Source organism: Acinetobacter sp. YH01003 (assembly GCF_013420525.1).
GTDB lineage: Bacteria > Pseudomonadota > Gammaproteobacteria > Pseudomonadales > Moraxellaceae > Acinetobacter > Acinetobacter towneri.
Map to the genome: position 1 here is coordinate 1 of NZ_VOXY01000004.1, position 57,671 is coordinate 57,671.

Sequence of the window (57,671 nt, forward strand, 5' to 3'; positions counted from 1 at the left end):
TGAAAGAAGGCGTTGAAATGGTAATGCCAGGTGACAACGTTGAAATGTCAGTAGAATTAATCCACCCAATCGCAATGGACCCAGGTCTACGTTTTGCGATCCGTGAAGGTGGTCGTACTGTAGGTGCTGGTGTTGTTGCTAAAGTAACAGCATAATCACTTTATAGTGTGAAAAAGCGCTCCATTTGGGGCGCTTTTTTTATGGCTGTATTTTGTGTGCTAGTTTCCAGGTGGATGAAAGCTTGTCCTACTGTATTGATGGATGAAATAGCTGTTCTTTAAACCTTGAATCAATCTAAAACCATTTTATGAACATTCTTTTGCTGCGGTTTAGTTGCCTTTTTTTCTCTTACATCATAAAAATAATTTTGCTGTCTAATTATTCTTGCTCTTACGTCATAAAAAATCATCGTCTATTTTTTTACTCTTGCGTCGTAAAAATAATTTCATTGTCTATTTTTTACTCTTGCGTCACAAAAAATAATTTCACTTATCATTATTTTTTATTCCTCATGTCCTGAACTGACAACTCACTGTCCTTAACTGCACTTAAATACCGCACAGAAAACCGTAATATGAACTCATACCGAAAAATAAAAAATATAGCGGGTTACAGGAAATGAATGACTTCATTGTTGTAACCTCAGGAGTGAGCAACATGAATGCTAAAGTGAGTATTAGTGAACGTGCAGGGGCGAGTTTTCCTGTCCGTCGAATGAATTTCAACTTTGATGCTGTACCTGAATATTGGATGAATGGTAATGCAGGTCTAACGCATTTTATGACTGCATTATCTGCGTTATTTCCCGCAGGTGAGAAGTTCTTTATAGACAGTGTGCGTGCTGTGCGTTATCACCCAATGCTGAAAGACAATGCAGATTTACAGAAAGAAATCAGTGCATTTATTGGACAAGAAGCCATGCACACGCATGAGCATGTCGGTTTTAATGCCTCTGCACAGAAATTTGGGCATGATGTTGATACTTTGGATTGTTATACAGATACTGTGATTCAAACTACACGCAAATTTATGGCAAAGTTGGCTAAACCGATTGGCATTACACAGAAAATGGTAGATTTAACTGCGACCACTGCGCTAGAACATTTCACAGCTACGATTGCCTCACAATTATTGACCAATTCACATATTCAAGAATTGATGACCGATGACACCATGAAAACTATGTGGTTGTGGCATGCGATTGAAGAAAACGAACATAAAGCTGTTGCGTATGATGTATTTGAAGGTGTGTTTGGCAAAGGTCTGAAAGCCTATGCACTACGTACAAGTTCTTTGGTTATTTCGATGCTGACTTTATTTTTTGTACAAAACTATTTTTTGTGGCGTTTACTAAAACAAGACAAGCAGTTGAATTTGGAAAATTTACGCATGATTTATCGTTATGCCTATAGTCCATCTAAAGGGATTATTACAGGCATGGGCAAAGAAATGTTGTTCTATTTCAAACCGAATTTTCATCCTAACGATTTTGATACCACAACATTATTAAATACTTGGAAAGCTAAATTAGGCTTTTAAACTTTTCCTTTTGGTCAGGCAACGTAAGTTGCCTTTTTTTTTGCTCGATTTTTTTGTCGTGAAATCTATAATGCCTACATCTTAGAACAGCACAAGATCATTTCTTATGATTCGTTTAATGCAAGCCCATGATGTCGCCGATGTGGTTGCGATTGAAAATTTGGTACAAAGTCATCCGTGGAGTGCCAAACAATTTGCCGAAGCGGTAGAGAGTTATCACAGTACCGTGATTGAACATGCAGGGAGAGTGGTGGGTTTTTGTATTTTGCAACCTGTGTTGGATGAAGCAAATTTGTTGTTGATGGCGGTGCATCCAAGTCAGCAAGGCAAAGGTTTAGGTTATCAACTGCTAGAACATTCTATTGCAGGTTTGAAAAACCAACCTGTGCAGATTTTTTTAGAAGTACGTGAAAGTAATTTAGCTGCGATAGCCCTGTATGAAAAGTCAGGTTTTCATCAAATTGATTTACGTAAAAATTATTATCCTAAAACGGATGGCACACGGGAGCATGCCATTATTATGGTGAAATCTTGTAGCGATGATTTTGCCAGTTTGTTTAAGTGAATCTGATCGATGCAAAAATCAGTATTGCATCATTACATTTTTATTTGATGATGGAGTTATTCCAGCCTAAGGGCAGCGTGGTCATTAAGGAGTTTCCCAATTGCTGCACCTCATCGGTATTTAGGCTGCGGTTAATGCGTCGCCATTGACCATCAAGCAGTAGCTCAAGGGGCACATATTGCGATTTATAGTTCATTTTATTGGAATGTGGTACCCAATAACCTAAGTAAACATATTGCAGTCCCAAATGCTGTGCCTGTTCAATTTGTTTTAATACCGCAAATGTTCCGAGTGAGCGACGACTTTCGTCTGGGTCAAAAAAGGTATAGACCGCAGAAATACCATCATCTAAATAATCACAGGTCGATACTGCAATTAAGCGATCATCTTGCCAAACCTCTAAAAAGAAGCTGCTGGTACAACTGTGGATTAGGAATTTTTCAAATTGGTCACGGCTGGCAGGGAACATATCGCCATCGGCATGTCGTTCATTGATATAGCGTTCATACAGCGCATAATGCAAATCACCTGCATCTTGTGGCTTGGTGATTTTGATCTGTAAATCGTGATTGCGTTTCCAAGCTTTCTTTTGCGTGCTGTTCATTTTAAATTCAGCGACAGGAATACGTGAAGAAAGGCATTGGCGGCACAAATGGCATTCAGGACGATAGACAAAATCGCCACTGCGACGAAAACCGACCCGAGAGAGTTCAGACAAAGTCAGCACATCAATTTTATGTGCAGGATCTAAAAAAACCATCCGCGCAGATTTTTCAGGTAAATAGCTGCAATCATGCGGCGGAGTAATGTAATACTGCAAATCATTTAGCAGGGATTTTGGGTGATATGAATTCATTGTCAAGATCCCTCTCTGTTATTGTCATTCAAGTAGGCGCGCATACTGCGCTATTGTTTTACTTGAAAATACACTGTCCTGATATTTTTTCCAATTGATTGCAGGTTGTTTTACAACATCTTGTAACGATTTAAGATAGTCTTGGCGAGAAAGTGTACATGCTCCGAGACTGATTAAATGGTCATTGACCAATTGGCAGTCAATCCAAGGCAATTGTTGTTCTTGTCCGAGCAGCATCAAACTATAAAATGCCATTTTGGAGACATCGGTACGATGGCTAAACATGGACTCGCCAAAACAGCCTTTGCCAATACTGACTCCATATAAACCACCGACCAAACTATCTTGCTCCCAAACTTCTAAACTATAGCCATAACCTGCTGCAAAAAGCTGACAATAACCTTGAATGATCTCTTCAGAAATCCAAGTATCATTGGCGTAGCTACGGGGCAAGGCACAATTGCGAATCACTTGTTCAAAGGCATGATTGATAGTAATGCGATAATCTATTTTTTTCATGTTGCGGATTAAAGACTTACTCGGCTGATAATGTTGCGGAATAATTACGCAACGTGGCTCAGGACTCCACCAACAAATAGGATCACCTTCTGAAAACCATGGAAATAAGCCATGTGTATAGGCTTCATATAAGGTTGAAGGGGAAAGGTCTGCACCTACACAAATCAAGCCTTCACCCTCAGGATCAACTTCAATGGGATCGGGGAAAATGAATTGTGAAGCCGGGAGCGTGTGCATATCAATTGCCGTATGAAGTTTTACGATGAACTTGATTTCATCATACCTAAAAATGCCGTGATAAAAAAACCGCTCAAGGAGAGCGGTCTTTAAACTTGGTCACTAAATTATTCACCAAGTGCATCTAAATATTTTTCTGCATCCAAAGCTGCCATACAACCTGAACCTGCAGAAGTAATCGCTTGGCGATAAATTGAATCGGCCACATCACCTGCAGCAAATACGCCAGCCACAGAAGTTTGAGTCGCATTGCCTGAAGTGCCGCTTTGTACTTGGATATAACCATCACGCAAGTTCAATTGACCTTCGAACATGCCTGTATTCGGTTTGTGACCAATCGCAATGAATAAGCCAGACACATCAACAATTTGAGTAGAGCCATCAGTGGTTGATTTTAAACGTACTGAAGTTACGCCTGTGTTGTCGCCCAAGACTTCATCAACTTGGTTATTCCAAAGAATACTGATTTTGCCTTCTTTTTCTTTGGCAAATAAATGATCTTGCAAGATTTTTTCAGAGCGAAGTGAATCACGACGATGCACCAATGTCACGTGTGATGCAATGTTAGACAGGTATAATGCTTCTTCAACAGCCGTGTTACCACCACCAACGACCATCACTTTTTGGTTTTTGTAGAAGAAACCATCACAGGTAGCACAAGCACTTACGCCTTGACCCATAAATGCTGCTTCAGATTCTAAACCTAAATATTGTGCAGTCGCACCTGTGCAAATGATTAAAGCATCACAGGTAAATTCTTCCATATCACCTTTCAGTACAAATGGGCGCACATTCAGGTTTACTTCATTGATATGGTCATACACGATTTCTGTGCCAAAGCGTTCCGCATGAGCTTGCATACGTTCCATTAACGCTGGGCCTGTTAAACCTTCAGGATCACCTGGCCAGTTATCAACTTCCGTAGTTGTGGTGAGTTGACCACCCAATTGTAAGCCTGCAATTAAAGTCGGTTTTAAGTTGGCACGTGCAGCATATACTGCAGCACTATAACCTGCAGGGCCTGAACCTAAAATAATTAAACGTGAGTGACGAGCGCTCATGCACAGCATCCTTTTTTTATTTAGAAATTTATGGAATTATACGTGAAACAGGATGAGTTTGCTGTGTGATTAAAGTTGATATTACTGATCATGTAAATCGATTTGAGCTATATAGAAAAAGTTAACAACACACTTCAATAATCTTGCATCTTTTTCTAGGCAACACATGCATAATAGAAGGTCTGTTATAATTTATAGCTTGCTGTGTGGTGAAGCTTGCATCGTGAAATGCAACTTAAATGACACAGCTAAATGAAATACAGACGCTCCGAATCAGGTGGCTTTTTAAGACCATCGAACAAACAAAAAACATTGATGAAGAATTGGCGACAGGACAATATATGACTGCGGTGTCGGGTGCTTATGCACATCGCTTAATAGCGACATTATTTTTGGTCTCTTTTGGAATATATCTGTTCCTTGCAACGGTGACCTATACTCCATTTGACCCAGGTTGGATGCACATTTCCAGTGACACCCAACAGGTTTCAAATGCGAGTGGAATCGCAGGTGCGTGGATTGCCGATTTACTGTTTGGCTTTTTAGGTTGGGCGAGTCTGCTTCTTCCTGCTTATTTTTTTATTGAAGCCTTACAAGTCTGGTGGCCACGTAGTTTTTTAAACCGACCATTTCGTTATGCTGCACAATTCTTCATTTTATTGGCAACAGCAAGTTTGCTGTATTTATTTTGGCAAGTACCTGCCGATACGTTAGACAATGCCTCAGGCGGCATCATTGGTTTTGAACTTGGGAAAAGTTTATCGCAAATTTTAACCATTTATGGAGCAACACTTTTTTTAGTCGTCTTTTGGATTTTCTTATTTACCCTCGCATTTGGGGTGAAGTGGAACAGAACGTGGGCAACTTTAAAAGCTACACCTGCTTATCTGCAAGATTTGTTCTATCGCAATGTACCTGAAGCAGAATCTGACTTTGACCGTTCTACACCACAGGTGAAAAAGACCGTTGTCGCTGCTGCACCTGTGGTTGCTGTTGAAGTGGCATCAACTGATTTAGAAGCAGCAAGTGAACCCGTGGTTGCACAGGCGAAAGAAGCTGAAACAACTGCGCCACATCCTGCGGCAGAGCGTATGTTTAATCACATGCAGCAACGTGAAGAAGAAGAGCAACAGGCGCAGCAACAGCTATTGGTGCAAGATGAAATTGATGATGTTGAGTTAGAAAAAACCATCGAAAAGGCGCATCGCTTAGAACAAGACAGCCAGCGTATTGTTGCGACAGGCGAAGTGTGGCGTGCTTTACAAGAAAATACCGACAGTCAGCATAACCAAGACATTCATGCTTTATTGCGTGCTTCAGAAGAACCAGAGCCACATCTACAATCGAATCCTTTTGATGAAGTGCGTCCTGCATCTACGGCATCTCAAGCCACTGCAAAATCTTCGTTAGATTGGGATGATGATCAAATTTTTGATGAATTGCTCGCAGCAGTTCCGCAAGGCAAAGCTGCAAGTGATTTACACAGCCCATTCCAAAACAGCGGGGCAATGGATACTTTAGATGAGTCTGTGACCCAGCAAGAAACAGTGCATCCGCACTCGAATCCTACGGCTCACAATTTTAACGATGATCTCAGCAGATTTGAGTCAGATTTTAACCCGCCATCGTCAAGTGCTTCGAATACGCAAAATCATGCTGTACGCCAAGAGCGCCATTTGCAGCATGATTTAGACAGTTTAGATGACTTGTTGGTGGATGATCTTTTGGGTGATGAGTTACAGCAAGATGCATTTCAAGATCAAGCGCCTGTAGCGCGTAGTACCAGTAGCTATGCACAAAGTTCTGCTTTTGTTCAGGCACCTATTCAGACGGCAGCCACTGCCGCAGTGATGGCAAACGCAGCGACTGCTACACAGGCTGAACAAGCAGAAAAAGTGGCGTTATCCAAAGAAGCATTTATCGAAGCTTGGCAGGAAACCGCAGGCAAACCACTAGACGAAGATGACTTTGATTTTGATGCGCCGCTGACCGATGCACATGGTCGTCCGATGTCACGCGCCATGCAGGTTGCAGAAAAACGTCGTGATTTATCGCCATTACCGGGTTTGGATTTGCTTGATAAAGTCGATCCAAACAAAAAAGTGAACTTCACCGCAGAACAATTATCGCGCTTGTCGGAATTGCTGGAAATTAAATTACAGGAATTTAATGTCAAAGCCAAAGTGGTTGAAGCACAGCCTGGTCCTGTCGTGACCCGTTTTGAGCTGGATTTGGCACCTGGGGTCAAAGCTTCAAAAGTAACCAATATTTCTCGTGACTTGGCGCGTTCAATGTCGATGGCATCGGTACGTGTGGTCGAAGTGATTCCGGGCAAACCGTATATTGGCATTGAAGTACCGAATAGTTCACGTGAAATGGTACGTTTGATTGAGTTATTACAAACGCCTGCTTTTGAAGATCCAAACGGCATTTTATCTATGGCGATGGGGAAAGACATTTCAGGCAATCCTGTGATTACTGAATTGGGCAAAGCACCACACATGCTCGTAGCAGGGACAACGGGTTCAGGTAAATCAGTGGCAGTGAACTCGATGATTTTGTCGATGTTGCTGAAATACAAGCCTGATCAATTACGCTTAATTTTGATTGACCCGAAACAATTGGAACTCGCCAACTATAACGATATTCCACACTTATTGACGCCTGTAGTGACTGATATGAAAGATGCCGTCAGCGCTTTAAATTGGTGTGTCAATGAAATGGAACGTCGTTATAAGCTAATGTCTTTCCTGAAAATTCGTAAATTAAGCGACTATAACCGTAAGGTTGAAGAATCTATTGCCAATGGTGAAGATTTAATTGATCCAACTTGGAAGCCGGGAGATTCAGCAACGCAAGAACGTGCACCGCGTTTAACACCATTGCCATCTATTGTGATTGTGGCAGATGAGTTTGCCGACATGATCATGCAAGTGGGCAAGAAAGCGGAAGAAATGATTACCCGTTTGGCACAAAAATCACGTGCAGCAGGGATTCACTTACTCTTAGCAACTCAGCGTCCATCGGTGGATGTGATCACAGGTCTAATTAAAGCCAACATTCCAACCCGTGTAGCTTTGCGTGTGAACTCGAAAATTGACTCACGTACTATCTTGGATGCGGGCGGTGCAGAAGACCTGCTTGGTCATGGTGATATGCTATTTTTAGGGCCGGGTAAAATTGAGCCAGAACGTGTGCATGGCGCATTTATTTCGGATGATGAAGTCAACCGTATTTGTGATGCGTGGCGTGAGCGTGGCGATCCTGACTATGTCGATGAAATCTTGACGCCATTTGATGAAGAACCATCTTCACGTGGTTTTGAAGATGGTGAAGGCAGTCCAGACCGTGATGTGTTGTATGATCAGTGTGTAGCATTTGTTTTGGAAACACGTAAAGTGTCGACCTCATCTTTACAGCGCAAATTTAGCTTGGGCTATAACCGTGCGGCACGTATTGTCGATCAGATGCAAGAGCAAGGCATTGTGAGCGAGCAAGGAGCAAATGGGAAACGTGAAATTTTAGTGTAAAGCTTTCACTTTCTGTTTGATTTTGAATCAAGTAGTGCTATAAAAAAATCCCGCAATTCAATTGCGGGATTTTTTCTTTTTACACTCAATCTTTTTGGCTGAATTTAGCCAGAGATTGTGTTTAAACAGTTTAAGCAAACTTGGCTAAAACTGCTAAAAAACCATCTTTTTGACGTGGAAATTCAGCAATCACATCGTGAATACGCTGACCTTCAGGATTAGTGGCATTGACATCGCGACCATCGGCAACAAATTGTGTCAATAGACGTTCATAGTCGCTTGGACGCATGTGTTTAAATGCGTGATAGAGTACGTGAAAATCTGCATTCACACCTGCAGGTGGAAGTTGATTCAAATAGGCAAATACACGTTCATCCGACCATGCTTCGTTAAAGGTCGCAGGTTGAGATAATGCCATGGCAATCTCCTTTATATTCTTTTGAAAAAAATAGGGCAAAATAACTAGTGTTATTTTGCCCTGATTCAATTTGCTTGACTAATCAGTATTCAGATTATCGCTCTTCAGGCAAATTGATATTCATTTCCAACATTTCAATATTGGCTTCTGAACGCACAGACATTTGAATATGTTGTTCATCGACACCACGCACGTAGCGATTTACCACTTGCATGATTTCTTTTTTCATCTGATCAATTTTGTCTTGGCTTAAGCGTTTACCTAGACCTTGTTCAGAAGCAACAATCACTTTTAAGCGATCTTTTGCTGTTTGTGCGCTAGATGGCTTGTCTTCACCGCTAAATAATTTGCTCCAAAATCCTGCCATGTCTACGCTCCAAATAATCGTGCTAACCAACCTTTCGGTTTTGTTTCAATATGACGAAACGGACGTTCTTCACCCAAGAAACGTGCAACTAAGTCATCATACGCCTGACCTGCAGCAGCATCGCTATACAGAATGACAGGTTTACCTTCGTTAGATGCTTGAAGTACGCTCTTACATTCAGGAATCACGCCTAAAGTTGGTACACGTAAAATATCTTTAGAAATGTCGTCAATGGTCAGCATTTCTTGTTTATCGGCACGTTCTGGGTTGTAACGTGTAATACACAAGTGCTTACGCACACGACCTTCATTTTGTTCTACTTTTTTGGTTTTGCTGTCAAGCATACCAATAATACGGTCAGAGTCACGTACTGAAGAAATTTCAGGGTTAGTCACAATAATCGCTTCATCGGCATGGTACATTGCAAGAATGGCACCGCGCTCAATCCCTGCAGGTGAGTCGCAAATAATGTAATCAAACTCTTGTGCCAACTCATCCATAATACGTGCCACACCTTCATCGGTGAGGGCATCTTTATCACGGGTTTGTGAAGCTGGAAGAATATAAAGGTTTTCGATATCTTTATCGCGAATTAATGCTTGTTGTAAACGCGCTTCATTATTTAATACATTCACAAAATCATAAACAACGCGACGTTCACAACCCATAATTAAGTCAAGGTTACGTAAACCCACGTCAAAATCGATAACAACAGTTTTGTGACCACGTAGGGCTAAACCTGTTGCAAAAGATGCACTTGTAGTGGTTTTACCTACGCCACCTTTGCCTGATGTTACGACAACAATTTTCGCCACCGAATCCACTCCTGTTATGGTTTAAATTCCCCTATATTTTTTCGGGGATTTTTGGTGATTATTTATACATTAAAATTGTAGAGCTTCAAATACAAGCTCTTGGTTATCATTTAAGTAAATATGCACAGGTTTTTTAGTCACATGCTGAGGAATATCGTCCGCCACGCAATACGTGCCTGCAATAGATACCAATTCTGCTTCTAGGGAATGACAGAAAATTCGTGCCGCAATATTCCCGCCCGCGCCGGCAATGACTCTACCACGTACACTACCATAAATATGTATATTTCCTGAAGCAATCACTTCAGAACCGCTGTTGATGCCTGCGGTTAAAATAATGTCGCCCTGATGTTGTACCAAGCATTGACCTGTACGCAAAATTTCATCGTGATAAGACGTAATATGCGCCACAGCAGGTGCAGTTTCAGCGACTTGATTTTCCGTCTGTTGCTGTTCTGCCGCAGGTTCAGGTTTTACTTCAACCACTTGTTCTTTGGTGGCTTTCACTTCCTGCAATGGACGGTCTTGCGGGATGACAGGGAACTGAATAGCACGTGCCTGATCTGCCATAATGCCTTCAGTCACAGCAATTGGCTGTGCTTCTAGGCTAATTAGCAATTGAATTAGCGCAATCAATTCTTGTTCGACTGAACTTTCAATGACCACCAAAACCCCTGGTGGAAATGATTTTTGCAACATTGGGCTTAGTTGCTGGCGGATCGCATCATGATCATTGGTGTCTAAGCTAATGCGAATCGCATTGACCAATCTGCCTTTTATCCGTATGTCAGCCATAATAATTCCTTAACACTTCTAACTTTGCTGGTTGTTGAAGTCATCTTATAAATAGAGCAAATCCTAGAACAAATTGGGTGAATTCTCTAGTTCAGTTACTAAAAATATTTCACATTGTTTTAGCTAAAATTATCGAAAGACCTTTATGAAATATCGTGTTGTTGTCCTTCATTTAAAATTTGTTGCCATTGTTTAACTTTTACTTGTTTGCGAATTGCTTCTAAACTTTCAAATATCGCTGATTCCACTAATTTATCAATATGCTGATTATGTTCAATCTCAATCTGACTAATTTTTTCAGCAATCATTTGATAAGTTGGATTTTGTACTTGTTGATGCTGCTGTGCAAAAGGTTCAATTAAACCTTGGGTGATATTTTCGCCCAATCGTTGTCCGATACTTTGAATTTGCTGTTCAATACGTCCACCGACCAATGGAATCAGGCGCAGCAATTGCGTCAGTTCAGGCGTATCTTCAATGGCTTGATTCACCACCAACCCGACATTTTTCGCAATCATGTGACGCTGCATTTGTAATTCTTTGCCTAAGGATTCCTGCAAAATATCGGCTAGGGCAATCGCGAGTAATTGACGATGATGCTCGACCAAATCATCAATAAATTGTTTGTGAGTGGTACTGGTGGTCAATTCACGTTGCACACCATTAAGTACCGTGAGCACCACACGGCTACTCAGTTCTTCCATTAGCAAGTTGTAGTAAAAGTTGCCGCGTTTATACCAACTGTCTGGAATGACTTTATAGCCATGGCTATGCAGGTTGTAACCAATCGCGATGGCACGTAATAAACGTAAAAAACGCAATTGCGGAATAATTGCAAGAATTTCATACCAGTGAATAAACGGGAAAAACCACCAACGCTGATGATGTTTGAAAATAATTGCAATACCCCAACGCACGCCCAACTCTACAATTAAAAACGTGGTAAACCAGCCTTCGGTAATCACCACCCAAGGGCGCAATTCTGTTCGATAAAACTGTAAAATTTCAGGTAGACGAATAAAATCGAACAACCATTCGCCAAAATCACTCATTAAAATGGCATTGGCACTTAAACAGAACAAGTTAAAGATGATTAAACCCATCAAAAACAAGTCATAAGCCAAGGCAATTTTCCATCCCCATGAATCTTTACGCAGGGGATGAAAAGAGGATTTGATGACAGGTTCTTCAGACTTTTTCATGGCGTACCTGAATGGTTATGCAGTCGGAGCTGCAAGTTTTTGTTGCATGCTTTCAATCAATTGATCTTTTTCCAGCCACAGTTCATGCACCCATTGCTGAAAACGCTCACGATATTCAGTATCATCTTCGTAATTGCCGCCCAACACCCAAGCTGGAATATTAATTTTGCGTAAATTCACCGCAATGCGCGGCACCTCACCTAACCAAAACTCGCTATAGCCCGGCACGCCATCTGGGTACACAATGGTCATATCTACCAAGGCATCAATTTGATCACCCAAAATATTCAATGCCAAAGCTAAACCACCAGCTTTTGGCTTTAATAAATGTTGATAAGGCGATTGTTGTTGATCATGTTTTTCTTGGGTAAAGCGTGTGCCTTCTAAATAATTCAGCAGGGTAAAGGGCTGACTTAATAACTGTTGGCAGGCTTTACGCGCTTCTTCCATATCGTGGTCTTTCAGCTCAGGTTTTTTGGCAATTTGTGCTTTGCTGTGACGCTTCATCATTGGGAAGCCTAAAATTTTAAAGGCTTGTCCTACAAAGGGAATAAAGATCAGTTCCCACTTGGTAAAAAAGCGGGTCAATGGCATACGGGTTAAGCCAAAATACTGATTTACTGTGGTATCGACCCAACTTTGATGGTTACAGGTCATGAGATAACGACCTTGCATGCTCAGTTGCAAATCTTCATCAATGCTGATATCCCATTGGGTATTGGGTAATACATGATCAATCAGCCAGTTGTTTACACTGAGCCAACTGTTGGTAATTTGAATATTGGTTTCATCGACCTTACGTGACTGCTTTAACAGTTTGGTTAAGCCCAAAGCCAACACAGGAGGGCCGTGAAAAAATGTACTGCCAGTGATGACTGTACCCACGGTGAGACCTTTTGTGATTTTTTTTAATAAAGGGTGTTTCTTTGCTTGCGATGACATATAAATCAATCCTGAAGATAAATCGTCCAATGCGTCACGTGTTTGTAGATGACTCCAATATAAATGTTGTTTTTAAAATAAAAAAGTGTTGAAGTGAAAGTGTGTAGAAATTGTGATGAAGTTATACCAAGATTTGTACATGATCATGTATATTTGTAAGTAAAAGTTTTTTTATTAACAAAAAATCAATGGTCTAAGTATATTTTTTCATTCAATATTCAGCATATACAACAAAACACAAGTAAGGAGGCATGCCATGCGTGCATTAGCAATTTCGGCAGCAGTCGTAGGGGCAATGGTTTTAACTGGTTGTCAAACGACTGGTAACAACCTTGGTGGTATGGAATATGACAAAACTGCGTTAGGCACAGTAATTGGTGCTGCTGCAGGTTATGGGGTCTCTAAAAGTAACGCAAATACAAGTGCACAAAACAACCGTGCTGCAGCAATTGGTGCTGTAGTGGGTGCTGCTGCGGGTGTTTATCTTGACAATAAAGAAAAACAACTTCGTCAACAAATGGCTGGTACAGGCGTAGAAGTAAACCGTAATGCCGATGGTTCTGTTGGCTTGATCATGCCGGGTAACATCACGTTTGATACGAACAAATCAAACATCAAACCAAACTTCTATTCTACCTTGGACAAAGTAGCGCAAACGCTAACCCAAGATAACAAGAGCGGTATTTTGGTAACAGGTTATACTGACAGCACTGGTAACGACGCAATCAACATTCCATTGTCACAAGCACGTGCACAATCGGTTGCAAACTACTTGGCTAGCCGTGGTGTATCAACTTCACGTATTAATGCACAAGGTCACGGTGCTGCAAACCCAATCGCATCGAATGCTACTGCAGAAGGTCGTGAGCAAAACCGTCGTGTAGAAATCAGCATTTATGCAATCCAATAATCTGGCATTGTATAGATTGTAAAGAACCGCCTTCGGGCGGTTTTTTTATGCAAGCAATTTCTAGGGTCTACTCAGTAAATAGACAATGACGTCTAAAGTAGCATTTTAGATTAGTCATCTTTGGCGGAGATGACTATAATCGAGCTCGAACCGAAATAGAGGAAATACTATGACACTGGCAAGTCAGTTAAACGACAAGCAACTTGAAGCGATGAAATACACTCAAGGACCCTTGTTAGTGCTTGCAGGTGCAGGTTCAGGCAAAACTTCGGTGATTACCCGAAAAATTGCCTATTTGGTTAAGCATTGCGGGATTCCTGCGCATCGTATTACAGCGATGACTTTTACCAACAAAGCAGCACGAGAAATGAAAGAGCGTGTGACCAAATTGTTGTCACGTGAAGAAGCTAAAGGATTATCGGTTTCGACTTTCCACACCTTTGGTCTGAATTTATTACGTCTTGAATTAAAACACACGCCGTTAAAAGCCAACTTCTCTATTTTAGATGCCGATGACTGCAAACGTATTCTGATGGATTTAATGCACCGCGATAATTTGTCGGGTGCAGAAAGCAAAGAATTGATTGCCAAAGCCATGAAGATGATTTCAGACTGGAAAAATGATCTGATTGCACCAGAGCAGGCGCATACCACCTGCGAAACGCCAGAAGACATCCAGTTTGCACATTTATATCAACTTTATGAACGTAATTTACGTGCCTATAACGCGGTAGATTTTGATGATTTAATTGTAATGCCGACACGACTTTTGCAAGAAAATGCCGAAGTGCGTGACAAGTGGCAAAACCGTGTTCGTTATTTATTGGTCGATGAGTATCAGGACACCAACACCGCACAATATATCTTGGTGAAATTACTTGTGGGCGTAATGGGGCAGTTCACTGCGGTAGGTGACGACGACCAATCGATTTACGCTTGGCGCGGTGCGAAGCCTGAAAATATGGCCTTGCTGAAAGATGATTTCCCGAATTTAAAAGTGATTAAACTTGAGCAAAACTATCGCTCGACCAGTCGCATTTTAAAAGCGGCCAACACCGTCATTGGCAATAATCCACATATTTTTGACAAAAAACTGTGGTCAGATAAAGGTCATGGTGAAGTGATTCGGGTAATTACATGCCGCAATGATGATGATGAATCAGAACGCGTGGTTAAAGACTTACTCACGCATAAACTGATGAATGGTAAAAGCTGGAAAGATTATGCAATTTTGTACCGAGGGAACTTTCAGGCACGTATTCTGGAAACCCAATTACGTCAAATGCAAATTCCTTACAAGCTTTCGGGGGGGCAGTCATTCTTCGCACGTGCTGAAATCAAAGACATCATGAGTTATTTGCGTCTGATTATTAACCCTGAAGATGACAGCGCATTCTTACGCATTATTAACACGCCTAAACGCGCGATTGGTCCTGTGACTTTGGAAAAACTAGGGCTGTTTGCACAGGAAAACCATTTGTCATTATTGGCTGCTGCAGGTGATCAGCGCCTAACCATGGCAATTCCGAAAAAAGCCACGACGCAGTTGGCAGAGTTTTCAGATTTTATTAGCAATTTTACGCGTAACTTATTGGAAGATGATGAACCTGTGCCAATCATCCGTCAAATGATGCTCGAAGCAGGTTATATCGACTACATTAAAGAGCAAGCAGCTACCCCTGCGCAGGAAAAAACCAAGCTAGATAATATCGAAGTTCTATATAGCAGCATCCAAAGTTTGATTAACCGTGCTGAAGATGTCGATGAAAAGAATATTGAAAGCGTGATTCGTAAAATGGTGCTGCTCGATATGCTCGAACAGCAACAGGAAGAAGAAGACACTGATAAAGTCAATTTACTCACCCTGCATGCGTCCAAAGGCTTGGAATTTCCGTACGTGTATTTGATTGGTTTGGAAGAAGAGCTTTTACCGCATAAAAACTCAATTGTGGCAGATACTGTCGAGGAAGAACGCCGTTTGATGTACGTGGGGATTACTCGTGCACGTCAGGGCTTAACCATTACTTTGGCAGAGCAGCGCAAAGCGGGCGGGCAAATGAAACAAATGACCCCAAGTCGTTTTTTGGATGAATTACCACAAGATGAATTGGAATGGCTCGGACGTAAGAAAAAGTTAGCCGGTGATGTCGATCCGAAATTACAGGCACAGCATTATTTGGAAAATTTACGTGCCTTAATCAAGCGCTAATTTTTTGAAAATACTTAGGGCATTGATGCAAGTACAGCATCAAATGGCACATCGAAAATCGAAAGAAAATTGAAAATTTAAAAACAGGATAAACTTCATGAAAGTTCAAGTTAAAGTCTTAGATTCACGTTTAGGCACAGAATGGCCAATGCCAACTTATGCAACCGCAGGTTCGGCAGGTTTGGACTTACGTGCTTGTGTAGACAGCAGCACCGTGATTGAGCCGGGTCAAACAGTCTTGGTCAAAACAGGTTTAGCGATTTATATTCAAGATACAGGTTTTGCAGGCATGATTTTGCCGCGTTCAGGCTTGGGTCACAAACATGGCATCGTGTTGGGGAACTTGGTGGGTTTGATTGATTCAGATTATCAGGGTGAATTGATGGTTTCGGTGTGGAACCGTAGCCAAACAGCATTTAGCTTAGAACCTGGTGAGCGTTTAGCGCAATACGTTTTGGTTCCTGTGGTACAGGCCAAGTTTGAACAAGTAGATGAATTTGTTGCCACCGAACGTGGTGCAGGTGGTTTTGGGCATACGGGCAAAAACTAAGTTACTTAGGTTTCAGCCTATATCGTTTGGTAAAGTTTTATCTGAAACTTTACCAACAATTCTTGAAAAGTAACGAAAGATGTACTAATAATGACAAGTAAATCACTAGCTCTGATGAGACCATTGCACATCTATTAAAAAATCTAATTAGAATTTTCAAAATATCTCGAGCCAAGATTTATTCACTTTATGTTGGCTCATCTTTGTAGTTGTAAGCCTATGAACAATCCACAAACACTTTTTCCTCAGCATATTTTTCGCGCTTACGACATTCGTGGCAAAGAAACTGTGCTGACCGCGAAATTGGTACACGCCATTGCACAAGGATTGGTGCAACAATATCAACAAGAAAAGCAAACTCAAATTAGTATTGGTTATGATGCGCGTTTAAATAGCCCCGCTTATGCTGAAATTATGCGCCAAGTCTTTCTTGCCCATCAATTTCAAGTGACGATGGTGGGTTGTTGTTCTAGCCCGATGTTGTATTTTATGGCACGACACACGGCAGGCAATGGCATTATGCTTACGGCCAGTCATAATCCAAAATCAGACAACGGCATTAAATGGATTGTGCAGGGCGAACCGCCAACCCCTGAAATGATTCAACACGTGGCACACGATGCAGCGCCATATTATTTAAATACCGATGCAGCACCATCCATCGCCTCACAACACGCCACCAATATTTCACATGAATTTATTGAAGATGCGTGTCAGCAATATCAGCAGGCAATGTTGAACGATATTCAACTGGCGGGCACTTTTAAAGTGGTTTTAGATGGGATGTATGGTTCGGCAGGTCATTGCGCTGCTTTGGTTTTGCAAAAAATGGGCTGTGAGGTGATTGCTTTACGCTGCGAAGCCAATGGTCATTTTCCAGAACATGCACCCGATCCATCACAAGAAAAACACTTACAACATTTAAAAGCTGCGGTGCGTGAACATCAGGCGGACATTGGCATTGCTTTAGATGGCGATGGTGATCGTGTCGTCCTCTTGGATGAACATGCCAATGTGCTTTCAGCAGATCGTTTGCTGTCTTTATTTGCAGAAATGTGTTTAAAAACTCATCCTCAGCATCAAGTGGTGTTTGATGTAAAATGCTCCACTATGGTGCGCAATACCGTGCGTGATTTGGGTGGCGAAGCGGTGATGATTCGCACGGGCAGTACCTTCTTGCGGCGTTATTTGGCGCAGTCGCAAGGCAAGGCTGTGTTCGGTGGCGAATACGCAGGACATTATGTATTCAATGATGGACGTGGTTTTGGCTATGACGATGGTATTTACGCAGCGCTGCGCGTGTTGGAATATTTAAGCCACAGTAATTACAGCAGCCTTTCGGCATTGATGCAGAAATACCCTGAGCGTTGCTGCACTGAAGACACGTATATCAGCACACGGAATATTGAACCGAGTGCGGTTTTAAATGATGTTGAAAGTTCTAGCCATCGCAGTGGTGCAGAATTAAGTAAAATAGATGGTGTAAGACTTGATTTTGAAGATGGATTTGGCATTATTCGAGCATCCAATACAGGCGAATATTTTACGGTGCGTTTTGATGCCGATAATCCATCACGACTGAATGATATTCGCGATACATTTGTTTCCATGTTAAGTGAGCGATACCCTGAAATCGCCCAAGACATTTTAGATGCTCAATAAGGAGAGGCGAATGCCACATCAACAGACTGGTATCGACAAAGCGCAAATTTTGACTGAAGCTTTGCCGTATATTCAACGTTTTGCGGGCAAGACCCTTGTTGTGAAATATGGCGGCAATGCCATGACCGATCCTGAGCTGGAAAGTTCTTTTGCTCGTGATATCGTGTTGTTAAAGACTGTAGGCTTAAACCCGATTGTGGTGCATGGCGGTGGCCCACAAGTGGATTCTATGCTCAAGCAATTGGGACGTGAGTCTGACCGTATTGATGGCATGCGTGTCACCGATCCTACGACTATGGAAGTCGTAGAAATGGTCTTGGGTGGTAGCGTCAACAAATCTATCGTCAATCTGATTAACCAACATGGCGGTCGTGCCATTGGTTTGACGGGTAAAGATGGTAACTTGATTCGCGCACAAAAATTATTGATGCAAAAAACTACTGAAACAGGCGAAGTACAACAAATTGACCTTGGTTTGGTGGGTGAAGTGGTGGGTGTCAAAACCGACGTGTTGGAAATGTTTACCAGCAGCGACTTTATTCCAGTGATTGCACCTTTAGGTGTCGATGATGCAGGCAATACCTATAACATTAATGCCGATTTAGTCGCAGGTAAAGTTGCCGAAGCATTGGGTGCGGAAAAGTTAATTTTGCTGACCAATATTACGGGTGTATTAGACGAAAATAAAAACCTGTTAACTGGTTTGACTACGCAGGAAGTAGATCGTTTAATTGATACAGGCGTGATTTACGGTGGCATGATTCCAAAAGTGGGTTGTGCATTGGATGCAGTTAAAGGCGGTGTAATCAGTGCACATATTGTAGATGGTCGTGTGCCACATGCTACTTTATTGGAAATCTTTACTGATCATGGTGTGGGAACATTAATTACCAACCGTGTCCAAACGCGTAAATAAAACTCTATAAGATGATCCCTAAAAGAGCTTCACAATTGAAGCTCTTTTTTATGTCAAATTTACGGCAAGAAACTGAAATTTTGTTGATTCAGCATCCTTGAAATTGCTTTGCACCTATCCTGCAATCTTAAAATTGTAGTCGCTAAAATCGCGGTCATCATAGTGTCATGCTGCTGTCCTAGTGTAGGAGAAAACATGAGGTATCTATGATGCTACAAAAATTAAATCAGTATCGTCAGCAGTTTAGCTTTCCTATGGTTAAAGTGAGTAAAGCACAGAAAAAAAACAGCAAAGCTACGCAATATGCGTTTGAATGGGTTGAAAATTTAAAGCAACTACAAGAAGTACAGCGCTTTCGTGCACAGCAATTTTCCAAGCAATTTGGCATTGAATTTGAATCGGGTTTAGATCAGGACTTGTACGATTTTGGATGTGAACACGCCGTACTCAGAGATAAATCTACGGGTGAAATTGTTGCTTATACTCGTTTAAAACTTTGGCAAGGGCATGAGCTAGCCAACAGTTATAGTGCGCACGAGTTTAAAATTATAGATGAGTTAGGGCATCTCTCGAATATTGTCGAAATGGGGCGTACTTGTGTACATCCACGTTATCGTTCAGGCAAAACACTCTCTATTTTATGGCTGAATTTAGTGCCTAAAGTGTTATGGGAAATGCGTGCCAAACACATGATTGGCTGTGTCAGTATTCGTTTGGAAGGTAATGAAGCACGCGCGTATCATACCCATCAAGCGATTCAACAATTGGCAGAAAATCAGCGCTGTGATATTCAGTCACAGCAGCCGTTTGAGCCAAGTTGTCCAAGTCATAGCTTTAGCCAAGATGAACGAATACCTAAACTGTTTGATGTTTATCTGAAAATGAATGCTAAGCTGTCTGAGCAAGCATTTTATGACCGTGAGTTTAACTGTCTAGATTATTTTGTTTTGTTAGATGTGAAACAAATGGCGAAACATTTTATTCGCCAAAAGAAAGTGAAAGCATCTTAACTAGAATAATTAAGCAGAGATTTCTACAGCACTGCATATCTATGAAGTGGTACTGTAGAAATCTATTTATATTTTTCAGATTTGAATTATCCACATGGCTGATGCACAATAATCAGATAATTTCATTATTTGTATAAAGATAAGGCCTTATGTGTCAGTTGCTTGGAATGAATTGTGCGACACCTACCGATATTACCTTTTCATTTCGGGGATTTTCGCAGCGCGCAGGAATCACCTCAGATCATTCTGATGGCTTTGGCATTGCTTTTTTTGAAGATAAAGCTTGCCGTTTATTTGTCGATAACCAGTCTGCAGTGGAGTCACCCATTGCAGAATTGATCCGTAACTATCCCATCAAATCGCGTAATGTGATTGCCCATATTCGTAAAGCGACACAAGGCAAAATTAATTTAGAAAATTCACATCCGTTTAGTCGTGAGTTGTGGGGACGCCAGTGGATTTTTGCCCATAATGGTGATTTACATGACTTTCATCCACGTTTATCAGGTCGTTTTACCCCTGTGGGCAATACCGACAGTGAACGTGCATTTTGTTATTTGTTAGATCAATTGGTAAATCATTTTGGTTATGATGAACCGAGCCTGACGCAAATTTTTGACTTGTTAGCCGAAATTTCTCCTAAAATTGCAGAACATGGCACTTTTAATTTTTGTTTGTCCAATGGTCAGGCATTATTTAGTTATGCGGTGACCAAATTACATTGGTTGGTGCGTGCTTATCCATTTCAGCCTGCACAATTAATTGATTTAGATGTTGAGGTTGATTTTAGCCAAGTCACCACAGCAGAGGATTGTGTGGCAGTGATTACCACTGAACCCTTGACTCAAAATGAAACATGGACAGCATTTCAGCCAGGTGAAATGATTTTATTTCAACATGGACGCCCAATTAAAACCCAAATGACACATATTGCGCGTTTGGAACGTGAGCGTTTAAATCCTGAATTAAGACGGATCACCAAAGCGGATCAATACTAATTTATACGGGTATGTGTGGTTGAAAAATATTCATTTTATTATTGTATAATTCAATTAAATCAAGAATGAAAATGTATAAATTGGTTAATTAATAATTGATTCTTTTAGTCGGGTATTTTTGTTAAAATTTATTTAAATCAATGTCTTGTGTTGTTTTTGTGCGATTTAAACCAATCCCTACCAATTCGCTTCATTTTTATTTATGGGAAATACGGCTACCATTCCGCAATGTGATTAATCATTTATTTCTGTAAGGTGGTCGTATGAAGATGAAATGGGTTCCAGAATACAATACTGGTATCGATGTGATTGACGATCAGCATAAACGTATCCTCGATTATATTAATGAAATTGTTGAAATTAGCGATGGTACAGATCGAGCACGTGTAAAGCAGATTTTAGATAATATTATTGATTACACCCAGTCGCATTTTACGTTTGAAGAATCATTACAAGAAGAAGCGGGTTATAAATACCGCGTACCACATAAACGTGTGCATGATTTATTCATTAAAAAAATTGAGTCTTATCGCGATCGTTATGAAATGGGACAATCCATTGAAGGCGAATTGCATGAAGTTTTATCAAAATGGTTAATTAATCATATTCAACACGATGACGCCGATTATGTCGGTGCAGTGAAAGAGAATATGATGGGTATTATTAAGGAAAATGAGAAGAAGAAAGGTAAAGGCTGGTTCGCTCGTTTCTTCTCATAAGTCTGAAGCCATAAAAATGAAAGAATAAAAATTATAAATTTGCGCAGCAAACTGTCTAACGATAGTTTGCTTTTTTCTTTTTTGAGGTTTTGCTTTTCCTTGATGACAAAGGCAAAATAGCCGTAGATTTTTATTAGGACAGCGTCATGCAGGACAATGCTATGTCACGATGGTTATCGCCGCTGATGGCATTTGGTTTATCATTCATTATTATTGCCACACTCGCACCAATGACAGGTATTCAGGTTGAGCGCCAGCTCGATTTTTGGTTACTTTGGTTGGGTACCATGGTGATTTTGGCATTACCGATCACCTATTTGGAAATTGCTTTAGCCAAGCGCTCTAAAAGTACCGCACTACAGGCATTGTCTGGTTTAACCCGTGATGCAGATGCTTCACCAAAATGGCGTATTGTGGGTTGGCTTGCGGTGGTATTTATTCCGTTTTTGGCAGGTGGCTTGTTGTCCAACGCTGCGAAAATTTTGAATCAATACGCCGTGGAAGGCTTGGCCGGTAACATTGTACTGGTTATTCTTGCGGTTGTGGCATTGGCACTGTCATTGCTTGCACGTCAAATTTTACTGTTGTGTACTGCTATAGCTGTCGTAGCTGCATTGATTTTAGCCAATGTATTTGGTACTCAATTGCCTGCATGGCAAGTCACACCTATTGAATTAGGCGAGTGGGGGAGTGCAACAGTATTGGCTTTGGTTGCCAGCGGTTTGGGCATGGGGTTGTACTGGCAAACCAGTTTGGCGCAGGCGCAACAGCAAAATGCGGCAACATCAACCGTTTTACCCATCTGGATTGCACAATTATTGGCAGTCGTTGCTTTTGCCTTCTTTGCAGTACAAGCACAAATTCCTGCACTGGCGTTAGTGGTTGCCGCAGTTGCAGCTGCTGCCGTGTTATTACAATTGGCACGTGAGCAATTGGCACAGCGTCAAATGGCCGTTGCGATTCAATGGATTGTCTTAATTGCAGCAACACTGGTGTGGGCAGTGCCAGCCATTACTTCAATATTTAATTTTGTGTTGTTGCTTTGGGGCTTGGTGATTTGCCTGATTTATGCCATTTTCGCAGGCTGGATTATGAAAATCAGCCATTTGCGTAAAGCCATGAACTTTAGCAGTGAAGCCTTTTATAACATTTGGCGTATTGCGGTACGTGTGGTGTTACCTGTATCTATCGTAGTGGCGATGGTGGCGTTAATTGGACAGTGGATCGCATGAGTCAAATGGCGCAGGTTTGGGTGGCGTATGCCACACCCGAACAACAATGGCATGTGGCTGTCGCATTTCAGCAGGGCATGACTGTACTGGATGCAATTCAGCAGAGTGGACTTGTGACAGCAACGACTTTACCTGAACCGTTGATGCTGGGTATTTTTGGTGTACGGGTTGAGCCGCAGCATGTATTACAAGCAGGTGATAGGGTTGAGATTTATCGTGCTTTGACCATTAACCCGAAAGATATTCGTCGTAAACGTGCCGCAAAGAACCCAGTAGGGCGTTATGCCAAAAGCAATCGCTTGAGACAATTGCAATGATTTAAAAAACCCCTCAGATGAATTTCAGTGAGGGGTTTCTTTTTATTCTAAAGCGGCTATAGTGGTGGCGCGTTGAGAATCGCTTCTTTCGATCCTGGTAGGCCTGGTTGAGATTCTGGAATCGTTTCCAATCCTTCAACTTTTTCTACAATACCATTTTGATTGAAAAAGATTTTCAAATGCTGACCATGCGCGGCAGGGATCTTGGCTTTTTTAGCATAAGTTCCTGGGATATAGTTGTAAATGTAGTCCCAACGTAATGGATTCATCGGGTCGGCGATGGTAGGACTGCCCAGCAAAAAGCGGACTTGTTGATGACTCATACCGACTTGGACTTTAGACGCTTGAGCTTGGGTTAAAGGTGTACCCTGTGGAATATCGACTTTATAAACGCCCAAGGTCGAACAGCCTGCGAGCAGTGAAGTGACCAATAACGTCAACATGATTTTTTGCATTTTGCTACACTATCCCAAATTAATTATGATGCATTTGATCTTGATCCAGTGTTAGATCATACTGCATCTTAACTTTGTTGCATATTCCAACTTTAATTTTGTTGAGAGACCTTTTTTCATGCCTATTTCAAATCAAGAATTACGCAAAGCTGGACTTAAAGTTACCCTTCCACGAATTAAAATCTTAGAATTATTAGAAAATTCAAAACAACATCATTTAAGTGCAGAAGATATCTACAAAACTTTACTCGATCAGGGTGAAGATGTGGGTTTAGCAACTGTGTATCGTGTGTTAACACAGTTTGAAGCTGCAGGCATTATTGAGCGTCATAATTTTGAGAACAATCATTCTGTGTTTGAAATTATGCAGGAAGATCACCACGACCACTTGGTTTGCTTGAACTGTAGCAAAGTGGTTGAATTTATTAACGATACCATTGAAAAAGAACAGCATGATGTAGCTGAAAAATTTGGTTTTGAGCTCACAGGGCACTCGCTGAATTTATATGGTTATTGTGATGCGCCAGAATGTCGTGAAGCCTTACGCAAGAAATAATTTGCTGTAAGCATAAAAAATAGGCTTCCGTATGGAAGCCTATTTTGTTTGTGTTTAAGCGTTGTTGTGATGTTATTGCCCATCGAAGGTAATATTCGAAGTTGCATGTAACAAGCGCTCGCCACCTTCTTCTGCAAGTTTGATTTGTAGACGCAAATCGTTTGGCGAGTCGGCGTGTTTAAGTGCATCTTTGTAGCTAATTTGTTTGGCTTTATAAAGATCGTATAACGCTTGGTCAAAGGTTTGCATACCCAACTCACGTGAACGCTTCATCAGGTCTTTAATTTCGTGCACATCACCTTTACGGATTAAATCTGCAATCAGTGGTGAGTTAATTAAAATTTCAATCGCAGCACGACGTGAGTTGCCATCAATGGTTGGAATTAACTGCTGTGCCACAATTGCTTTCAGGTTTAGCGACAAATCCATGAACAACTGGTTATGACGGTCTGCTTCAAAGAAGTGAATAATACGGTCAATTGCTTGGTTAGCGTTGTTGGCGTGTAGGGTGGCAAATACCAAGTGACCTGTTTCGGCAAAGGCAATTGCATAATCCATGGTTTCGCGGGAACGAATCTCACCAATCAGAATTACATCAGGCGCTTGACGCAAGGTATTTTTTAATGCGATTTCAAAGGAGTCGGTATCAATCCCGACTTCACGTTGGGTAATAATACAGCCCGCATGTTCATGCACAAATTCAATCGGGTCTTCAATGGTGATGATATGACCTTTGGAGTTTTGGTTGCGGTAACCAATAATAGACGCCAAAGAAGTCGATTTACCTGTACCAGTCGCACCTACAAAAATGATGATGCCACGTTTGGTCATCGCCAAATCTTTGAGAATAGGTGGCAGTTTCAAGTCATCCATGGTCGGGATTTTGGTTTCAATCCGACGGAGTACCATGCCCGGCTCATCACGTTGTTGGAATGCGCTGACACGGAAACGTGCTGTTTTTTCACGGTTGGTAATCGCAAAGTTACATTCACGGGTTTCGGCAAATTCCTTGCGCTGTTTTTCACTCATAATTGAGTTAAGCAGCTGACCGACAATTTCACCTGTAAGTTTACTTTTGGCTACAGGCACAATTTGTCCATGAATTTTCATGGAAGGTTCAACATCGGCTGTAATAAACAAGTCAGACGCTTTTTGCTGAATCATTAAATTCAGTAAATCATTAAAGTCCATCGCGTATCTCGAATTTTAAACTTATAAGAATGATTCAGGCTGTTTTGCAACCGTACGAGCCGTTTGTGGGCTAATCACACCGCGCGATACCAAGTTTTTCAAACTCTGGTCAAGGGTGGTCATACCGTAGTTGGCACCAGTCTGAATTGCCGAGTACATTTGAGCTACTTTGTTTTCACGAATCAGGTTACGCACTGCAGGAATACCAATCATGATTTCATGCGCAGCTACACGACCACCACCATTTTTCTTGAGCAGGGATTGTGAAATGACGGCTTGTAAAGATTCAGACAACATGGCACGTACCATGTCTTTTTCTTCGGCAGGGAATACATCAATCACACGGTCAATGGTTTTTGCTGCAGAGGTGGTGTGTAGCGTACCAAATACCAAGTGACCCGTTTCAGCAGCAGTCAGTGCCAAACGAATGGTTTCTAAGTCACGCATCTCACCCACTAGAATAATGTCAGGGTCTTCACGCAGTGCCGAACGTAATGCTTCGTTAAAGCCATGCGTATCACGGTGTACTTCTCGTTGGTTAACCAAACATTTTTTAGATTGGTGTACAAATTCGATTGGGTCTTCGACGGTCAGAATATGGTCGTAGCGATTGTCATTAATAAAGTCAATCATCGCGGCAAGTGTGGTTGATTTACCTGAACCCGTTGGGCCTGTCACCAATACCAAACCACGTGGATATTCACAAATATCTTTAAAGATTTGTCCCATGCCTAAATCTTCAAGGGTCAAAACTTTAGAAGGAATGGTACGGAATACTGCACCTGCACCACGGTTTTGGTTAAATGCGTTCACACGGAAACGAGCCACGCCTGGGACTTCAAAAGAAAAGTCCGTTTCTAGATTTTCTTCATAATCACGACGTTGTTTATCATTCATAATGTCGTACACTAATTTGTGTACTTCTTTATGTTCTAATGCTGGTAAGTTAATTCGACGAATTTCACCATCCACACGAATCAGTGGTGGCATGCCCGCAGATAAGTGTAAATCCGAAGCGCCGTTTTTAGCGGAGAACGCCAATAATTCTGTAATATCCATGAAAGTCCCCGAGATCAATTAAATCTTAATTATTTTGATAGAATAATACGGCTTTCCATCAGCTTAACCAACTGTTAGTTGCTGGACAAGGTAAAAAAAGATGAATGAAATGAGAAATGCATCAATGAATAATCTGCAGCTTATGCGCACTCAGGTTTTGCAACAAATTCAACAGGCATGCCAGTTGGCACAGCGCGAGCCAAATACGGTGCAATTGTTGGCAGTGTCTAAGACTCATCCGAGTGAAGCCTTGCGTGAAATGTATGTGACAGGGCAGCGCGCTTTTGGCGAAAATTATTTGCAAGAAGCTTTGGATAAAATGCAGGCCCTGAGTGATTTAGAAATTGAATGGCACTTTATTGGGCATGTGCAGCGCAATAAAACCAAACATTTGGCAGAAAAATTTGCATGGGTGCATGGGGTAGATCGTTTGATTATTGCCGAGCGTTTATCGAATCAGCGCGATGCTCAACAAGTGCCCCTGAATATTTGTTTACAAGTAAATATTGATGCGCAAGACACGAAGGATGGTTGTCAGCCGAGCGAAGTTGCAGAATTAGTCCGACAGATCAGCCAATTACCGCATTTAAAACTACGCGGTTTGATGGTGATTCCTGCACCTGATCATCCTCAAGCTTTTCAAGATGCCAAACAATTGTTTGATGCAGTGAAAGCACAACATGCACAACCTGAAGATTGGGATACTTTGAGTATGGGGATGTCGGGCGATTTAAATGCCGCAATTGCAGCAGGTTCAACTATGGTACGGATTGGTACAGCATTGTTTGGCGCACGTGACTATTTCAAGGCTTAATTGCTAGATGAACAAAGAATCTGCCAAGATTTTGCAAACATTATCTTGTACGTTTTGGCTGACATGAAATGCGGAAATTTGCGGCTAGTGCTGAAGGTTGGATTTTCTTAATATGAACTTATCGGGAAACAGGGAGTTTCCTAAATAAGAAGAATAAGAAATAGAATAACACGGAAGTGCTTGGTACGACAGGAGTTATACCAAAAACTGAATCTAGAAAGCCTCGACAGGATGTCGAGGCTTTTTTAGTTATGTATGCTGTAAAGCTGTCAAAGTTTTGGCTTGTGTAGATTATTTTTAATAACCTTCACTATTTTTAGAAAGCGCCACTCCCGTCCAGTAAATAGGTGAAGTAGACATTCAAGATTTATTTTCTATCCAGATTCGAATACGGGCAATCAGTAAAAATAGCAAAAAACAGAACTGAAAGAAGCCTGTGAAAATGATGGTCCAACCGCTATTTCCAGGTGTTTTTCTTGCATCCAACTCAATGACTAAAGTGCAGACGGTGAGAATGATTTCAAAAATTAAAACCGCTTTAAAAACCCAAGGTTTAGGGAAACGTATTAACCATGTGAGAAAAATAATACTTAAACTGGGCAATACAGCAAAGAGAATAATCGTTTTTATATCCATAAAATTAAGTACTTAAAGTGTGTGTGATTTTAAAATAAATTCAATACAACTTCATGGAAGCCTAAAATCTGAAATCTCACAGTCATCTCAATAATTCTTCAATCGACAAATAATCTTCAGATTTTAGGCAGTATTGGCTTTAACCCACCACATTGACTTCACTTGCCCCTGCACCCACTGGTTTGACTTGAATTTGCACAGGAATTCGTTCGTGCATTTCCTGAATATGCGAAATCAGCACCACTTTACGTCCCTGACTTTGCAGATGGTCTAAGGCATTCATCACCATGTGCAAGGAAGTCGGGTCGAGAGTGCCAAAGCCTTCATCAATAAATAGCGATTCCAGTTTCATTGAGCCAGATGCCATATTGGCAATTGCCAGTGCCAAAGCTAAAGAAACCAAAAAGGTTTCGCCACCCGATAAAGACAGAACAGGGCGAATTTCACTGTTCATATCTAAATCAATAATCGCCAACCCCAAACTGTCAGGAATACGATGCAACTGATAACGCGAACTCAGTGGCAGCAATTGCTGATTGGCGTATTCCACCAAAATATCCAAGTGATGTTCTTGAGCAATTTTCTTAAATTTCGTACCTTCTTTATGCCCAATTAAATCGTAAATACGTCCCCAGCGGTATTCTTCAGCTTTGATACTTTCAATTTGAGTTTGATAGGTAGCAAAAATCCCTTGATTGGTGCTATTCAGGCGTAGCTGTGCCTCAATCTCATTATAGTTTTGCTGTTGTTTGGCTTTGTCTGTTTGCAGCGCTGCCAGTTGCGTGGTGACCTCGTCAAAACTCAGTTGTGGCTGTTGCTTTAAGTGTTTTTGATATTGCTCTTCCAATGTTTGCCAAGCCGTTTTAGCACTCTCCAAACTGTTTTGTTGTTGCTGCAGCATGTTGCGTATTTGCTGATGTTCGGCATAAGAAATCTGTAAACATTTATCAATGATGCTGGCTTGAAAATGCGTGTGTGTCGCTTGCCACGTTGCAATGTGTTGCTGACATTCAGTGTGTTGCTGCATGCGCTGTTGAATTCTACTATCCAAACCATGTTTTTGCAGTTGTAAGTCTTTTAACACCTGTTCTGCTTGATTAAGTACAGTTCGTTGTGTGCTAAGTGCAAGATTGAGTTGCTGTTGTTGCTGATCTAAAGCCTGCTGCCATTCTTGATAGGTCTGATATTCACATCCCGCATGAGTTCTTGTAAGCTGCTTAATTTGATCACGCAGCTCACTTCCTGCAGTTTTAATCTGCTGCAGTTGTAGGGTTTTCTCTGCATGTTGCTGTTGTAAAAATAGCAACTTTTCTTGCACTTGCTGCTGTTGTTGAGTCAGTTGTTCAATCGTTTTGCTCAGTTGAACTTGCTGCTGCTGCAAGTGATGACGTTGCTCTAACTGTTGTAAGGCATTTTGATAGTATTCAATCGGTTGATTGAGCCAAGCGTGTCTTTGTTCTGCATCTAAAAGCGACAAAATAGGCTGTAAACGCTGAGCGAGGTCTTGGCGTTGTTGAATAGCATATTTGAGTTGTTCTGCCTGCTGTGCAGCATTGCGCCATTGTTTCAGGGTATCGTTTGCTTGTTGAATACTCTGCTGCAAGTGTTGAGTGGATTGATGTGTTGTTGCCCAATGTTGCTGTACGTGTTCAATTTGCTTTGCAACAGGTAGCGCTGCATCCAAATCTAAAGATAAGGATGTTGCAAGCTGTTGCACCAATGTCTGTTGTTGTTCAAGTTGCTGTTGCAGTTCAAGACTGCGTTGTTGTTGTTGATGATAAGTTGCATCGTATTGACTGCGAGCACGCTCCAATTGTTGTAGCTGTTTTTGCGCATGCTCAAATTCAGTTTTGGCCTGCTGCAATTGCTGATCCTGCAATTGGTTTAAAGCGTCACTGAGTAAATTTTCATGCTGAATAAACGGATGTTCATGGCTGCCGCAGACCATACAGGCTTCATTCGGTTTTAATTGGGCACGTAAATCCTGCACACTTTGATGCTGCAATAAACGCTGCTGTTCAAAAATCTGCTGTAATTGTTGCAAGGCTTGTTCAGTAATTTGCACTTGCTGCTGTTGGGTTTGAATTTGAGTCTGTGTCTGCTGTTGCAGACTTAAAGTTTCTTGCTGACGCTGTTGTAACTGCTCAAATAGGGTGGTCTGTTGTTGCCATTGTTCAAGTGCCTGTTGCAAGCGCTCTAAAACATGCACACTCTTTAAAGCATGTTGTAATTGCTGTTGCTCTGCCGTGAGTTGCTGCTCAAGTTGTTCAGGATGTTGATATTGTTTTTCCCAAACCAACAGTTGTTGCTGTGTATGTTGTTGTTGCTCAATTAAAGTATCTAATGCAGATTGGAACAGCGTAGGGTTTTGCTGACGTAGCTGCTGTTCAAGCTGCAAATAATCTTGCAGACGTTGCAACGTAAGGGCTAAATTATCATCAAAATTTGCCCATGCCGCAGTCTGTTTGAATTGCTGTTGTAAATGTTGCTGTTGTTGTTGCTCGGTTGCAAGTTGAGTCGTCAGTTGCTTCAAATTATTTTGCACAGGCTGAATTTGCTGCTCTGCAAATAATTTTTGTGCAGCATCCAAAGCGGTATATTGTTGAAGTTTGCTAGAAATTTCATGTTGTAACTGTGCCGCAATTTCAAGTTGTGGTTTCAATTGTTCAACATGCTGCTGCCATGCCTGAAGGTCTTTTTCCGCTTGCTGTTGCTGACTAATCGCTTGCTGTTGTGCGTATTCCGCTTGTTGCAAGTTTGGTTCAAATTTCAAAAGCTGCTGATTCAGATTTTTTAGCTCGGTATCTGCTTGCTGACGCAAGACAAATTGCTCGCGGATGGTTTGAAATTCATCTAAATGTTTGAGCAATTGTTTTTGAGAGGCGAGTTTAAGATCGGCATCGACTTGAACATCATATATTTCTTTTTTAGCTTGGGTGCTGGCATAGAGTTCATAGCAATCTTTGTGCCATTTCACATCATTTTCATACAGTTTTTCGGTTTGGGTCAACAAAGCTAACTGCTGATTCAGTTCATGTTTTTGGGCTTCTAAACCTTTCAGTGTTTCCTCGCCGAGGAGCACCACATGCCCCATGACATTTTCAAGATCTGTCCTTTTTTGTTTAATTTCGCTAAATTTAACGGCTGCACGTTTACTGACTTCGGTAAAAATTTGCGAATTGGTTAAATATTCGAGTAAATCTGCCCGTTCATGGTCTTTAGCTTTTAGAAATGCCCCGACTTCCGATTGTGCCAATAATACTGCGCGTGTGAATTGTTCAAAACTAAGGCCAATCAGTTGTTCTACAATTGGCGTAGCTTCAGAAATTCTTTGATTTAAAACCCGTTGCTCATCTAGGCAGGTAATGGCACGTTCAACTTTTAAGTTTCCATCCACTTTGTTATGTGCACGGCGAATTTGCCAACGTGCCGAATAGCGTTTTTGATCGAGCGCGATAAATTCAAGTTCTGCAAAGCCAGAAGTCGTACCACGACGTAAAATATGTTTAGAGTCTTTTAAGGAAATTTCTTTGCCTGCGGTATCGGTCAGACTGCCTGTAGCACCTCTCAAACGTGGAATTTCGTCATAAAGTGCCAAACACATGGCATCCAGCAAAGTCGATTTGCCTGCACCAGTTTTGCCCGTAATTGCAATTAAACCTGCCTGTGCCAGTGGCTCATCTTCAAAATTGATGACATGCGTGCCTGCCAAAGATGCCAAATTATTTAAACTTAAACGTAAAATTTTCATGGCAAATCCTTAAGCTTTATTCTGATCAAGTTCTTGTTGGGCTTCGGCCAAAAGCTGTAAAAAATCTTGGCTCACTTCTGGGTCAGGTTGATAGCCCATTTTTTCCCATAAATCTAAAAATAATTTTTCAGGCGTAGGCGGCTCTAAATCAATTTTTGATTGTTGCACGTTCGAGTTTTCACAGTTTTGAAAGCGTCGTGCAATGCGCAGTAAACGATAGCGGTTGGCAGGCAGTGCTTGTTCAATTTGTTGGCGTAAATCAATGGGTGGCGGGGCATCGCTGATATATTCAATTTCTAAAAAATGCCGTGCGCAAACTTCTGCAATTTCATCTTTTGGCAATTTATTCAGTTCGGTGATTAATTCAGAAAGTTCACAGCGAATCCGAAGCAGCTCTACCGTACGTGGAATAAGCAAGCTTTCATATTGGAAACGCTGTGCATCTGCCTGTAATGGATCAATCCTAACTTCAAGGACTTGGTGTTTATAATTCAGCTCGCTAAATGATAAAGGGATGGGTGAGCCGCTATAGCGAATGTGTGGCTGTCCGACCTGTTGCGGTTTGTGTAAGTGTCCGAGTGCGACATAGTCAATCACCTCATCAAACAGCGCAGTCGATATGGCTTCTTCATTCCCCACTACAATTGGGCGTTCTGAGTCGGAAGTTTCGCCACCTTGCATGTGTGCATGTGACATTAAAATCAGGGCTTGATCGGGTTGTTTACGGGCTTTGGCTTCTGCAATCAGTTGTTGATGTAAGTAAGCAACAGCAGATTGATTGTCACTGCTATGTTCATTTAAACCTGTAATTTCTGCACTGCGTAAATAGGGCAGGGTCAGACACCATGCCACAATATTTTGCGCAGCGTCATAAATAGGCACTAGGAGTTTATCTAAATCTAATTTTTGCTCGGCTGTTTTACCAATCACGCCCACAGCTTTGGCGTTGAAGCGGTCTAAAAAGGGTTCAACTTGCTCAATGCGATACCCAGAGTCATGATTGCCTGCAATCATTAAGGTTTGCATGTGTGGAGCAAGCACATGCGCATCGGTAAGGAATTGATAGAGTTGTTTCTGAGCGCTCGAAGCAGGATTGACCACATCAAAAATATCGCCTGCTATGAGCAGGGCATTCGGCTGTTTGCTTTTAATTTGAGTTAAGAGCCAATTTAAAAATTCAGTATGTTCATATTCACGTTCATGGTGATGGAAAAATTGCCCCAAATGCCAATCAGAGGTATGTAAAAAATGAACAGCCATGCGTGTTCCAATCTTGATGTTGAATTATGGGATAACTTAACATAACTGAGCGCAACACTGCGGCAAAAAACCAGTTTTCTGCTTTTAAAGCGACAATTTAGGTCGCAGAGATTTTAAAGAGAAGGGAAAGTAAAATCTGTCGTGATCTGTATAGAAAAATATAGAGAGTTAAAATACTGATGTTAGAAAGGCTAAAAAAAGACCTTAAAAAATAAAGACCGACGATTCGAGTGATGATGAAATCGTCGGTCAAAGAAAAACTTGCGATACAGTAAAGCTTTGGCTGCTGTTCAAAGCATGACTGTATGCGATTTATTGCTTTAGTCAGGTCACCGAAAATATTGTGGATGCCATACACATTAACGGTTGTTGTGACCTTGTAGCCTATATAACGTCAGGCTTTTGTATTCGGTTGACAATTTCATGAAAAAAAAATCAATTTTTTTTATACTAGGCTGAATCTTTTGTCTGAGTCATCTTTATGGTATCGCTAAGCCGTTATTTTATCTGGTTTTTCTTGTATTGCTTTGTGATGACCTGTATTTGTGGCGTATTGGCTGCATTATTACCTGCGGGTGTAGGCGGGATTTTAACTGCGGTGCCTTATTTGGTTGCCATGATTTTAGTGCTGTATAAGTTTTTAAAACAACAACGCCGTGCGCCGAATGACAAGGAACGCAAGACATTTACTTTAGGATTTAGCCTGATTTTTTGGGGCTATAACTTGGCGTTTTTATTATTAGGTTTGGCGATATTTTCTCGCCAAAACCCAAGCATTTGGCAAGATTTTTTACAGTATTTGCAACAGCCACAATTTATGAGTGTGGTGGTGATCATGTTCTTGTTGATCGCAATTCCATTGTATCTGCTGACCTATTGGTTTTATGGTAAACAGGCACAGCGTATGGCAGTTAAAATGTTTGGTTGATAAAAGAAGTTGTTAATATCTGATTTTCTTCAAATATACATGATCAGTTATGTGATGATGATTTGCTCAGACTTGAACATTCAGTCTAAATCACGTATAGCTAAAACTATATTTTTCATCATGCTGAGATTGGAAGATGCATAAACCTTTGGTACTGGTAACAGGGGCAAGTGGTTTTATTGGTTCACAATTGTTGCCATTTTTATTGCAACAGGATTATCGGGTGGTGGGGCTAACCCGACAGCCCAATCGAGTATCCAAACATCCACAATTACGCTGGATTCAGCAGTTAGATGAACTCGACACCGACCAAATTGATTATGTGATTAATTTGGCGGGAGAAAGTATTGGGCAGGGCAGATGGACAACAGAACGCAAACAAAAATTGCTCGATAGTCGAGTTCAGACCACACTGTACTTATATCAATATCTTGAAAAGCGCCGTATTTTCCCCAAGTGTATTATTTCAGGCTCGGCAGTGGGGTATTACGGAATTGACCCGCAGGAACAATGGTCAGCAGTATGTACCGAACACAGTGCAGCACAAGATATTTTTATGTCGCAACTGTGTCAGCAATGGGAACAAGCTGCTTTAAGCTTTAGCCAGCAAAATACTAAAATTATGCGCTTGGGCGTGGTGTTTGGGCGCGGTGGTGGCATTTTACCGCAAATGTTATTACCAATTCGTTTAAATGCCGTCGGGCGGATTGGGCATGGACGGCAGCCTGTTGCATGGGTGCATATACAAGATGTTTTACAGGTCATTCACTGGTTAATGACGCAACCTGTAGACGCCAAAATTTTGAATGTGGTTGCACCTGAAAAAACCAGTCAGCAAGACTTTGCCGAAACCGCAGCTCGGCTTTTAAAACGTCGTCCATTTTTGGTGTTACCTGCTTTTGTCTTGCGTTGGTTATTGGGCGAGCAATCGCAATTGGTGCTGAATGGGCAATATGTTAAACCACAAGCGTTAGAACAAGCAGGCTATTGCTTTCAATATCCAAAACTTGAACAGGCGCTAGCGGCTTGTCTGGGTGCATCATCCTCTACTTAAACAGAGGATGCTGCTGAGTGTTATGCACAGATTGAGGTGGGCTGTAACTGCTTTGGATCATAAGCGGCAGGATCAACAATCGTTTCTTGCCCAAGCATGAGCTGTCTTAATAACTGCGCTGAAGCAGTGCCCATACATAAGCCATTACGGAAGTGTCCGAAATTCATCCATACATTATTTAGGCTTGGCACTTTGCCGATATACGGCACACCTGTAGGCGAGCCTGGACGTAAACCAGCCCATTGTTTCACAATGGGGAACTGTGCCAATTCAGGCACCATTTCAAAACAAGCCGTTAAAATATCTTGTTGGGTTTGCGGGTTTGGTGTGGTGTCAAAACCAACCTGACGCATACTTGAACCGCACAGCACATGCCCATCTTGACGTGGAATCAGGTACATCACCTTGTTCATACACATGCTTGGCAACCATTGTGCAGGGGTTTTAAATAACACAATTTGCCCCTGCACAGGCTGTACGGGAATCTCTAAACCCAGTTGTGCCGCCCACTGCTGTGACCATGCGCCTGTCGCAAGTACGATATGATCTGCATGATGCAAGCGACCATCGGCAGATTGAATGGCTTGAATACGATCTTCAGTGATCTGAAATTGCTGAATTGGGCAGTGTTCAAAAAATCGCACGCGCGGATGTTGTTTCAAATATTGCGTGAGCGATTGTAATAAACGCGGATTGCGCACATTGGCAAGTTGTGAGAAATACAGGGCTTGTTTAAATTTGGGGTGGATATGCGGGTTAATTTGTTCGAGCTGTTCCCGATTCAGACATTCAGCTTGCTGCATCGGTTCATGATGACGTTCGGCATAATTTATACCAATCTCAAAATCATCTTCATCAAAAATCAACATGCCTGTTTCATGGATTTCAAAATCAATGCCTGTAATAGGTTTGAGTTTTTCATTCCATGCTTGGTACTGCGGTTTGGCAAATTGGGCTAAGTCATTGACCGCTTGAGGATAACGCCACGGATACATGGGAGAAAGAATTCCACCACCTGCCCATGATGCCGCTTGTGCTGCTTGTTGTTGATCAAAAATACTGATAGAGCAGCCCTGCTCTACCAGTTCGAGTGCAGACAACAAACCGCTGATGCCTGCACCAATGATTGCGATGTGCATGAAAGTCGCCTGTTTATGCCATATCTTTAAGTTTGAGTGCTGCTTCTTCGGCAAAATATGTCCAAATACCATCTGCACCTGCACGGCGGCAACTCATTAGCGATTCAATAATCACACTGTCCGACAACCAGCCATTTTGAATCGCGGCAGCAAGCATGGCGTATTCACCACTCACTTGATAGACAAAGGTTGGCACACCAAAGTTATCTTTCACTTCACGTACAATGTCTAAATAAGGCATGCCTGGTTTTACAATCACCATGTCTGCACCTTCTTGAATATCCAGTGCAATTTCATGCAAGGCTTCGGCACGGTTGCCAATATCCATTTGATAATTGTATTTGTTGCCGCCTTTTAGGTTGCTGGCAGAACCGACTGCATCACGGAAAGGACCGTAAAAGCTAGAGGCATATTTGGCTGAATAAGCCATGATAGAGGTATAGATATGCCCGTTGCTTTCCAACGCCTGACGAATCGCACCAATACGGCCATCCATCATGTCACTTGGCGCAACCACATCTGCACCCGCTTCGGCATGGCTTAACGCCTGTTTAATTAGACATTCAACCGTTTCATCATTCAGGACATAGCCTGTGTCATCAATAATGCCATCTTGACCATGAGTGGTGTACGGGTCGAGTGCGCCATCGGTAATAAGTACCATCTCTGGCAATTCTTTTTTCAGCAGGCGTAGTGTGTTTTGCACCAAGCCATCTTCACGCCATGCTGCTTCTGCGGTCAGGCTTTTGTCTTCTTGTGGTGTGACTGGAAATAATGCCAGTTTAGACACGCCCAACTGCATTAAACGCTCGGCTTTTTTGAGTAATAAGTCTGCCGATAAACGCTGAATATTCGGCATGCTTGGAATATCTTGGGTTTGATTTTGTCCCGGTAAAACAAATACAGGATAAATCAAGTGATCTGTGGTTAAGTGAGTTTCGCGAACCATGGCGCGTAATTGATCATTTTTACGGATACGACGCATACGAGTGGCAGGAAATGCAGGGCGATTGAACGTATAGGTCATAAAAATCTCACTGATCAGTATTAAACTAGACGACTATTGTAGCCCCTTAAATTTCATTTGGGCATACATTGGCTGTTTTTATTGTTGGTAAATTGAGTTGTTTGGACTTTTGGGCACGTTATGAGTAATGCAGAGAAAAATTGGACTGGGAATATACATTTAGGCGCGAAAGTCGATATTGATGTCGTGCTAAGACAATTGGTCAATGCATTTAATGGATCGCCATTTTTTCAACACAATGGCATGAGCATGCGTGTGGTAGATGGTCAAATTGAAGCCTATATTGAGATGCAACCGTATATGGTGGGCAACGTGGCTTTCCAAATTTTACATGGTGGTGTTGCTGCAACCATTTTGGACAGTGTGGGCGGTATTGTGGCAATGGGGGAGTTATATAAACGGACAGAACCTGACGATTTGCCCGATACCATTAAAAAAGTCACTCGTTTGGCTACCGTAGATATGCGAGTGGATTATTTAGCACCGGGACGCGGCAAGTATTTTATTGCCCGTGCGGAAACTTTGCGTTTAGGGCGTAAAGGCTGCACCATGCGTATGACGATGGTCAATGATGAAGATAAACCAATTGCAACGGCAATTGCGTCTTATGCCTATTAAAATCTAAGGTAGGGCGCGAACAATTGTGTTTTGCATAATTGGATGACTGTTTATTTTTGATTAGTTTATTGTTTTAAACATATAAGGAGTTGAGTGATCATCTCCTTTTTTTGTGTGCATGAAGAGTTTTTTGAATTGTGACAGTTTGTAGCGACTTAAGTTTTCTTTAAGTTTAGATTTCTATCTTGAGCATTGAGTTATTTTCTATCCAATGTGATGCACATGATCAAATTTAATTTTGATGCTCAATCATCCAGTCAAACGCATTTTCTGGATGCGAATTTTCATCAGCAAAAAAATAAAAAACAATTCAACGGGTATGCATCTGTAGCGCAGCCGTATAAACCACAAACGAACCCAAAACAGTTGAACCTAGAACAGCCACATTTAGATGTATTACACAGCTATGCCTCGGTGATTCAAGCACACACAACAGCACAACATTTAAATGTGACAACTGTGACCCAAGATGCTAGCAAACAACGCTTGGCATTAGAGCATTTTATTCGAGATAAATACCAAAAAGTCCATCAGGCATCCATAAATACTTTTTCAGATACCTTGTTTGCAGGCTATGTAAACCACGACATGCAAGTGGTGATTGGCATGCAACCATTGGGCGCAAACCAAGCCTTTTTGGAACAGTATTTAGGTGCACCCATTGAAACCATTTTAACCCAATTGAGCCAAGTGCCTGTAACGCGCGCGCAGATTGTTGAAATTGGCAACTTGGCAGCGCAAGACATGAGCAAAGCCAAATTGATGGTGGCTTTTTTGGTCTTTCACTTATCGCAGAACAATGTGTCGTGGGCAGTTTGCACAGGAACATCAGCAGTGCGCTATGTGTTACAGCAAATGGGTTTGCATTTTCAGGTACTAGAAAAAGCCAACCCCGAAGCCTTGGGCGATGCACAGCATCAATGGGGCAGTTATTACCAACAGAAGCCTTATGTACTGGCGATTGACGTTGCAGCAGCGTTGGCGGTCACGCAACAGCAATATTGTTTTTATGCCTAAGGTCATGCAGAAAGGCGGAAATTGAAAGATGAATGAGTTATTTGAAAACCTGAATCACTATGCCCAAACAGACCCTGAGCGTGAAGCAATTGTGACGGCACAAACCACACTGAGTTATGCCACATTACAGCAACGGGTTGAGTTGCTCAGTGCAGAATTGGCAACTTATCAAGTACAGCGTTTGGCGTTGTGGGGTGTGAATCAGGCCGATTGGATTGTGGTCGATTTAGCCGCACGTAAAGCTGCAATGACAGTCATTCCTGTGCCTTTATTTTTTACTGCTGCACAAGTGCAACATTTACTGCAAGACAGCCAAGCGGAGTTGCTGTGTATTTTGACGGATACTGCACAAAGCGATACTCCGTCCAATGTTAACTCGGCTATTGGAAATACTGCTATTCCAGAAGCTTTGTTGGAGATGATTGATGCAGTTCAGGCACAGGTTTTGCCACCATCAGATTTATATCAAGGGCAGTTGTTTCGTCTAAGCGTTGAAACAGCACAACCGCATTTATCCCCAAATTCTGCTGAGCAGCCTACAAAAATTACTTATACCTCGGGCAGTACAGGTACACCCAAAAGTGTGTGTTTGGCAGAAGCCACCATCAATTCAATTACACACTCTTTAAGTCAGGCATTACAAAGTAGCCAGCTTGGGCGGCATTTGTGTCTAATTCCATTTGCAACATTGCTTGAAAATATCGCAGGCGTGTATGTGCCTTTTCACATGGGACGTGCAGTGGTGGTGGGTGAAGTCAGCCAGTTCGGTTTGCTGTCCAACCATGAGTTTGATGTTTCACGCTTTGTCGATGCCGTGCAGCAATATCGCATTGAAAGCGTGATTTTATTGCCGCAAATGCTCAAAGCGATTGTGGAATATATCCATCAACACGGCGATTTGGGCTTGCGCACTTTGAAGTTTATTGCCGTGGGTGGTGGCAAGGTGTCTGCAGATTTACTCAAGCAGTGTCAGCAATTCAATTTACCTGTTTATGAAGGTTATGGTCTGTCTGAATGTGCATCGGTCGTGAGTTTAAACCTGCCTGAAGCTCGCAGAATTGGCAGTGTTGGCCGCGTATTACCGCATGTTCAAGTCGAAATTGCTGCCAATCAAGAAGTGGTGGTCAAGGGCAATGCCATGTTGGGATATATGCATGAACTTGGGCGTGAGCAGGATGCGGTATCAGCCGATATTCACACAGGCGATGCAGGTTATTTTGATGAAGATGGCTATTTATATATCACGGGGCGTATCAAGCAAATTATTGTCAGCAGTTTTGGGCGCAATATTTCACCAGAATGGGTTGAATCGAACAGTTTGAGTGAGCTTGAAATTCAACAGATTGCCGTGTTTGGTGAAGCGCAGCCGTCATTATCTGCAGTGATTTATGCCGAGGAACATCGTTCAGATGCGCAATTGGCAGCCGCGATTTATCGTGCCAATACCCGTATGCCTGATTATGCCCAAATTAAACACTGGTGCCGTGCTGAACAACCTTTTTCTTTAAATAATCAGATGTTAACCGATAACGGAAAATTGCGTAGAGCAGTCATTCAGCAACAGTATCAGACAGCTTTGGCACATCCTACAACGTATTTAATGGCTGATCTTGGAGATGTTTCACAGATAGACATCAACCTGTCAGTCATCAATAGAGATAGAGAGAAATCACATGAATATTGCACAACAGCAATTCAAACATTCCCCACAACAAATTAAAGATCGTTTGGTGGAGCACGGTTGGGTTTTACTTAGAAATGAACATTATGATGTGAATGCGTTTAGTGGGCTGATGAGCAATATTTGCCAAAAGCTGACCTATGACCCTGCACGTGAAAATGTGACCCGACAATCGCAAAAAGTAGATGCAGGTACGCAGGCAATGGGACTGCATATAGAAAATGGTTCAACCCCAATGCCGCCTGATATTATTGCTTTTTTTAGTGAAAAAAGTGCTTCGCGTGGTTCGCAGACTACTTTATGTGATGGACATGAGGTATGGCAAAAACTGCCTGACACACTGAAGCAGAAATTTGCTGAACCGATGACCATCAGCCGTTACTTACCCAAAGCGATGTGGCAAAAGTATGTGGCGACAGCACTCAATATTGCCGATGCCGTACAGGTCGGGCAGCAGGAACTCGCTCATTTTATTGAGATGATTCCTAGACAACGGATTCGCCCTGCGCATGATGAAGGCGTACAGTACGATTTAAGCATGCCGATGATTCGCCATGACAATTTAAAAGCTGTGCCTGCCTTTGCCAACACCTTGTTGGGGCCTTCTTATAATTACGAAAAGCCGCGTTTTTACTTTGCCGATGGCAGCGAAATCCAAGCGGAATTATTGGAAGAGTTGGCAGAGCGATGCGAGCGTGAAACCTCAGAAATTGACTGGCAAGATGGTGATGTGGTGCTCATTGATAACAAGCGCTTTATGCATGGCAGACGTGAAATATTGGTGCCATTAGAAGATCGTAAACTCTATATTTGTATGGGCTTGGGACTGAATCCTGCATTTTTATAATTGAGTTGTATCGAATATCTTAAAATTGAGAGTATCTTTTATGTCAAATTTAACTGCGGTGATTTTCGGGGCAACAGGCGGGATTGGTCATGCGATTGCGCATCATTTTGCTGAAAAAGGCTTAAACTTAATTTTGGTTGGGCGTAAGCAAGACACCTTGCAACAACTAGAGCAAAGTCTGGCGCAGCAGTATCCTCAGTTGCAATTACACAGTCTGCGTTGTGATTTAATTGATGCCAGCAGTCGTCATGATTTTATTCAGGCACTTGCCGCATTAAAACAGCCGATTCATTACTATATTAACAATGCAGGCATGAATGATTTTCGTCTGTTTGCGCAGCAATCACAGGATACCATTGAGCAAATGATGTTGGTCAATGTGGCTTATCCGCTGCAACTGATTCAGGATGTGATTCCATATATGTCGGACAGTCAGCCGAGTCAGATCATCAATATTGGCTCGACTTTTGGCAGCATCGGCTATCCTGGCTATGTGAGTTATTGCGCCAGTAAGTTTGCCTTGCGTGGTGCAACTGAAGCGTTGGCGCGAGAGTATTGTCAGACTGCCATTCGTTTTAGATATTTCTCCCCACGCGCGACCAATACCAGTATGAATAATCCCGATGTGATTGAAATGAATATCAAAATGGGTACAAAAGTGGATTCACCTGAATTTGTGGCACAAGAACTGTATCAATTTTTACAAACAGACCGTCAATCCTATCAGGTCGGTTATCCTGAAAAAGTCTTTGTAAAACTTAATCAGTTGATGCCTAGCCGAGTCGCAGCTGCCATTCAAAAAGATTTAGACACCATTTATGAATATGCAGATCAAAGCAAAGCGTCCTTTATTCAGCAAACTTCCGCCTCATAAATGATATTTTTTTCGATAACGCCATAAGGTGGTTCGGCTAATGCCCAAGGCTTGTGCCACCAATTCAGTTTGCCCCTGATATTTTTCCAGTAAATCCTGCAGTGTGTCTTTATCTACTTTATTGTTGGTTTTGATGGGCAGCTCAATAGGTTGTGGCGTTGGGGGAGCTGTGGCGAGTTTCAAACTAGCATGCACAATTTCATCGGGTAAATCGTGTTGATCAATTTCCGTTTTACCTGCTGACATGGTCAATGCATACAGCAAGGTATTTTTTAATTCACGCACGTTGCCCGGCCAGTCGTAATTGATTAATACCTTCAGTGCTTGCTCGGTCAAATGTGGCGTGACCTGAAACTGGGCTTGTTGTTGCAAAATAAATGCTGCAATTTTAGGGATATCTTGTTTACGTTCACGTAGTGGTGGCACAAAAATTGGAATCACCCGTAAACGATAAAGTAAATCTTGGCGAAATCTGCCTAAACGCGCTTCTTCACGTAAAGCGCGATGGGTTGCGGTAATAATTCTGACATTCGATTTAATCGCTTTTTCACCGCCCAAAGGGGTGAATTCGCCCGTTTCTAATACTCGCAATAATTTGGCTTGCAGTTCCAGTGGAATTTCTGCAATTTCATCTAAAAATAAAGTACCACCTGCAGCACGTTCAAACACACCTTTATGCTCACGAATTGCCCCTGTAAATGCACCTTTCACATGCCCAAACAATTCACTTTCTAAAATATTGGCATTTAAAGCCGCGCAGTTAATCGCAATAAAGACTTGTGCATGCCGTTGGCTGCGTGCATGTACTGCTTGCGCCACCAACTCTTTACCACTACCAGATTCACCACGCACCAAAACAGGAAACTCAGTAATCGCTACCCGTTCAATAATGGAATACATATGCTGCATTTGTGGCGAATCACTATGGAAAAACTCCGCCAAACTATTTTGTGCTTGGGCAGATGGGGTGAGTGTTTGTGATGACACTGTTGCAACGCTAGGCTGCAGAAAGAATAAACATCCTGTGAAATCGGCTGTATGGACACGAATATTTAAGCTGTGGTAGTGCCATGCCTTAGCACTATTCGGGAGTTGCAGCAGACCTGTCTGTGGTTGTGATGCTGATTGTGATTGTAGTTTTAATTTCAATAATTGATTTTTTAATGTTTTACCCGTAGCTGCAGAAACAGAAGCATCTTGTGCATATTCATAAATCCATGTTTGAGCAATGTCGTCATAAACATAGAGCAAACTGTCTGGACAAAGTTGTTGTAAATGAAACAAAAAGCTTTCAAGACTGGCTTGTTGTTCAAAGTCATGTATCGCATTCATGATGTTTCATCTTTTGTTTCATTATTGATTCAATTGAAACACAAAATGCAACAGATGTGAAACATGGAGGATGATCTAAATTAAACAATATCTCTTAATATATTGTATTTTATTAATATATTTAAAAGAGATTAAGTTGGCACTATATTTGCAAAATTAAGAATAACAAAATATAAAACTCAGTATCTATCTCATGATCTTTCATCAATTTTTTGAAGCTGACAGCTCGACCTATACTTACTTATTGGCATCTGAACAAACCCGTGAAGCGGTGCTGATTGACCCTGTAATTTCAGAGGTTGAGCAATATGCTGCTTTTCTAGAACAGCATGATTTGCAATTGGTGTATAGCTTAGATACGCACGTACACGCTGACCATATTACTGCTGCCAACGAACTCAGAACACGTTTTGGTTGTAAAACTGTATTACATCGTAATTCAGGTGTGGTGTGTGGCGATATTTTCATTACCGATGGCAGCGCCATTCGTGTGGGTGAATTGTTGATTGAAGCACGTTATACCCCGGGTCATACCAACGCCTGTACCAGCTATGTGGTCAATGGCATGGTATTCACTGGCGATGCGTTGTTAATTGATGGTTGTGGTCGTACTGACTTTCAGGAAGGCAACCCAGCGACTTTATATGACAGCATTCATCTACAAATTTTTAGCTTACCTGATGACACTTTGGTGTACCCAGGGCATGACTACAAAGGGCGTGTGTCTTCTACCGTTGGGCAGGAAAACGCAATAACTCGCGTTTAGGACAAGGGCGCACCAAAGCGGAATTTATTACCCTCATGCAGAATTTAAAACTGCCTTATCCAAAACATATTGATGTGGCTTTGCCTGCCAATAAAGTTTGCGGCAAGTAATGCTTGCACAGCACAACACAGTGATGGAATAGGGGAAAATACGCATGTGGATGTTAATCCTAGAAGGCTTGGCGATTGGTACTTTGCTGGGTTTGACAGGGGCAGGGGGCGGTATTCTTGCCGTTCCTGCTCTTATGGCAAGCCAAGGCTGGACTGTGGCGCAGGCTGCACCCGTGGGTTTATTGGCAGTCACTTTGGCAGCTTTGGTTGGCACAGTTGAAGGCTTGTTCAAACGTATTGTGCGTTATCGTGCTGCATTGTGGATTGCCTTAATCAGTATTCCATCTGCACGTTACGGGGTGCATTTGGCAGGTATTGTCCCGCCCATTTGGTTAACACTGGCGTTCAGTCTGGTCATGTTTATTGTGGCGTATCGTATTTTCTTTAATAAAGTCAACGACCAAATTAATCCACCGTGTAAGGTAAACCAAAACACAGGACGCTTAATTTGGAATGTTAAAACGGCGTCTTTGCTTGGTGGTGTTGGTGTAATTGCAGGCTTGCTGACGGGTTTGTTGGGTGTGGGCGGTGGTTTTATTATTGTGCCGTTATTGCGTAAATTTACCGATTTGGATATGCGCAGTATCGTCGCAACCTCTTTGATGATTATTTTCCTGATTGGTGGCGTGAGTATTTCAGCACACGTTTTAGATGGCTTTCAGTACCCAATGGCAGTCACCATCACCTTTGTTCTGGCGTGTATTGTCGGGATGTTACTTGGACGTACTTTGGTACATCGCATGAATAGCAATACTGTACAAAAGGTATTTGCTACAACAGTCATTGGTGTTGCGTTCTACCTCATTTATACAGCGATTATGGCTTAAGTCTAATATTTGGATACTATGTTTTTACTTTGAACTGCAGTATTGTGAATAGGTAACGTATTGTTAAGTGTAAGAAAAAGCACTAGACCTAGACCAAATTAAAGATTAGTTTAGCTGTATAAGATGACAAGGAGCCAAGAATGAAAAAACATTTATTTTGTGTGGGTGTCGAGTTCCGCAAAGCATCCGATGAAACAGGCTCTTATGCGTATTTGACCGCATATTTAGGCGCAGATGACTTACATGAAGCGATTGATCGCGTTCAGAAACAACTGGAGCAAGAAGGCAATAAAGTATTGTTCGTTCGTGGTTGCTGGGTTGTCGATGCCGATTGTGATGATGGTTTCTGCCCAACTGAAGAAAGTAATGCTGCCTCTAAAGCAGACCTACTGTTCAACGATGAAATCTATTATGGCAAATTGCAGCAATGGTCAATCAACAATGGCTATGAATACTGAGTAAAATGTTGGCTGAGTAAGATGCCGATGGGTTCAGTTTACTGACCTGTGAATATTTAAAAAACCGCGTTTGAATGATTCAAGCGCGGTTTTTTTATTCTTCATCAACCAAATGAACAAGTACATATTTTTCAAACCAGATCGGAAACTCTCCTTTAAAATCTGGATTAATGATCAATGTATCTCCGTTAGTCACTTCACAGATATAAGAAGCCATATTCTTGGTCGCATTACTTGAGTTATCAAATAAATACGCTCGGTCAGATACTTCAATCGCATCAATCAACATGTGCATAGTGCGGAAATAGCGTTCACGGATTTTAATTTCTTCGACTGGATGACCACCATTTTTCACACGTTGTTTAACTCGGTCCACATTAATATCAGGGTCCTCAGTCGTCACAAAGTATAAATAGGTACGATAGCCTTGCGTTTTAGCATCTCGCAAAAACTCGATTTTACTCTCATGAGACATTACGGTTTAAAATGTAAATCCAACCTTAAGCGTAAGTAACTCTTTACGGATGACATCAAGAATTCGGGCTGCGAGGTAGGAATCAATCGTGTTCCCGCTTAAGTCGATTAAGCTTCCATCAATCACAGGATCTACTGAGAGGAGAGGACTTTTGCTTAGAGTACCATCTGCATTTTTTAGTGGTCGACTTGCTTGAGTAAGATAATCAACCAATATGTTTGCATTAATGCGTATATCAAATTGACTTAGATCAAGAATGGGTGTGGCTTTAAGATCGCGCTCAAGGTTGTCAGCATTCAAAAACAATTTAGATAAACGGCTATCTAAACCATTAATCATCGTACTTTTGCCCGATCCATTTGGACCCGCAAACATTCTGATTCGAGGTGTTTTTGGCAACATAAATTATTCTGCAGTAGCCTCTATGTTACGTTTTCTAATTTTAAAGGTTCTGCGACCATTAAACTGGCGGGCTAGATCAGGGTTCCGACCAGATAACTGTTTGATTAAAACTGGTTTGCCATTCGGGGTTTTGCTGACTAAGGCATCATTTTCCACATAAAGTACTCGATCACTGTGAGCTACTGCAATGAAGCGTTCACGCAAAACGTCAGCTGCAGCTGTAGCGATTTCACTTTCATTGGTTCGGTTTCTAGTTGACATATCTAAAACCTCTAGGTGATTAAGTTTCATGGTTAGCGCGTCAATTCTTGGATTAAGAATAAATTGCTCTATTTAATCAATATATGCGTATTTTGATTAAATTCCAAGAACAGTATGAAGCTAGTAAGTATTATATTTTTGCATTTCTGATGCTATCAGAATACCACATCAACCGTTTTTTAGCATTGTGTCGCATGTAACTTGAAATGCAGATATTTTATTGCTTTTGATATTGAGCTAAAACATCAGTTTCCAGCGCTGAAAACTTTAGAGCCTACTTAAAAGGACGTCCTTCGCCTTGTTCTTCATAAGTCACACCATCTCGAATGTGGTACAAGCGTTTAAAGGTAGGGATGATTTTATCGTCATGTGTGACTACAATAATTGCAGTTTGAAATTTTTCTGCCATTTCGTGTAATAAGCGAATCACGGTCATCGCGCGTACACTATCCAATGGTGCAGTGGGTTCATCGGCTAAAATCACAGGCGGTTGATTAATCAAACCACGTGCAATGGCGACACGCTGTTGTTCACCACCAGACAATTGCCCAGGCATGGCATGTACCCGATGCTGCACATCGAGCGCCGTTAAAATTTCCAATGCGCGGGCGCGGGCAATGTCATTGGCTACGCCTGCTAACATCGGCAGCAGCGCTACATTATCCAAAACATTTAAAAAAGGAATTAAGTACGGGGTTTGGAACATAAAACCAATTTTATCGCGGCGTAAGGCACTTAAGTCTTTGACTAACCAACGTTGGTCAAAAATCACCTCATCGCCCAAAGTCATGCGTCCTTCGGTAGGATCAATCACTGCACCTAAACATTTGAGTAAGGTACTTTTGCCCGAACCTGAGGGGCCAATCAGCCCAACTACTTCACCGGGCGCAACCTGCATATTGACATCTTTTAAGGCATAAAAGGCATTGTCACCTTGTCCAAAACGCTTTTTTAAACCTTCAATTAAAATGCCGTGTGTCATGTTATCCCCCAATTGCTTCGGCAGGGTCAACACGCAGTGCCATCCGAATTGCAACCAAACTGGCTAACATGCAAATCAGCATCACCGCAAAAAATCCGAAAATCGAATCTTGTGGAACCAATAAGACATATTTCGGGAAATATGGTGCTGCAAAAGTTGAACTGATTTTACCGACAGCAAATCCAATTAATCCCAGCGCGAGTGCTTGTTGCAAGATCATCCAAGCGATTGTGCGATTGCGTGTGCCGATTAATTTTAAGACCGCAATTTCACGAATTTTGTCCATAGTCAGGGTATAAATAATAAATGCCACAATCGCGGCGCTGACCAAGGCCAAAATCACTAAAAACATGGCAATTTGTTTGGCGGATGTGGCAATCATTTTGCTGATTAAAATGTGTTCCATCTGCGGGCGGGTATAGACTGTTAGTTGTTGCCAACGCTGAATATGTGCTGCTGTTTCTTCAGCTGAAGCACCTGCATTTAAACGGACTAAAATAGCATTCACATAACGGTTGCTACTTTGTGCATTGAGTACGCTTTCAAGCAAGTCAGGATAAGCAGGGCGGTTATAAATTGGGTTTACTGCAATTCGTCTACGGTCTTGTAAAATGGCAGCATTGCCCTTTTGGAATTGCGCCTGTTGTGCATCTTTCAGCGGAATAAAAATCATCGGGTCACCACCCGAAGACACCATGCGTCGGGTTAAACCCACCACGGTAAAGGTGTTACGACGGATTTTAATACGATCACCCAACTTTAATCCCGTACTCATGTCGGCTACGGCTTCATAGTGCCCGCGGGTCAATTGACGTCCTGCCAATAAATGTGGCGGCCACCCCAAGTTATTCCACGCATGTTCACCTGTTTGAATCCCGACCACCATCGAGCGAATATCTTTATCTTGATGATGCACTTGCATGGTTAAATAAGTAATATTTGAAGCATGCGCCACCCCGGGCATATTCATCACGCTGCGATATAAATCATCACGCACACTTGAAGGTTCTGCATAAGGGCCAAGTGTATCTTGCTGCACTACCCATAGGTCAGCACCACTGTTATTCAGCAGGGCTTTGGCATCATCTACCATGCCGCGATACACACCAGCCATAATTAAGGTCACACCAATCAGCAAGCCGAGTCCAAAGCCAGTAAATACAAATTTACCCCATGAATGGAAAATATCACGACCTGCTAGACTAATCATTTAGCTGCTCCTGCAAGTTGCTTCACAACCCGTAAACGGTTTTTGGCATGCAGTGGTTTTTCGCTATACAGTACCACTTGATCATTTTCAGATAAGCCTGCGAGCACTTGCACATCGCCCGCTAAATTTGAACGTCCCAATTGAACTTCAACAAATTGTGGTTTTTCTGCTGCAACTTTCCACACCCCCACTTGGTTATCGATACGGTGAACTGCCGCATTGGGAATGGTTAAACTGCGTGCCAATGGTGCGAGGCTGATGGTGACTTCTGCTAACTCACCCAAAGGCGGAAGAGGCGTTGGTGGTTGATTAAAAACCACCTTGGCTAAAATTTCTTCGGTAATGGCATCGGCACGGGGTTCTACCCATAACACATGACCTGCCAAAGCATTATTTTGCCGTGAACGTAAATGAATTTGAGCAGGTAAACCTGCAGCTAAACCAATCGCACTGGATTGATCGAAACGGGCATTCATCCAAATGGAGTTAGGATCGACAATTTCTAGTACTGTTTGACCTGCCACGACTGTTGAACCCGGTTCTGCATAACGTGCAGTGACGACACCTGCGGCTGTGGCCACTAGATTTAAATTATCGCGCTGTGCTTGTAAGGTGTTTAAGTCTGCGCGTGCTTTATTGAGTTCTTGTTGCATCGCGCTGAGTGCCGCCGTTGCCAAATCGAGCTCTTGTTGTTTAATGGCTAAAGATTCTTGGCTGGTGGCATTGATTTTGGCCAGTTGTTGATAACGCTTGACTTGTTGCTGCGCAAAATTTTGACGGATTTGAGTGTCTTGTTGCTGAGCGGTAATTTTTTGGATTATCGCACGTTGAGCCAATAAACGATCTTCTAGATCGACAGGATCCATTTCGCCTAACAGTTGTTCTGCTTGTACGTTATCGCCAATATCTACTTTTAAGTTTTTTAAGCGACCTGCTGCAGTTGGGCCAATTTTATAATTATAACGCGCTTCAACGGTTGCTACGCCAAACAGGCTAGGTTGAATGGATTGATATTTGACTTGCGTGAGGGTGACGTTGACAGGGGCAAATGGGCCTGTGCGTAAGACCACGTAAATTAACAATAAAACCAGAGCTACAATGACCACAATCACGGAAATAGTTCGCTTTCCTAAGGGAAATACCTGCATGTGTACTCCGCATAATTTTTTATCAATTAAGGAGAATATAATCTATTTTGTTATTGTGCGGGAGAGTTATTCGGTTTGGGGGATGAAAGCGAAAAATGTTTGGAGATGAATAAACCGTCCAATAAAAAGGCTTAAATCCTAAAAGTGGATTTGAACCTGTATTGTGCAAAAGTGAGCAATCCTGATCATTTTTCGTGAAGTTTTACCTCAATTTGATAGTCGTCTTGGGTCACTTTAATTTTATGGTCTTTATATTTACGTTTGCTTGGCGAGAGTGCAGAGCTAGTCACTGCCTTATGGAAATCACTATCTGACATGAAAAAATAATAAGCCTTATAGCCCAATAATATTTTCTCAATTTTATTGCCTTTAGTCTGAGCATCACTGATCAATGAATTTAGATACTTTAAGCTGATGTTTGCTGACATTCCTGAACCTTAAAATATAAAGTTGAAATTTCTAAGAATTTATAAGCAACAAACATTACAAATTTATGACAAGGGTTGTTTGAGAGATGTACTTCGCTTCAGGTCATTATAGATCTAAAAGTTGTGGGTCAAATTGACGCAATTTTGACCCAATTTATTCAAATTTGGGTCAATTTGTTCTGGATAGCATTGGACGCAAAACCCATAGAAAAAGCCTTAAACACTGATGTTTAAGGCTTTTTTAGTCATATTTAGTTATGTAACTTCATATGAATTTAAGAATTTGGTGGAGATGGCGGGAGTTGAACCCGCGTCCGCCAACACTACACTCGAGAATACTACATGCTTAGATATCGTCTATTGTTTTAACACTCTAAGACCCGACGAACAGGGTTTAAAGTGCGATCCTCTAAGTTTGGTATAAAGTCCCGAGGCTCAACTCTATACGGACTTGTGTGCGTGCGCTTCAGTCGGGTTCACTGACCACAAGTATTCAGTGAAGCGGACAAGCGGCCCTTAGGCAGCTAGAGCGTAAGATTCGTCGTTTGCGACTATTTTAATGCAAATTTGATTTACGAGAGAAAATGCGCTCTCGGCATGCATCTATGAGCTTCATCATCAGCGTCGAAGCCAATAACATCCCCATATCACAGCGCAATCATAGCATAGCTGGCAAAAATTACGATGTATTTTCTGCACAATTACACATTTCGATGCGCTTAGTTACATAATTGCGCTAATATTTTATTTTTCAAGTCAAACACAATAAAAAATATGAGTTATTTACTAGCACTCGATCAAGGCACAACCTCTAGTCGCGCTATCATCTTCAATGAACACGGACAAGTTCAGGCAACGGCACAACGAGAAACCCATATTCAGACCCCACATTCAGGTTGGGTGGAGCAAGATGCTCAAGAAATCTGGTCAAATCAAATTGCTGTGGTGCAACAGGCTCTGGCGACTGCAGGTATTTTGGCTAAAGACATTCGCGCAATTGGTGTGACCAATCAACGTGAAACCACAGTGGTGTGGGATAAACGCACAGGCAAACCATTAGCGCCTGCAATAATTTGGCAAGATCGTCGTGCGGCTGATTGGTGTCATCACTTGATTCAAAATAATCAGATGCAATTGATTCAGGAAAAAACAGGTCTGCGTATAGATCCGTATTTTAGTGCAGGCAAACTGGTGTGGCTGCTTGAGCATGTCGATGGATTAAAAGCATTGGCACAGCAGGGGCATGTGGCTTTTGGCACCATCGACAGTTGGTTAATCTGGAATTTGACCCAAGGCGCAGAGCATGTCATTGAAGCGAGTAATGCTTCAAGAACGATGTTGATGAACTTGCATCGTCAAACTTGGGATGAAGAATTACTGGAATTATTTCAAATTCCCGCATCGGTCTTACCCAAAATTATTGCATCCGACAGCTATATTGCAGATACCGCAACGGGTTTATTGGGCGCGAATATCCCAATTACAGGTATTTTAGGCGATCAGCAGGCGGCGTTGTTTGGGCAATCGTGCTTTGAAGTTGGAACAGCAAAAAACACCTATGGTACAGGCTGTTTTATGTTGTTTAATACAGGCAATCAGGTGCAATTTAGCCAAAATAAGTTACTTACCACTTTGGCATGGCAATGTCAAAATCAAACCCATTTTGCCCTTGAAGGCAGTGTTTTTATGGCAGGCGCGGTGGTGCAATGGCTGCGCGATGGTTTGGGTATTATCCAAAAAAGCAGCGATGTGGAACAACTTGCCAATAGTGTAACTTCTAGCGATGGTGTAGTGCTAGTTCCTGCATTTACAGGGCTTGGTGCGCCACATTGGGACAGTGAAGCGCGAGCGCTTTTATGTGGAATGTCACGTGGCACCAACAAGGCACATATTGCCCGTGCTGCCTTGGAATCCATTGCATTTCAGGTGTCGGATGTACTCACTGCGATGCAATCCGATTTAGATCATCCACTGAAAGAGCTTCGAGTCGATGGTGGTGCTAGTCAAAATGATATGTTGATGCAATTCCAAGCCGATATTTTAAATGTGCCTGTGTTACGTCCTAAAATGTTGGAATCAACCGCTTGGGGAGCAGCAGCTATGGCAGGTTTAAAGGCGGGTGTATTTTCTGACTTATCTGAAATTTCAGCATCTTGGCAGTTAGATCGGGTATTTGAACCCCAAATGAATGAAGCAGAGCGTGCAGAACATTTAGCGCGTTGGCAACAAGCCTTAAAACGTGCTAAGTCAGACTTATAATCAGCGCTATTTCTAAAATAACGCTAAGTTGAAATAAATCTTTAAACCACAAGCCTCATCAGCAAAACTTTTGAGGCTTGTAGCTGTTTTTTCGTTACTTTGATCTTTTAGATTACGCCTTACATTGCCTCACGTTGAGCTTCATCTTCTAGATAACTTTCCAAAGAATCATCTAGTGCATAAAGCCATGGTGTGTGATGCGGTTTAGCCATTTTTCCTGTCATCACTGAGCGATAAACTTTATCTCTAAAGCCCATAATATTTTCTTTTTTATGCTTTTTCCATTGCATGAAAATATCGTGTACTGCATCAATATTGAAAGATGGATAGTCGGTCTGCGCAATCAGGCGTTTGATGTAATCCCCTTGAAAACGTGCAGATTGTTCATCGCTCATTAAGCGTTGTTCTTTTTCATGCAAGGTTTGGGTATGGCTTTGCATTTCGTCTATGCTTGGCAACGCAATTTTGCCCAAAATCACATCGCGGACAAACCATGCCTGCGCATCGAACATATTGAAGGTGTACCATTGATCTTGCATACCCAAATAGAACAAACGTGGATTCTTTTCCCAAACCACACCTTGATATAAACCTAGTGGATAAAGGCAGTTATGCGTTCTGAGGCGCAAGCCATCTTCAATAAACGGGAAGTGGTGTAAATAGCCCGTACATAAAATAATGGCATCAATTTTGGCCGATGTTCCATCACCAAAATAAGCAGTATTTTCATCTACACGCAGTAATTGTGGTTTTTCAGACCAGTTTTTGGGCCACTTAAAGCCCATGGCTTTACTGCGATAGCAACTGTAAATTTGTTTGGCGCCGTATTTATAACATTGCGAACCAATGTCTTCGGCAGAGTAGCTGCTGCCCACCAACAGCACTGATTTACCTTTAAATTCCAGTGCATCACGGAAATCATGCGCGTGTAAAATACGACCATGGAATTGATCAAAGCCTTCATAAACAGGGACACGCGGGGTAGAAAAGTGCCCAGAGGCCACCACAACATAATCAAACTGTTCTGAATAATGACGTTGCTGTGCGTAATCTTCGACATCAACCGTAAATTTTTGCGTCGCATCATCATAATGAATATGCTGAACGGCGGTATTAAAGCGGACTAAGTCTTTCACCTGTGCTTTTTCTGCACGACCTTGAATATAATCCCACAACACTGCGCGTGGCGGATAAGACGCGATTGGTTTTTTGAAGTGTTCATCAAAAGTATAATCGGCAAATTCTAGCGCTTCTTTAGGGCCATTTGACCATAAATAACGGTACATACTGCCGTGGACAGGTTCGCCATGTTCATCTATACCTGTGCGCCAAGTATAGTTCCAGAGTCCACCCCAATCATTTTGTTTTTCGAAACATACAATTTCAGGAACTTGTAGACCTTTGGCCTTTGCTGACTGAAACGCTCTTAATTGGGCCATGCCGCTTGGGCCAGCGCCAATAATTGCAATTCGATCCATTGCTATCTCCATTAGTTTTTGAGTTCTTAATTACTTCTCCAATTTTGAGTGACACAATTCAGGATTTTAAATATCCGCATTATAAAAATAAGCAAATACAATCCTAAATTTAGAGATCAAGTAGATCTTGTCAAAATAGGATGTGAATTAAAAAAATAGAAAAAATAAAACACACTAAAGACAGTAAAAATTGCTTAAGCAACTCATCTTTATAAAAAAATGTGTTTTACAAGAAGCATGATCTTATCATAATTTTTGATTAATTTTGGTTTTGCTTAGTTGTAAAAGTGAATTTAAAGTCATTGCTGTTGTTGTTTTGGTTTGATCAATTGGTATATTTTATTGATTTTTATAGAGAAAATAAGATGAAAATTTAAAGCTAATTTTTATCTCATTTTGCCCAATATAAAGGTGATTTTGATGAGATTGTTGCAAAATCTACAATGATATACAGAGGATTGAAAACTGAATCTTAGGCAACATTTTCAGAGAGCCATACCCGAAGTGGACTTCTGAAAAATTAAAAGGATGCTGTGATTGATAGGTGTAATGAAAGTTTAGTTTTTATAAGCCATGAAAGCAGTAGCGTATTTATCAAGCTTTATCTAATGATTGAATGTGCTTTGCGTACATTCAATCATTAAAGTTTGTGGCGACTCAGTAATTAAAGTTTACGCCACACCTTATTTTCATCTTCTAAAGAGACAGTAAAGTTAAATTCGTCGTCTACGGTAACCAAGTAGGAGTTAGGATTAACCAATAAAACTTTTAAAATTGTACCTTGCTCGAATTCAATTGGTGCGCAGTTTTCTTTACGTAGAACAATAGGTTCAAGTAGCTCAATAGCAATGTTTTCTGTTGGAGATTCCATACCGCACCCTAAATGAGTTATTTTTAATCAACTGTATTATATAGTAAATTGATGAATAATCTACACAAAATCGTAAATTTGTGTCGGGTTTAAATATTTTGTACTTGAATTGTTGGTCAAAAAATCGCAATAAATTTGCCCAATACTTCATAATTTGACATTTTAAAAATATAAGAAATTGAAATTTGATGTAATTTCTTAGATGAATGGCAAATGAACAGCGCAGTAAAATATAGCCGATTGATGAAATTTACAGTTTTCAGTATAAAAATAAAATTATTGCTGAAAAAACAGCGTATAAAGTATAAAAGTTAAAGTATCCATTCACGCTTTTTTAAGTGGTGAAGGCACTGGGTTTTACATTCCAATTTAAAAAATAAAGGCTTTTTGTCTGCATGTTTAAGTCATTTTTTCCAAATCCAAAGTGGTTTTTTATTTCATTGCTTGTTTGGTTCGCGATCAATCTGGCTTTATGGTACTCGGGCGGTAGCGCATGGGGTAGTTGGATTGGCTTCCCGCAAGGCTATGCCGAAGCAACATTACCCATCGATGTCAGCCGTTTTTGGTCACCTGCATTTTTATGGTTTTATCTGTGGTTTTTTGTGGCAACGACGCTGTTTGCCATTTTCTGGAAACTTAAAGCAAATCACCCATGGCAGCGCTGGTCGGTATGGGGATCGGCATTCATCCTGTTTAATATTTGGTTTGGGGTACAAGTCAATGTTGTGGTGAATGCCTGGTACAACCCATTTTATGACCTGATTCAAAAAATGCTCAGTAGTGGCGGTGGAGATGTCAATGAACTCTATGCAGGTGTGCTGACCTTTTTATACATCGCCATGGTGGCAGTGACCTTAATAGTTTTGAATTTATTTTTTGTTAGTCACTATGTTTTTCGTTGGCGTACGGCAATGAATAATTATTACACCGCACATTGGGAAAAACTCAGACATATTGAAGGTGCATCACAGCGTATTCAAGAAGATACCATGCGTTTTGCCAGAACCATGGAAACTTTAGGGGTGAATTTAGTCGAAGCCCTAATGACTTTGTTGGCATTTTTACCTGTGCTGTTTAGTTTGTCTGTGCATGTCAAAGCCTTGCCTATAATTGGGGAAATTCCGTATGCCTTAGTGTGGGCGGCTGTTGGCTGGGCAGTATTTGGTACGGTGGTGTTGATGGTGGTGGGTGCAAAACTTCCAGGTTTGGAATTTAACAACCAAAAAGTCGAAGCTGCATATCGTAAAGAACTGGTTTATGGTGAAGATCATCCAGAACGTGCCGATCCGCTGAGTTTAAAAGAACTGTTTAGCAAGGTGCGCTTTAATTATTTCCGTCTATATTTCCACTACGCCTATTTTAACTTGGTGCGTATTTGGTATATGCAATTAGACAATATTTACGGCTTATTTGTGTTATTCCCAAGCATTGCCGCAGGGGCAATTACCTTGGGCTTGATGATGCAAATCGCCAACGTATTTGGCAAAGTCCGTGAGTCGTTCCAGTACCTCATCGCGTCTTGGCCGACTATTATTGAGCTCTTGTCTATTCATAAGCGTTTAAAAGCATTTGAATCGACCTTGGATCAATAGTTTTGATGGCGACATTCATAAGTGTTGTGGATGTCGCGTTCGCATGTTTAGAGTGGTGACTGCCAAATATAAATTGATCTGAACAGTTGTATAAAAAATAATATGAGTGTTAGTATTCAAAATCATAAAAAACTGTGATGAATTGGATTGTTTTATAAAAATATCAAACGCGATTCAAATAAAGCGATGATTATTTAACTATAAAATCAAGGTGTTGCATTTGTTATTTTGCCCCAATTCATATATTTTCATTTATATAAAAACAATTGAGAATTGAGACGTGACCTGCAAAAAATTACTCTTGATTGGGGGAATTGGCAGCCTATTATTTGGTTGTGCAACAGTTGATCAATTTAGCCCAAATTCGGTGAAGCATTTTGCATCTGCACAAGAACTGATTGTTCAAAAAAACTTAAACCAGCCCAGTGGTGCTGCCAAAGAATATGTCTATTATTGGGGGCCGCAGCGCAAAGATCAGCCTGCTGAATCTATGATTCCACGTAAATATATGGGCAGTTATTGCCAGTCACAACATGGACGCTTAACGCTGGCCTATAAAAGCTCAATGAGTTTAGTCAAAAATGCATGGTCTAAAAAACTACTCAATACTTATCGAGATGTAAAACAGGGGATTGGGGCATACCGCTGTGTAGGTAATCAGGGCGAAAGCTGGATTGTATCTATTGAACCTGTGGCAGAGCGCCAGTTGGAACAGCGTGGTGAAGCGCGAGTAGTGAGTTTGGTCACTAAAATAATGTCTGAAGATGAAGCACGACGTTTTTACCGCGCGGTTTCT

At 41.6% G+C, this 57,671-nt stretch carries 52 protein-coding genes, 1 other RNA gene and 3 pseudogenes (1 of these 56 running past the window's edge); 29 read left to right on the forward strand and 27 right to left on the reverse strand.

Annotated elements, in window-relative coordinates; genetic code table 11:
• From FTT70_RS05445 to rimI, 3 genes and pseudogenes are all read left to right on the forward strand, one after another.
• Window positions 1-155: pseudogene (locus tag FTT70_RS05445) on the forward strand (elongation factor Tu); the annotation flags it as partial.
• A 502-nt stretch (window positions 156-657) separates the two neighbouring features.
• The gene (locus FTT70_RS05450; RefSeq protein WP_004975282.1) at window positions 658-1,539 is read left to right on the forward strand and encodes a metal-dependent hydrolase; all 882 of its coding nucleotides are present in this window, start codon (window positions 658-660) and stop codon (window positions 1,537-1,539) included.
• Between the two features lie 106 nt (window positions 1,540-1,645).
• Window positions 1,646-2,104, forward strand: a complete 459-nt coding sequence (gene rimI / locus FTT70_RS05455; RefSeq protein ID WP_004975283.1) for a ribosomal protein S18-alanine N-acetyltransferase — start codon at window positions 1,646-1,648, stop codon at window positions 2,102-2,104.
• Window positions 2,105-2,144: 40 nt separating this feature from the next.
• Here rimI and FTT70_RS05460 read toward each other — a convergent pair whose 3' ends face one another.
• The 3 genes from FTT70_RS05460 to trxB form a co-directional block, all read right to left on the reverse strand.
• On the reverse strand, window positions 2,145-2,960 hold the full coding sequence (locus FTT70_RS05460; protein ID WP_131261724.1) for an arginyltransferase: 816 nt from the start codon (window positions 2,958-2,960) through the stop codon (window positions 2,145-2,147).
• 24 nt (window positions 2,961-2,984) lie between these two features.
• Window positions 2,985-3,716 (reverse strand): leucyl/phenylalanyl-tRNA--protein transferase, encoded by a 732-nt coding sequence (aat, locus tag FTT70_RS05465; protein ID WP_131261723.1) that lies wholly within the window; start codon window positions 3,714-3,716, stop codon window positions 2,985-2,987.
• Between the two features lie 107 nt (window positions 3,717-3,823).
• On the reverse strand, window positions 3,824-4,777 hold the full coding sequence (gene trxB, locus FTT70_RS05470; RefSeq protein WP_004975288.1) for a thioredoxin-disulfide reductase: 954 nt from the start codon (window positions 4,775-4,777) through the stop codon (window positions 3,824-3,826).
• A gap of 341 nt (window positions 4,778-5,118) precedes the next feature.
• On the opposite strand from trxB, the gene FTT70_RS05475 reads away from it, so the two are divergent.
• Window positions 5,119-8,307 carry a DNA translocase FtsK gene (locus tag FTT70_RS05475; RefSeq protein WP_104853253.1) on the forward strand — a complete coding sequence of 1,063 codons (3,189 nt, stop codon included), beginning with the start codon at window positions 5,119-5,121 and terminating at the stop codon, window positions 8,305-8,307.
• Between the two features lie 130 nt (window positions 8,308-8,437).
• Here the strand turns inward: FTT70_RS05475 and FTT70_RS05480 are convergent, their stop codons facing one another.
• The 6 genes from FTT70_RS05480 to FTT70_RS05505 all read right to left on the reverse strand — a co-directional run bounded on the left by FTT70_RS05480 (window position 8,438) and on the right by FTT70_RS05505 (window position 12,846).
• Window positions 8,438-8,725, reverse strand: a complete 288-nt coding sequence (locus FTT70_RS05480) for a PA4642 family protein (RefSeq protein ID WP_004975291.1) — start codon at window positions 8,723-8,725, stop codon at window positions 8,438-8,440.
• Between the two features lie 94 nt (window positions 8,726-8,819).
• Window positions 8,820-9,092: a cell division topological specificity factor MinE gene (gene minE, locus FTT70_RS05485; protein ID WP_096902698.1), complete on the reverse strand. Its 273-nt coding sequence runs from the start codon at window positions 9,090-9,092 to the stop codon at window positions 8,820-8,822.
• Between the two features lie 2 nt (window positions 9,093-9,094).
• Window positions 9,095-9,907 carry a septum site-determining protein MinD gene (gene minD / locus FTT70_RS05490; RefSeq protein WP_096902697.1) on the reverse strand — a complete coding sequence of 271 codons (813 nt, stop codon included), beginning with the start codon at window positions 9,905-9,907 and terminating at the stop codon, window positions 9,095-9,097.
• Between the two features lie 69 nt (window positions 9,908-9,976).
• Complete coding sequence (gene minC, locus FTT70_RS05495; protein ID WP_096902696.1) at window positions 9,977-10,702, reverse strand: septum site-determining protein MinC; 726 nt, start codon at window positions 10,700-10,702, stop codon at window positions 9,977-9,979.
• Between the two features lie 143 nt (window positions 10,703-10,845).
• Entirely contained in the window at window positions 10,846-11,904 is a 1,059-nt protein-coding gene (locus tag FTT70_RS05500) for a hypothetical protein (RefSeq protein ID WP_004975298.1), read from the reverse strand.
• Window positions 11,905-11,919: 15 nt separating this feature from the next.
• A complete protein-coding gene (locus tag FTT70_RS05505) occupies window positions 11,920-12,846 on the reverse strand; it encodes an acyltransferase (RefSeq protein ID WP_180168386.1) in 927 nt (308 codons plus the stop codon).
• 256 nt (window positions 12,847-13,102) lie between these two features.
• Between FTT70_RS05505 and FTT70_RS05510 the strand changes: the two genes are divergently transcribed.
• The 10 genes from FTT70_RS05510 (at window position 13,103) to FTT70_RS05555 (ending at window position 23,369) form a co-directional block, all read left to right on the forward strand.
• Window positions 13,103-13,756, forward strand: coding sequence for an OmpA family protein (locus tag FTT70_RS05510; RefSeq protein WP_167846208.1), 654 nt, complete (start codon window positions 13,103-13,105; stop codon window positions 13,754-13,756).
• Window positions 13,757-13,925: 169 nt separating this feature from the next.
• Entirely contained in the window at window positions 13,926-15,965 is a 2,040-nt protein-coding gene (locus FTT70_RS05515; protein ID WP_154320416.1) for a UvrD-helicase domain-containing protein, read from the forward strand.
• A 97-nt stretch (window positions 15,966-16,062) separates the two neighbouring features.
• The gene (gene dut / locus FTT70_RS05520; RefSeq protein ID WP_004975307.1) at window positions 16,063-16,515 is read left to right on the forward strand and encodes a dUTP diphosphatase; all 453 of its coding nucleotides are present in this window, start codon (window positions 16,063-16,065) and stop codon (window positions 16,513-16,515) included.
• Window positions 16,516-16,734: 219 nt separating this feature from the next.
• Window positions 16,735-18,177 (forward strand): phosphomannomutase/phosphoglucomutase, encoded by a 1,443-nt coding sequence (locus tag FTT70_RS05525; protein WP_004975308.1) that lies wholly within the window; start codon window positions 16,735-16,737, stop codon window positions 18,175-18,177.
• 10 nt (window positions 18,178-18,187) lie between these two features.
• Window positions 18,188-19,093, forward strand: coding sequence for an acetylglutamate kinase (gene argB, locus FTT70_RS05530; RefSeq protein ID WP_004975310.1), 906 nt, complete (start codon window positions 18,188-18,190; stop codon window positions 19,091-19,093).
• A gap of 209 nt (window positions 19,094-19,302) precedes the next feature.
• The gene (locus tag FTT70_RS05535) at window positions 19,303-20,103 is read left to right on the forward strand and encodes a GNAT family N-acetyltransferase (protein ID WP_180168416.1); all 801 of its coding nucleotides are present in this window, start codon (window positions 19,303-19,305) and stop codon (window positions 20,101-20,103) included.
• 149 nt (window positions 20,104-20,252) lie between these two features.
• Window positions 20,253-21,101 (forward strand): class II glutamine amidotransferase, encoded by an 849-nt coding sequence (locus tag FTT70_RS05540; protein WP_004975313.1) that lies wholly within the window; start codon window positions 20,253-20,255, stop codon window positions 21,099-21,101.
• Between the two features lie 263 nt (window positions 21,102-21,364).
• Complete coding sequence (locus tag FTT70_RS05545; RefSeq protein ID WP_004975314.1) at window positions 21,365-21,820, forward strand: bacteriohemerythrin; 456 nt, start codon at window positions 21,365-21,367, stop codon at window positions 21,818-21,820.
• Window positions 21,821-21,966: 146 nt separating this feature from the next.
• The gene (locus tag FTT70_RS05550; RefSeq protein WP_180168387.1) at window positions 21,967-23,052 is read left to right on the forward strand and encodes a hypothetical protein; all 1,086 of its coding nucleotides are present in this window, start codon (window positions 21,967-21,969) and stop codon (window positions 23,050-23,052) included.
• A complete protein-coding gene (locus tag FTT70_RS05555; protein ID WP_004975319.1) occupies window positions 23,049-23,369 on the forward strand; it encodes an RnfH family protein in 321 nt (106 codons plus the stop codon). Before FTT70_RS05550 ends, FTT70_RS05555 begins: the two co-directional genes overlap by 4 nt.
• 56 nt (window positions 23,370-23,425) lie before the next feature.
• On the opposite strand, the gene FTT70_RS05560 is transcribed toward FTT70_RS05555, so the two are convergent.
• Window positions 23,426-23,824 (reverse strand): outer membrane protein assembly factor BamE, encoded by a 399-nt coding sequence (locus FTT70_RS05560; RefSeq protein WP_004975323.1) that lies wholly within the window; start codon window positions 23,822-23,824, stop codon window positions 23,426-23,428.
• Between the two features lie 118 nt (window positions 23,825-23,942).
• Between FTT70_RS05560 and fur the strand changes: the two genes are divergently transcribed.
• Window positions 23,943-24,380 carry a ferric iron uptake transcriptional regulator gene (gene fur / locus FTT70_RS05565; RefSeq protein WP_004975325.1) on the forward strand — a complete coding sequence of 146 codons (438 nt, stop codon included), beginning with the start codon at window positions 23,943-23,945 and terminating at the stop codon, window positions 24,378-24,380.
• A 72-nt stretch (window positions 24,381-24,452) separates the two neighbouring features.
• Here fur and FTT70_RS05570 read toward each other — a convergent pair whose 3' ends face one another.
• Together FTT70_RS05570 and FTT70_RS05575 are read right to left on the reverse strand one after the other, a co-directional pair.
• Window positions 24,453-25,571 (reverse strand): PilT/PilU family type 4a pilus ATPase, encoded by a 1,119-nt coding sequence (locus FTT70_RS05570; RefSeq protein ID WP_104852406.1) that lies wholly within the window; start codon window positions 25,569-25,571, stop codon window positions 24,453-24,455.
• Between the two features lie 21 nt (window positions 25,572-25,592).
• The gene (locus FTT70_RS05575; RefSeq protein ID WP_004975327.1) at window positions 25,593-26,630 is read right to left on the reverse strand and encodes a type IV pilus twitching motility protein PilT; all 1,038 of its coding nucleotides are present in this window, start codon (window positions 26,628-26,630) and stop codon (window positions 25,593-25,595) included.
• A 124-nt stretch (window positions 26,631-26,754) separates the two neighbouring features.
• On the opposite strand from FTT70_RS05575, the gene FTT70_RS05580 reads away from it, so the two are divergent.
• Entirely contained in the window at window positions 26,755-27,444 is a 690-nt protein-coding gene (locus tag FTT70_RS05580; RefSeq protein ID WP_180168388.1) for a YggS family pyridoxal phosphate-dependent enzyme, read from the forward strand.
• Between the two features lie 360 nt (window positions 27,445-27,804).
• Here the strand turns inward: FTT70_RS05580 and FTT70_RS05585 are convergent, their stop codons facing one another.
• The 3 genes from FTT70_RS05585 to FTT70_RS05595 all read right to left on the reverse strand — a co-directional run bounded on the left by FTT70_RS05585 (window position 27,805) and on the right by FTT70_RS05595 (window position 33,091).
• On the reverse strand, window positions 27,805-28,080 hold the full coding sequence (locus FTT70_RS05585) for a hypothetical protein (RefSeq protein ID WP_004975329.1): 276 nt from the start codon (window positions 28,078-28,080) through the stop codon (window positions 27,805-27,807).
• Between the two features lie 139 nt (window positions 28,081-28,219).
• Window positions 28,220-31,831 carry an AAA family ATPase gene (locus FTT70_RS05590; protein ID WP_180168389.1) on the reverse strand — a complete coding sequence of 1,204 codons (3,612 nt, stop codon included), beginning with the start codon at window positions 31,829-31,831 and terminating at the stop codon, window positions 28,220-28,222.
• Between the two features lie 9 nt (window positions 31,832-31,840).
• A complete protein-coding gene (locus FTT70_RS05595; RefSeq protein WP_180006036.1) occupies window positions 31,841-33,091 on the reverse strand; it encodes an exonuclease SbcCD subunit D C-terminal domain-containing protein in 1,251 nt (416 codons plus the stop codon).
• 481 nt (window positions 33,092-33,572) lie between these two features.
• Between FTT70_RS05595 and FTT70_RS05600 the strand changes: the two genes are divergently transcribed.
• Both FTT70_RS05600 and FTT70_RS05605 read left to right on the forward strand, forming a co-directional pair.
• Window positions 33,573-34,019 carry an ABZJ_00895 family protein gene (locus tag FTT70_RS05600; protein WP_004975337.1) on the forward strand — a complete coding sequence of 149 codons (447 nt, stop codon included), beginning with the start codon at window positions 33,573-33,575 and terminating at the stop codon, window positions 34,017-34,019.
• A gap of 136 nt (window positions 34,020-34,155) precedes the next feature.
• Window positions 34,156-35,073 carry a TIGR01777 family oxidoreductase gene (locus FTT70_RS05605; RefSeq protein WP_180008630.1) on the forward strand — a complete coding sequence of 306 codons (918 nt, stop codon included), beginning with the start codon at window positions 34,156-34,158 and terminating at the stop codon, window positions 35,071-35,073.
• A gap of 20 nt (window positions 35,074-35,093) precedes the next feature.
• Here FTT70_RS05605 and thiO read toward each other — a convergent pair whose 3' ends face one another.
• Both thiO and hemB read right to left on the reverse strand, forming a co-directional pair.
• Complete coding sequence (gene thiO / locus FTT70_RS05610) at window positions 35,094-36,212, reverse strand: glycine oxidase ThiO (RefSeq protein WP_180008628.1); 1,119 nt, start codon at window positions 36,210-36,212, stop codon at window positions 35,094-35,096.
• Window positions 36,213-36,225: 13 nt separating this feature from the next.
• A complete protein-coding gene (hemB, locus tag FTT70_RS05615) occupies window positions 36,226-37,239 on the reverse strand; it encodes a porphobilinogen synthase (protein ID WP_004975342.1) in 1,014 nt (337 codons plus the stop codon).
• Window positions 37,240-37,359: 120 nt separating this feature from the next.
• Between hemB and FTT70_RS05620 the strand changes: the two genes are divergently transcribed.
• From FTT70_RS05620 to FTT70_RS05640, 5 genes are all read left to right on the forward strand, one after another.
• Entirely contained in the window at window positions 37,360-37,857 is a 498-nt protein-coding gene (locus FTT70_RS05620; protein WP_096902274.1) for a thioesterase family protein, read from the forward strand.
• A 222-nt stretch (window positions 37,858-38,079) separates the two neighbouring features.
• Window positions 38,080-38,874: a thermostable hemolysin gene (locus FTT70_RS05625; RefSeq protein ID WP_180168390.1), complete on the forward strand. Its 795-nt coding sequence runs from the start codon at window positions 38,080-38,082 to the stop codon at window positions 38,872-38,874.
• A gap of 28 nt (window positions 38,875-38,902) precedes the next feature.
• On the forward strand, window positions 38,903-40,594 hold the full coding sequence (locus tag FTT70_RS05630; RefSeq protein ID WP_180159062.1) for an AMP-binding protein: 1,692 nt from the start codon (window positions 38,903-38,905) through the stop codon (window positions 40,592-40,594).
• Window positions 40,548-41,402, forward strand: a complete 855-nt coding sequence (locus FTT70_RS05635) for a TauD/TfdA family dioxygenase (protein WP_178866969.1) — start codon at window positions 40,548-40,550, stop codon at window positions 41,400-41,402. The genes FTT70_RS05630 and FTT70_RS05635 overlap by 47 nt, the downstream gene beginning before the upstream one ends.
• 40 nt (window positions 41,403-41,442) lie before the next feature.
• Window positions 41,443-42,276: an SDR family oxidoreductase gene (locus FTT70_RS05640; protein WP_096902277.1), complete on the forward strand. Its 834-nt coding sequence runs from the start codon at window positions 41,443-41,445 to the stop codon at window positions 42,274-42,276.
• Here the strand turns inward: FTT70_RS05640 and FTT70_RS05645 are convergent.
• Window positions 42,271-43,608 carry a sigma-54-dependent Fis family transcriptional regulator gene (locus FTT70_RS05645; RefSeq protein WP_154320425.1) on the reverse strand — a complete coding sequence of 446 codons (1,338 nt, stop codon included), beginning with the start codon at window positions 43,606-43,608 and terminating at the stop codon, window positions 42,271-42,273. The two genes, FTT70_RS05640 and FTT70_RS05645, sit on opposite strands and share 6 nt — an antisense overlap.
• Before the next feature lie 193 nt (window positions 43,609-43,801).
• Here FTT70_RS05645 and FTT70_RS05650 point away from each other — a divergent pair.
• The 3 genes and pseudogenes from FTT70_RS05650 (at window position 43,802) to FTT70_RS05660 (ending at window position 45,769) form a co-directional block, all read left to right on the forward strand.
• Window positions 43,802-44,484: pseudogene (locus FTT70_RS05650) on the forward strand (MBL fold metallo-hydrolase).
• 44 nt (window positions 44,485-44,528) lie between these two features.
• The gene (locus FTT70_RS05655; protein ID WP_154320426.1) at window positions 44,529-45,311 is read left to right on the forward strand and encodes a sulfite exporter TauE/SafE family protein; all 783 of its coding nucleotides are present in this window, start codon (window positions 44,529-44,531) and stop codon (window positions 45,309-45,311) included.
• Between the two features lie 140 nt (window positions 45,312-45,451).
• The gene (locus FTT70_RS05660) at window positions 45,452-45,769 is read left to right on the forward strand and encodes a hypothetical protein (protein WP_004975369.1); all 318 of its coding nucleotides are present in this window, start codon (window positions 45,452-45,454) and stop codon (window positions 45,767-45,769) included.
• A 94-nt stretch (window positions 45,770-45,863) separates the two neighbouring features.
• Here FTT70_RS05660 and FTT70_RS05665 read toward each other — a convergent pair.
• The 7 genes and pseudogenes from FTT70_RS05665 to ssrA form a co-directional block, all read right to left on the reverse strand.
• Window positions 45,864-46,619 (reverse strand): annotated as a pseudogene (locus FTT70_RS05665) (hypothetical protein).
• Window positions 46,620-46,649: 30 nt separating this feature from the next.
• Window positions 46,650-46,907 (reverse strand): hypothetical protein, encoded by a 258-nt coding sequence (locus FTT70_RS05670; protein WP_004975373.1) that lies wholly within the window; start codon window positions 46,905-46,907, stop codon window positions 46,650-46,652.
• Between the two features lie 274 nt (window positions 46,908-47,181).
• Window positions 47,182-47,889 carry an ABC transporter ATP-binding protein gene (locus tag FTT70_RS05675; RefSeq protein WP_026438336.1) on the reverse strand — a complete coding sequence of 236 codons (708 nt, stop codon included), beginning with the start codon at window positions 47,887-47,889 and terminating at the stop codon, window positions 47,182-47,184.
• A gap of 1 nt (window position 47,890) precedes the next feature.
• Entirely contained in the window at window positions 47,891-49,099 is a 1,209-nt protein-coding gene (locus FTT70_RS05680) for an ABC transporter permease (protein ID WP_004975378.1), read from the reverse strand.
• A complete protein-coding gene (locus FTT70_RS05685; protein ID WP_180111672.1) occupies window positions 49,096-50,247 on the reverse strand; it encodes an efflux RND transporter periplasmic adaptor subunit in 1,152 nt (383 codons plus the stop codon). The genes FTT70_RS05680 and FTT70_RS05685 overlap by 4 nt, the downstream gene beginning before the upstream one ends.
• Before the next feature lie 185 nt (window positions 50,248-50,432).
• On the reverse strand, window positions 50,433-50,675 hold the full coding sequence (locus tag FTT70_RS05690) for a hypothetical protein (protein ID WP_004975383.1): 243 nt from the start codon (window positions 50,673-50,675) through the stop codon (window positions 50,433-50,435).
• Between the two features lie 284 nt (window positions 50,676-50,959).
• Window positions 50,960-51,319, reverse strand: a transfer-messenger RNA (tmRNA) gene (gene ssrA / locus FTT70_RS05695).
• Between the two features lie 130 nt (window positions 51,320-51,449).
• Between ssrA and glpK the strand changes: the two genes are divergently transcribed.
• The gene (gene glpK, locus FTT70_RS05700) at window positions 51,450-52,934 is read left to right on the forward strand and encodes a glycerol kinase GlpK (protein WP_180168391.1); all 1,485 of its coding nucleotides are present in this window, start codon (window positions 51,450-51,452) and stop codon (window positions 52,932-52,934) included.
• A gap of 119 nt (window positions 52,935-53,053) precedes the next feature.
• Here glpK and FTT70_RS05705 read toward each other — a convergent pair whose 3' ends face one another.
• Together FTT70_RS05705 and FTT70_RS05710 are read right to left on the reverse strand one after the other, a co-directional pair.
• Entirely contained in the window at window positions 53,054-54,412 is a 1,359-nt protein-coding gene (locus FTT70_RS05705) for an NAD(P)-binding domain-containing protein (RefSeq protein ID WP_104852384.1), read from the reverse strand.
• A gap of 664 nt (window positions 54,413-55,076) precedes the next feature.
• Entirely contained in the window at window positions 55,077-55,283 is a 207-nt protein-coding gene (locus FTT70_RS05710; RefSeq protein ID WP_004975391.1) for a hypothetical protein, read from the reverse strand.
• Between the two features lie 395 nt (window positions 55,284-55,678).
• Between FTT70_RS05710 and sbmA the strand changes: the two genes are divergently transcribed.
• Together sbmA and FTT70_RS05720 are read left to right on the forward strand one after the other, a co-directional pair.
• Complete coding sequence (sbmA, locus tag FTT70_RS05715) at window positions 55,679-56,875, forward strand: peptide antibiotic transporter SbmA (RefSeq protein ID WP_180168392.1); 1,197 nt, start codon at window positions 55,679-55,681, stop codon at window positions 56,873-56,875.
• Between the two features lie 280 nt (window positions 56,876-57,155).
• Window positions 57,156-57,671, forward strand: partial view of a hypothetical protein gene (locus FTT70_RS05720; protein WP_180168393.1) — the 5' portion only. It continues 450 nt past the right edge of the window; the window shows 516 of its 966 coding nt (coding positions 1-516); its start codon is at window positions 57,156-57,158; the stop codon falls past the right edge of the window.

Coding starts and splice junctions, on each gene's coding strand:
- FTT70_RS05450 (WP_004975282.1), top strand. CDS start 658: ATGAATGCTAAAGTGAGTATTAGTGAACGTGCAGGGGCGAGTTTTCCT.
- rimI (WP_004975283.1), top strand. CDS start 1,646: ATGATTCGTTTAATGCAAGCCCATGATGTCGCCGATGTGGTTGCGATT.
- FTT70_RS05460 (WP_131261724.1), bottom strand. CDS start 2,960: ATGAATTCATATCACCCAAAATCCCTGCTAAATGATTTGCAGTATTAC.
- aat (WP_131261723.1), bottom strand. CDS start 3,716: ATGCACACGCTCCCGGCTTCACAATTCATTTTCCCCGATCCCATTGAA.
- trxB (WP_004975288.1), bottom strand. CDS start 4,777: ATGAGCGCTCGTCACTCACGTTTAATTATTTTAGGTTCAGGCCCTGCA.
- FTT70_RS05475 (WP_104853253.1), top strand. CDS start 5,119: ATGACTGCGGTGTCGGGTGCTTATGCACATCGCTTAATAGCGACATTA.
- FTT70_RS05480 (WP_004975291.1), bottom strand. CDS start 8,725: ATGGCATTATCTCAACCTGCGACCTTTAACGAAGCATGGTCGGATGAA.
- minE (WP_096902698.1), bottom strand. CDS start 9,092: ATGGCAGGATTTTGGAGCAAATTATTTAGCGGTGAAGACAAGCCATCT.
- minC (WP_096902696.1), bottom strand. CDS start 10,702: ATGGCTGACATACGGATAAAAGGCAGATTGGTCAATGCGATTCGCATT.
- FTT70_RS05500 (WP_004975298.1), bottom strand. CDS start 11,904: ATGAAAAAGTCTGAAGAACCTGTCATCAAATCCTCTTTTCATCCCCTG.
- FTT70_RS05505 (WP_180168386.1), bottom strand. CDS start 12,846: ATGTCATCGCAAGCAAAGAAACACCCTTTATTAAAAAAAATCACAAAA.
- FTT70_RS05510 (WP_167846208.1), top strand. CDS start 13,103: ATGCGTGCATTAGCAATTTCGGCAGCAGTCGTAGGGGCAATGGTTTTA.
- FTT70_RS05515 (WP_154320416.1), top strand. CDS start 13,926: ATGACACTGGCAAGTCAGTTAAACGACAAGCAACTTGAAGCGATGAAA.
- dut (WP_004975307.1), top strand. CDS start 16,063: ATGAAAGTTCAAGTTAAAGTCTTAGATTCACGTTTAGGCACAGAATGG.
- FTT70_RS05525 (WP_004975308.1), top strand. CDS start 16,735: ATGAACAATCCACAAACACTTTTTCCTCAGCATATTTTTCGCGCTTAC.
- argB (WP_004975310.1), top strand. CDS start 18,188: ATGCCACATCAACAGACTGGTATCGACAAAGCGCAAATTTTGACTGAA.
- FTT70_RS05535 (WP_180168416.1), top strand. CDS start 19,303: ATGCTACAAAAATTAAATCAGTATCGTCAGCAGTTTAGCTTTCCTATG.
- FTT70_RS05540 (WP_004975313.1), top strand. CDS start 20,253: ATGTGTCAGTTGCTTGGAATGAATTGTGCGACACCTACCGATATTACC.
- FTT70_RS05545 (WP_004975314.1), top strand. CDS start 21,365: ATGAAGATGAAATGGGTTCCAGAATACAATACTGGTATCGATGTGATT.
- FTT70_RS05550 (WP_180168387.1), top strand. CDS start 21,967: ATGCAGGACAATGCTATGTCACGATGGTTATCGCCGCTGATGGCATTT.
- FTT70_RS05555 (WP_004975319.1), top strand. CDS start 23,049: ATGAGTCAAATGGCGCAGGTTTGGGTGGCGTATGCCACACCCGAACAA.
- FTT70_RS05560 (WP_004975323.1), bottom strand. CDS start 23,824: ATGCAAAAAATCATGTTGACGTTATTGGTCACTTCACTGCTCGCAGGC.
- fur (WP_004975325.1), top strand. CDS start 23,943: ATGCCTATTTCAAATCAAGAATTACGCAAAGCTGGACTTAAAGTTACC.
- FTT70_RS05570 (WP_104852406.1), bottom strand. CDS start 25,571: ATGGACTTTAATGATTTACTGAATTTAATGATTCAGCAAAAAGCGTCT.
- FTT70_RS05575 (WP_004975327.1), bottom strand. CDS start 26,630: ATGGATATTACAGAATTATTGGCGTTCTCCGCTAAAAACGGCGCTTCG.
- FTT70_RS05580 (WP_180168388.1), top strand. CDS start 26,755: ATGAATAATCTGCAGCTTATGCGCACTCAGGTTTTGCAACAAATTCAA.
- FTT70_RS05585 (WP_004975329.1), bottom strand. CDS start 28,080: ATGGATATAAAAACGATTATTCTCTTTGCTGTATTGCCCAGTTTAAGT.
- FTT70_RS05590 (WP_180168389.1), bottom strand. CDS start 31,831: ATGAAAATTTTACGTTTAAGTTTAAATAATTTGGCATCTTTGGCAGGC.
- FTT70_RS05595 (WP_180006036.1), bottom strand. CDS start 33,091: ATGGCTGTTCATTTTTTACATACCTCTGATTGGCATTTGGGGCAATTT.
- FTT70_RS05600 (WP_004975337.1), top strand. CDS start 33,573: ATGGTATCGCTAAGCCGTTATTTTATCTGGTTTTTCTTGTATTGCTTT.
- FTT70_RS05605 (WP_180008630.1), top strand. CDS start 34,156: ATGCATAAACCTTTGGTACTGGTAACAGGGGCAAGTGGTTTTATTGGT.
- thiO (WP_180008628.1), bottom strand. CDS start 36,212: ATGCACATCGCAATCATTGGTGCAGGCATCAGCGGTTTGTTGTCTGCA.
- hemB (WP_004975342.1), bottom strand. CDS start 37,239: ATGACCTATACGTTCAATCGCCCTGCATTTCCTGCCACTCGTATGCGT.
- FTT70_RS05620 (WP_096902274.1), top strand. CDS start 37,360: ATGAGTAATGCAGAGAAAAATTGGACTGGGAATATACATTTAGGCGCG.
- FTT70_RS05625 (WP_180168390.1), top strand. CDS start 38,080: ATGATCAAATTTAATTTTGATGCTCAATCATCCAGTCAAACGCATTTT.
- FTT70_RS05630 (WP_180159062.1), top strand. CDS start 38,903: ATGAATGAGTTATTTGAAAACCTGAATCACTATGCCCAAACAGACCCT.
- FTT70_RS05635 (WP_178866969.1), top strand. CDS start 40,548: ATGAATATTGCACAACAGCAATTCAAACATTCCCCACAACAAATTAAA.
- FTT70_RS05640 (WP_096902277.1), top strand. CDS start 41,443: ATGTCAAATTTAACTGCGGTGATTTTCGGGGCAACAGGCGGGATTGGT.
- FTT70_RS05645 (WP_154320425.1), bottom strand. CDS start 43,608: ATGAATGCGATACATGACTTTGAACAACAAGCCAGTCTTGAAAGCTTT.
- FTT70_RS05655 (WP_154320426.1), top strand. CDS start 44,529: ATGTGGATGTTAATCCTAGAAGGCTTGGCGATTGGTACTTTGCTGGGT.
- FTT70_RS05660 (WP_004975369.1), top strand. CDS start 45,452: ATGAAAAAACATTTATTTTGTGTGGGTGTCGAGTTCCGCAAAGCATCC.
- FTT70_RS05670 (WP_004975373.1), bottom strand. CDS start 46,907: ATGTCAACTAGAAACCGAACCAATGAAAGTGAAATCGCTACAGCTGCA.
- FTT70_RS05675 (WP_026438336.1), bottom strand. CDS start 47,889: ATGACACACGGCATTTTAATTGAAGGTTTAAAAAAGCGTTTTGGACAA.
- FTT70_RS05680 (WP_004975378.1), bottom strand. CDS start 49,099: ATGATTAGTCTAGCAGGTCGTGATATTTTCCATTCATGGGGTAAATTT.
- FTT70_RS05685 (WP_180111672.1), bottom strand. CDS start 50,247: ATGCAGGTATTTCCCTTAGGAAAGCGAACTATTTCCGTGATTGTGGTC.
- FTT70_RS05690 (WP_004975383.1), bottom strand. CDS start 50,675: ATGTCAGCAAACATCAGCTTAAAGTATCTAAATTCATTGATCAGTGAT.
- glpK (WP_180168391.1), top strand. CDS start 51,450: ATGAGTTATTTACTAGCACTCGATCAAGGCACAACCTCTAGTCGCGCT.
- FTT70_RS05705 (WP_104852384.1), bottom strand. CDS start 54,412: ATGGATCGAATTGCAATTATTGGCGCTGGCCCAAGCGGCATGGCCCAA.
- FTT70_RS05710 (WP_004975391.1), bottom strand. CDS start 55,283: ATGGAATCTCCAACAGAAAACATTGCTATTGAGCTACTTGAACCTATT.
- sbmA (WP_180168392.1), top strand. CDS start 55,679: ATGTTTAAGTCATTTTTTCCAAATCCAAAGTGGTTTTTTATTTCATTG.